This window comes from Rhizobium sp. ZX09 (assembly GCF_017357485.1).
Taxonomy (GTDB): Bacteria; Pseudomonadota; Alphaproteobacteria; order Rhizobiales; family Rhizobiaceae; genus Agrobacterium; species Agrobacterium pusense.
Genome location: NZ_CP031364.1, coordinates 285,013 through 342,683, shown reverse-complemented (window position 1 = coordinate 342,683; position 57,671 = coordinate 285,013). Strand labels below are relative to the sequence as shown.

General features: G+C 60.9%; 46 protein-coding genes (2 of these 46 only partly in view). 27 read left to right on the top strand and 19 right to left on the bottom strand.

From position 1 onward, the window contains the following. From BTN45_RS16215 to BTN45_RS16195, 5 genes are all read left to right on the top strand, one after another. A protein-coding gene (locus BTN45_RS16215) for an ABC transporter substrate-binding protein (protein ID WP_113381774.1) crosses the window boundary here: on the top strand, window positions 1-630 show its final stretch. Its footprint begins 978 nt before the window's first position; the window shows 630 of its 1,608 coding nt (coding positions 979-1,608); its start codon lies off the left edge, out of view; its stop codon occupies window positions 628-630. 41 nt (window positions 631-671) lie between these two features. Continuing rightward, window positions 672-1,763, top strand: a complete 1,092-nt coding sequence (locus BTN45_RS16210) for a rhodanese-like domain-containing protein (protein ID WP_207590029.1) — start codon at window positions 672-674, stop codon at window positions 1,761-1,763. A 46-nt stretch (window positions 1,764-1,809) separates the two neighbouring features. Continuing rightward, a complete protein-coding gene (locus tag BTN45_RS16205; RefSeq protein WP_207590027.1) occupies window positions 1,810-3,063 on the top strand; it encodes an acyl-CoA dehydrogenase family protein in 1,254 nt (417 codons plus the stop codon). A 73-nt stretch (window positions 3,064-3,136) separates the two neighbouring features. After that, the gene (locus BTN45_RS16200; protein WP_244455296.1) at window positions 3,137-4,099 is read left to right on the top strand and encodes a cysteine synthase family protein; all 963 of its coding nucleotides are present in this window, start codon (window positions 3,137-3,139) and stop codon (window positions 4,097-4,099) included. Window positions 4,100-4,380: 281 nt separating this feature from the next. Further along, complete coding sequence (locus BTN45_RS16195) at window positions 4,381-5,976, top strand: ABC-F family ATP-binding cassette domain-containing protein (protein ID WP_207590023.1); 1,596 nt, start codon at window positions 4,381-4,383, stop codon at window positions 5,974-5,976. A gap of 156 nt (window positions 5,977-6,132) precedes the next feature. On the opposite strand, the gene BTN45_RS16190 is transcribed toward BTN45_RS16195, so the two are convergent. The 8 genes from BTN45_RS16190 to BTN45_RS16155 form a co-directional block, all read right to left on the bottom strand. Then, a complete protein-coding gene (locus BTN45_RS16190; RefSeq protein ID WP_022562810.1) occupies window positions 6,133-6,888 on the bottom strand; it encodes an SDR family oxidoreductase in 756 nt (251 codons plus the stop codon). 169 nt (window positions 6,889-7,057) lie between these two features. Then, window positions 7,058-7,996 carry a LysR family transcriptional regulator gene (locus BTN45_RS16185; RefSeq protein ID WP_035207002.1) on the bottom strand — a complete coding sequence of 313 codons (939 nt, stop codon included), beginning with the start codon at window positions 7,994-7,996 and terminating at the stop codon, window positions 7,058-7,060. Window positions 7,997-8,221: 225 nt separating this feature from the next. Next, window positions 8,222-10,135 (bottom strand): PhoX family phosphatase, encoded by a 1,914-nt coding sequence (locus BTN45_RS16180; RefSeq protein WP_153775788.1) that lies wholly within the window; start codon window positions 10,133-10,135, stop codon window positions 8,222-8,224. Between the two features lie 128 nt (window positions 10,136-10,263). Further along, entirely contained in the window at window positions 10,264-10,977 is a 714-nt protein-coding gene (locus tag BTN45_RS16175; RefSeq protein WP_207590021.1) for a 4'-phosphopantetheinyl transferase superfamily protein, read from the bottom strand. Window positions 10,978-11,007: 30 nt separating this feature from the next. Next, window positions 11,008-11,763 carry a 2,3-dihydro-2,3-dihydroxybenzoate dehydrogenase gene (dhbA, locus tag BTN45_RS16170; protein WP_022562806.1) on the bottom strand — a complete coding sequence of 252 codons (756 nt, stop codon included), beginning with the start codon at window positions 11,761-11,763 and terminating at the stop codon, window positions 11,008-11,010. Between the two features lie 13 nt (window positions 11,764-11,776). Further along, window positions 11,777-12,646: an isochorismatase gene (locus tag BTN45_RS16165; protein WP_207590012.1), complete on the bottom strand. Its 870-nt coding sequence runs from the start codon at window positions 12,644-12,646 to the stop codon at window positions 11,777-11,779. Between the two features lie 92 nt (window positions 12,647-12,738). Then, a complete protein-coding gene (locus BTN45_RS16160; protein ID WP_207590007.1) occupies window positions 12,739-14,364 on the bottom strand; it encodes a (2,3-dihydroxybenzoyl)adenylate synthase in 1,626 nt (541 codons plus the stop codon). Window positions 14,365-14,381: 17 nt separating this feature from the next. Further along, window positions 14,382-15,557, bottom strand: a complete 1,176-nt coding sequence (locus BTN45_RS16155) for an isochorismate synthase MenF (RefSeq protein ID WP_077985641.1) — start codon at window positions 15,555-15,557, stop codon at window positions 14,382-14,384. Between the two features lie 81 nt (window positions 15,558-15,638). On the opposite strand from BTN45_RS16155, the gene BTN45_RS16150 reads away from it, so the two are divergent. Both BTN45_RS16150 and BTN45_RS16145 read left to right on the top strand, forming a co-directional pair. Next, a complete protein-coding gene (locus BTN45_RS16150; RefSeq protein WP_207590001.1) occupies window positions 15,639-20,090 on the top strand; it encodes an amino acid adenylation domain-containing protein in 4,452 nt (1,483 codons plus the stop codon). Window positions 20,091-20,150: 60 nt separating this feature from the next. Further along, a complete protein-coding gene (locus BTN45_RS16145) occupies window positions 20,151-21,497 on the top strand; it encodes a condensation domain-containing protein (protein WP_207590000.1) in 1,347 nt (448 codons plus the stop codon). Between the two features lie 111 nt (window positions 21,498-21,608). On the opposite strand, the gene BTN45_RS16140 is transcribed toward BTN45_RS16145, so the two are convergent. The 7 genes from BTN45_RS16140 to BTN45_RS16110 all read right to left on the bottom strand — a co-directional run bounded on the left by BTN45_RS16140 (window position 21,609) and on the right by BTN45_RS16110 (window position 29,696). Next, window positions 21,609-24,443: a condensation domain-containing protein gene (locus BTN45_RS16140; protein ID WP_207589999.1), complete on the bottom strand. Its 2,835-nt coding sequence runs from the start codon at window positions 24,441-24,443 to the stop codon at window positions 21,609-21,611. Between the two features lie 61 nt (window positions 24,444-24,504). Continuing rightward, a complete protein-coding gene (locus BTN45_RS16135; RefSeq protein WP_234704079.1) occupies window positions 24,505-24,732 on the bottom strand; it encodes a phosphopantetheine-binding protein in 228 nt (75 codons plus the stop codon). A 43-nt stretch (window positions 24,733-24,775) separates the two neighbouring features. Further along, a complete protein-coding gene (locus BTN45_RS16130) occupies window positions 24,776-25,615 on the bottom strand; it encodes a siderophore-interacting protein (protein WP_207589993.1) in 840 nt (279 codons plus the stop codon). Between the two features lie 233 nt (window positions 25,616-25,848). Beyond that, window positions 25,849-26,802: an ABC transporter substrate-binding protein gene (locus BTN45_RS16125; RefSeq protein ID WP_207589991.1), complete on the bottom strand. Its 954-nt coding sequence runs from the start codon at window positions 26,800-26,802 to the stop codon at window positions 25,849-25,851. Window positions 26,803-26,824: 22 nt separating this feature from the next. Next, window positions 26,825-27,889 carry an iron ABC transporter permease gene (locus BTN45_RS16120; RefSeq protein WP_207589989.1) on the bottom strand — a complete coding sequence of 355 codons (1,065 nt, stop codon included), beginning with the start codon at window positions 27,887-27,889 and terminating at the stop codon, window positions 26,825-26,827. Continuing rightward, window positions 27,886-28,899, bottom strand: a complete 1,014-nt coding sequence (locus BTN45_RS16115; protein ID WP_207589987.1) for an iron ABC transporter permease — start codon at window positions 28,897-28,899, stop codon at window positions 27,886-27,888. The genes BTN45_RS16120 and BTN45_RS16115 overlap by 4 nt, the downstream gene beginning before the upstream one ends. Further along, on the bottom strand, window positions 28,896-29,696 hold the full coding sequence (locus tag BTN45_RS16110) for an ABC transporter ATP-binding protein (protein WP_034496875.1): 801 nt from the start codon (window positions 29,694-29,696) through the stop codon (window positions 28,896-28,898). Before BTN45_RS16110 ends, BTN45_RS16115 begins: the two co-directional genes overlap by 4 nt. A gap of 214 nt (window positions 29,697-29,910) precedes the next feature. Here BTN45_RS16110 and BTN45_RS16105 point away from each other — a divergent pair, with 214 nt between their 5' ends. Further along, entirely contained in the window at window positions 29,911-31,218 is a 1,308-nt protein-coding gene (locus BTN45_RS16105; RefSeq protein ID WP_207589985.1) for an NtaA/DmoA family FMN-dependent monooxygenase, read from the top strand. Here the strand turns inward: BTN45_RS16105 and BTN45_RS16100 are convergent. Further along, window positions 31,215-31,991, bottom strand: a complete 777-nt coding sequence (locus tag BTN45_RS16100) for an IclR family transcriptional regulator (protein ID WP_207591653.1) — start codon at window positions 31,989-31,991, stop codon at window positions 31,215-31,217. The two genes, BTN45_RS16105 and BTN45_RS16100, sit on opposite strands and share 4 nt — an antisense overlap. A 294-nt stretch (window positions 31,992-32,285) precedes the next feature. Here BTN45_RS16100 and BTN45_RS16095 point away from each other — a divergent pair, with 294 nt between their 5' ends. Continuing rightward, window positions 32,286-34,352 carry a TonB-dependent receptor gene (locus BTN45_RS16095; RefSeq protein ID WP_207589981.1) on the top strand — a complete coding sequence of 689 codons (2,067 nt, stop codon included), beginning with the start codon at window positions 32,286-32,288 and terminating at the stop codon, window positions 34,350-34,352. Window positions 34,353-34,439: 87 nt separating this feature from the next. Here the strand turns inward: BTN45_RS16095 and BTN45_RS16090 are convergent, their stop codons facing one another. Continuing rightward, window positions 34,440-35,627 (bottom strand): acyl-CoA dehydrogenase, encoded by a 1,188-nt coding sequence (locus BTN45_RS16090; RefSeq protein ID WP_022562790.1) that lies wholly within the window; start codon window positions 35,625-35,627, stop codon window positions 34,440-34,442. Window positions 35,628-35,723: 96 nt separating this feature from the next. Between BTN45_RS16090 and BTN45_RS16085 the strand changes: the two genes are divergently transcribed. The 8 genes from BTN45_RS16085 (at window position 35,724) to BTN45_RS16050 (ending at window position 44,386) form a co-directional block, all read left to right on the top strand. Beyond that, a complete protein-coding gene (locus BTN45_RS16085; protein WP_207589980.1) occupies window positions 35,724-36,644 on the top strand; it encodes a LysR family transcriptional regulator in 921 nt (306 codons plus the stop codon). 133 nt (window positions 36,645-36,777) lie between these two features. After that, the gene (locus BTN45_RS16080) at window positions 36,778-37,839 is read left to right on the top strand and encodes a LacI family DNA-binding transcriptional regulator (RefSeq protein WP_207589978.1); all 1,062 of its coding nucleotides are present in this window, start codon (window positions 36,778-36,780) and stop codon (window positions 37,837-37,839) included. Beyond that, window positions 37,836-38,858 (top strand): ABC transporter substrate-binding protein, encoded by a 1,023-nt coding sequence (locus BTN45_RS16075; protein ID WP_207589976.1) that lies wholly within the window; start codon window positions 37,836-37,838, stop codon window positions 38,856-38,858. Before BTN45_RS16080 ends, BTN45_RS16075 begins: the two co-directional genes overlap by 4 nt. 172 nt (window positions 38,859-39,030) lie before the next feature. Continuing rightward, the gene (locus BTN45_RS16070) at window positions 39,031-39,858 is read left to right on the top strand and encodes an ABC transporter permease (protein ID WP_004445303.1); all 828 of its coding nucleotides are present in this window, start codon (window positions 39,031-39,033) and stop codon (window positions 39,856-39,858) included. After that, window positions 39,855-40,634, top strand: a complete 780-nt coding sequence (locus BTN45_RS16065) for an ABC transporter permease (RefSeq protein WP_004445302.1) — start codon at window positions 39,855-39,857, stop codon at window positions 40,632-40,634. The genes BTN45_RS16070 and BTN45_RS16065 overlap by 4 nt, the downstream gene beginning before the upstream one ends. Continuing rightward, complete coding sequence (locus BTN45_RS16060; RefSeq protein WP_004445301.1) at window positions 40,627-41,652, top strand: ABC transporter ATP-binding protein; 1,026 nt, start codon at window positions 40,627-40,629, stop codon at window positions 41,650-41,652. Before BTN45_RS16065 ends, BTN45_RS16060 begins: the two co-directional genes overlap by 8 nt. Window positions 41,653-41,654: 2 nt before the next feature. Beyond that, entirely contained in the window at window positions 41,655-42,587 is a 933-nt protein-coding gene (locus BTN45_RS16055; protein WP_207589973.1) for a nucleoside hydrolase, read from the top strand. Then, a complete protein-coding gene (locus BTN45_RS16050) occupies window positions 42,584-44,386 on the top strand; it encodes an adenine deaminase (protein ID WP_207589971.1) in 1,803 nt (600 codons plus the stop codon). The genes BTN45_RS16055 and BTN45_RS16050 overlap by 4 nt, the downstream gene beginning before the upstream one ends. Window positions 44,387-44,431: 45 nt before the next feature. On the opposite strand, the gene BTN45_RS16045 is transcribed toward BTN45_RS16050, so the two are convergent. Next, the gene (locus BTN45_RS16045; protein ID WP_207589969.1) at window positions 44,432-45,133 is read right to left on the bottom strand and encodes a DNA helicase; all 702 of its coding nucleotides are present in this window, start codon (window positions 45,131-45,133) and stop codon (window positions 44,432-44,434) included. Window positions 45,134-45,348: 215 nt separating this feature from the next. Beyond that, a complete protein-coding gene (locus tag BTN45_RS16040) occupies window positions 45,349-46,521 on the bottom strand; it encodes a M20 aminoacylase family protein (RefSeq protein ID WP_207589968.1) in 1,173 nt (390 codons plus the stop codon). A gap of 209 nt (window positions 46,522-46,730) precedes the next feature. Between BTN45_RS16040 and BTN45_RS16035 the strand changes: the two genes are divergently transcribed. The 10 genes from BTN45_RS16035 to BTN45_RS15990 all read left to right on the top strand — a co-directional run. Next, entirely contained in the window at window positions 46,731-47,441 is a 711-nt protein-coding gene (locus BTN45_RS16035) for a phosphoribosyltransferase (RefSeq protein WP_037091438.1), read from the top strand. 204 nt (window positions 47,442-47,645) lie between these two features. Then, on the top strand, window positions 47,646-48,701 hold the full coding sequence (locus tag BTN45_RS16030; protein WP_004445294.1) for a dipeptidase: 1,056 nt from the start codon (window positions 47,646-47,648) through the stop codon (window positions 48,699-48,701). Window positions 48,702-48,751: 50 nt separating this feature from the next. Next, entirely contained in the window at window positions 48,752-50,392 is a 1,641-nt protein-coding gene (locus tag BTN45_RS16025) for an ABC transporter substrate-binding protein (RefSeq protein ID WP_207589967.1), read from the top strand. An 18-nt stretch (window positions 50,393-50,410) separates the two neighbouring features. Next, complete coding sequence (locus BTN45_RS16020) at window positions 50,411-51,478, top strand: ABC transporter permease (protein ID WP_064263430.1); 1,068 nt, start codon at window positions 50,411-50,413, stop codon at window positions 51,476-51,478. Next, window positions 51,475-52,407 carry an ABC transporter permease gene (locus BTN45_RS16015; RefSeq protein WP_004445289.1) on the top strand — a complete coding sequence of 311 codons (933 nt, stop codon included), beginning with the start codon at window positions 51,475-51,477 and terminating at the stop codon, window positions 52,405-52,407. The genes BTN45_RS16020 and BTN45_RS16015 overlap by 4 nt, the downstream gene beginning before the upstream one ends. Beyond that, complete coding sequence (locus BTN45_RS16010) at window positions 52,404-53,240, top strand: ABC transporter ATP-binding protein (RefSeq protein WP_174151206.1); 837 nt, start codon at window positions 52,404-52,406, stop codon at window positions 53,238-53,240. The genes BTN45_RS16015 and BTN45_RS16010 overlap by 4 nt, the downstream gene beginning before the upstream one ends. Further along, on the top strand, window positions 53,237-53,986 hold the full coding sequence (locus BTN45_RS16005) for an ABC transporter ATP-binding protein (protein WP_045531559.1): 750 nt from the start codon (window positions 53,237-53,239) through the stop codon (window positions 53,984-53,986). The genes BTN45_RS16010 and BTN45_RS16005 overlap by 4 nt, the downstream gene beginning before the upstream one ends. Before the next feature lie 238 nt (window positions 53,987-54,224). After that, window positions 54,225-55,127, top strand: coding sequence for a LysR family transcriptional regulator (locus BTN45_RS16000; RefSeq protein ID WP_207589966.1), 903 nt, complete (start codon window positions 54,225-54,227; stop codon window positions 55,125-55,127). Between the two features lie 211 nt (window positions 55,128-55,338). After that, window positions 55,339-56,874 carry an ABC transporter substrate-binding protein gene (locus BTN45_RS15995; protein ID WP_207589965.1) on the top strand — a complete coding sequence of 512 codons (1,536 nt, stop codon included), beginning with the start codon at window positions 55,339-55,341 and terminating at the stop codon, window positions 56,872-56,874. 193 nt (window positions 56,875-57,067) lie between these two features. Further along, a protein-coding gene (locus BTN45_RS15990; RefSeq protein WP_035207072.1) for an ABC transporter permease crosses the window boundary here: on the top strand, window positions 57,068-57,671 show its 5' portion. 347 nt of this gene lie beyond the right edge of the window; 604 of the gene's 951 nt are visible here — the first part of the coding sequence; the start codon lies at window positions 57,068-57,070; its stop codon lies beyond the right edge, outside the window.

Genomic DNA, 57,671 nt, shown 5'->3' with positions numbered 1-57,671 from the left:
TCACCCAGCCCCGTCAGCACGGCCCTTCCCAACTGGTATGATGCTTCGGTCAAGCCATATGCCTACGACCCGAAAGAAGCGGAAAAGTTACTCGACGCGGCGGGATATCCGCGCAAGGGAGACGGCAAGCGTTTTCCAGTACGATTGACGTATAATTCCTATCTAACGCCCGGCTATGCCGATGTTCTTCGCAGCCAGCTTGAAAAGATCGGCATTGCCGTCGAAATCCGCAAATACGACCTGCCAACCTATCTGAAAACTGTCTACACGGACCGTGCCTTCGATCTGGTGGTGGAATCCCTCTCCAATACCTTTGACCCGTCGCTCGGCATCCAGCGCGCCTACTGGAGCAAGAATTTCAAGATCGGGCTGCCCTTTTCCAATGCGGCAAACTACGCCAATCCAGAGGCGGATGCGCTTCTTGAGGCGGCCGCCATCGAACCGGATCCGAAGAAGCGCTGGGTAACCTGGAGCAAGTTCCAGCATCTTATCCATGACGACGTTGCCTCCGTCGATCTCGTGGCGGCGGGAAGCCAGATCGTGGCGCACAAGCGGGTCAGGAACTATGTCACCGGCGCGCAGGGGCTGAACTGGAGTTTCGGCGATCTGTGGCTCGATCCGACCGCTTGAAACCCCGCATGAAAATTCCGGATTTGTCAGGAGAAAACGCAATGTCCGTATTTGCTGTAACAAAAGATCGTCTCATCGAATGGCTGCGGGATGGCAGGGAACTTGCGGTTCTGGATATCCGTACCGCCGAGGACGTGGGGTATGCTTCACCGCTATTTGCCGCCAACCTTCCGGTTGACAGGCTGGAGGCGGAAATCGATCGCTTCATTCCTCGCCCCGTCGTGCGCACCGTGCTGGTGGATGATGGAAAAGGCAGCGCTGAGCAGGCCGCCGAACGACTAGCCTCCAAGGGTTGGACCGACATTCATTTTCTGCGTGGCGGAATCCCCGCATGGATCGAAGGTGGCGTCGAGGCGTTGCCGACCTTCGATATTCCCGGCGTTCCTTTCGTTCAGAAGGTGAGAAGCGAGAAAAACACGCCTGTGGTTTTTGCGCGTGAGCTCAAGGCGTGGCAGGAAGCCGGTGAGGATGTTGTCATCCTCGATACGCGCACATTGCCGGAATATGAAAAAGCGCACGTGCCCGGTGCGATCGGTGTGCCGGGGGCAGAACTCCTGCTGCGCTTTTCCGATCTCGTTCCCTCGCCCAAAACAAGAGTCGTCGTCTCCTGCGCGGGCCTGCCCCGCGCAATTCTCGGCGCGCAGACATTGATCGACGCCGGTGTCGAAAACGATGTCAGTTACCTGCATGATGGGACGCGCGGCTGGACGGATGATGGATTTGAGCTGGAAACAGGCCGCTCCCGAACATATTCGCATGTGAGCGCCAGCGCGAAAGAGATTGCAGAGGCGCGGTTGAAGGCCTTTTCCAGGGACGACGATCTGCGCTTCATCGACCGTCCGACTGCCGAGACATGGTTGAAGGACACATCACGAACGACCTATTTCCTGGACGTGCGCACACCGGAAGAGTTCGAGACTTCCCATCTTCAGGGCTCAATTTCGTCGGAAGGCGGGCAGCTTCTCGGTGTCGCCTATCGAACGATCGCGGTGCGCGGTGCCCGGGTCATTCTGGTGGATGACCTGCTCGGCGCCCGCGCTAGGGTCGTGGCCCACTGGCTGAAACGCAGAGGGTTCGAAATCGCGCTCCATTTACACGACTTCGAACAGGGTGCCGAAGCGGCAGCCGCCTAGACCCGGCCGGGTGTTCGCCAGACTGCTCCACAGACAGGAATTTGCAATGACCAATGCCAGCCATGCCTGGGGTTCTGCGCCCAGCAAACGTTTTGACGCGATCGCCGAGGGGTTTCGGGGAATTTTTGCCGAAATTGGCGAAGATTCGATACGACACGATCTGGAACGCGAGCTTCGTTTCGATGACTATGAAGCTTTGAAAAAGGCCGGCTTTTCCAGATTGCGCCTGCCGGAGAAATTTGGCGGCCTGGGGCTGACGCTTCCCGAGCTTTTTGGTTTGATCATTGAACTCGCGCAGGCGGATCCCAACCTCACCAATGCTTACCGCAGCCATCTTGGCTTTACGGAAGATCTGCTGAATGCACCAGCTTCGCCATGGCGGGATGCGTGGCTGGAGCGGATCGGACGTGGCGAAACCATTGGCAGCGGCTTTTCGGAAATCGGGGATGCAAAGCTTGGAACCTATTCCACCCAGCTCACCCGGGATGGCGGCGGCTGGCGGCTGAATGGCGAGAAATATTATACGACCGGCTCGCTCTATGCCGACTGGATCACGCTTGGAGCCGTTGATGGCGATGGTGTACCGGTTGGTGCGCTTGTTCCCACAAAGGCTGAAGGCGTCGAAATCGTCAACGACTGGGATGGTTTCGGACAGGCGCTGACGGCCAGCGGCACGGCGCGATTTACCGACGTGGCGATTTCCGAGGACCTCATCAAGCCGAGCGCGCTTCGTTTCAGCTATTCAGGCGGCTTTTTCCAGCTCGTCCATCTGGCCTCGCTTGCCGGGATCGGCCGCGCGGCCGCATTGGAAATCGCCCGCCATGTTGCGGAGCGCAAACGCGTCTATCAACGCAGTAACGCCGCGCGTTTTTCTGAAGACCCTCAGGTGCTTCAGGTCGTGGGGCGGATCAGGGGTGCGGCCTATAGCGCCGGCGCCATCGTGTTAAAGGCCGCAGAAGCCCTGCAGGCTGCCTATGATGCCAATCTCTCTGGAGACGAGGAGCATATTGCATCTGCGAACCGTGACGCGGAGCTGGAAGTCAGCCAGTCGGTTACTGTCGTCAGCAACCTTATCCTGGATGCGTCCACTGTCCTCTTCGATGCGCTTGGCGCCTCAGCCGCAAAACGCAGCCATGGTCTTGATCGTCACTGGCGAAACGCCCGCACGATAACCTCACACAATCCCCGTATCTATCACGACCGTATCGTTGGAGATTTCGCCGTGAACGGCGCCTCACCAGCGCCAAATGGAGGCGTGGGGATAGCACCGCCAACGCAGAAGGAAAAATCCGAAGCATGATCAAAACATGCGGTCCGACGGGCGATACGCATCGGAGCCTGTTGTTCGGTATCCACGCAGTGCAAACAGGATAGTGAAATTGGGCAGGATTTATCGGGATTTTACAGAACTCGTTGGCAATACGCCGCTGGTGGAACTCGCCAGAATTCGGACGAAATACAATCTCCAATCGCGCATTCTCGCCAAGATCGAGTACCTCAATCCCGCCGGCAGTGTCAAAGACCGCACCGCCTGGGGCATCATATGTGAGGCTGAGAAGAGCGGCCGATTGAAGCCGGGCGATCTTCTTTTCGATTTGACCAGTGGCAATACAGGCATCGGAATTGCGGCGGTTGCCTCCGCACGCGGCTATCGCACGAAATTTTATCTTCGCAATACCATCAGCGAAGACAAGATCAACATCCTCAGGCAGTTCGGCTCCGAGATCGAGCTGATCGAAAATGAGGAGCTCTTCCAGCCCGATGCCATCCATCGCATCATCGACAGGATCAAGGCTGAAAATCCGTATGCATTTTATACCGGCCAGCGTTCCAATGATGCCAACCCGCAGGTTCATTTCGAGACGACCGGGCCGGAAATCTGGCGCGATACCGAAGGTGACATCGATATCCTGGTCGCCACCGTTGGTACGGGCGGCACCGTGTCCGGTGCCGGGCGTTTCCTGAAGGCGCAAAAACCGGAGATAAGGATCGTTGTTGCCGAGCCGACACCGCAGTCCGTTCCATCCCCCGAAAACCCCGACGCTTCCACGATCGAAGGCGTCCACAAGGTGACCGAGGTGGAGGAAGGGACCTTGCCGGAGACCTACGACAAGAGCGTCGTGGATGAAGTCATTGCCGTTACCACCGAAGAGGCGCGGCGGGCAGCGCTTGCGGTGGCCAGAGAGGAGGGCTTCCTTGTGGGAACCTCATCCGGTGCAGCCATCTTTGCCGCGATCGAGCTTTCCCGCCGCGCGGAAAACAACGGCAAGACGATTGCGGTCGTGTTTCCGGATAGTGGCGAGCGCTATCTTTCGCTTTTTGATGCCCCTGACTGAAAAGTCTGCTCGCATGGTTCGCGGCCCCGGAGAAGTTTGAACTGTGCCCGTGAATGACCATGTCGGCGAAATCATTGCCCTCTGACGCCGGATGTGGAGCGAACACAAGACCGTCAGCCGCCGATGCTTGAAAAGAGTGCAGGCCGTTATTGAAGCGGCCTTGAATCTCCCATTTTCAAACGCTACATTCCATCGGTCCGCAGCAACAACAGGATGGTCGACAATGGATTTCAACCCGATAGCAACGCCACTTTGCCTTGCCATGCGGGAAAACCTTGTCCATGACCCACTTTATCACACTCTCCAATCTGTCCTGGTTCACGCCTGACGGTCGTTCGCTTTTCACCAATCTGAATATTGTGTTCGGCCCGGAGCGTGTCGGGCTTGTCGGTCGTAACGGCGCCGGCAAGACGACGCTCTTGAAGCTGATCGCCGGCGAATTGACACCATCTTCGGGTTCTGTCTCTGCACCGTCGGGTATCCACATCCTGCGTCAAAGCGTCCAGGTGGCCGAAAATGAGACGATTGCCGATCTCTTTGGCGCGCGTGATGCGCTCGCTGTGCTTGAACGGGCGCAGGCGGGTGGCGCGACGTTGGAGGAACTGGCCGATATCGATTGGATGCTTGAGACGAATATCGAGGCGGCACTCGCGCGCTTCGGCCTGTCCATGCCCACGACGACACTGCTCGCCCGACTCTCCGGCGGGCAGCGCACCCGTGCAGCGCTTGCCGCTCAAATCTATCATGCACCGGAGTTCCTGATCCTCGACGAACCCACGAACAACCTCGACCGTGACGGTCGGACTGCAGTGATCGAATTTGTGAGCGGCTGGCGTCACGGCGCAATCATTGTCAGCCATGATCGTGAATTGCTCGAAACGGTCGACAGCATTGCTGAACTGACATCGCTCGGTATCAGCCGTTATGGCGGAAACTGGGACCACTACAGCGATCGCAAGGCACTGGAGCTTGACAATGCCAGGCATGAACTGGCCGAGGCCGAGAAGCGGCTCAGCGCCGTCGAGCGCAGGGCGCAGGAGACGGCCGAGCGGCAGGCTCGTCGCGATGGTGCAGGCAAAAGGAAGGCGGCGGAAGGAGGAATACCGAGAATTTCGGCCGGAGGGCGCGCCATGCGGGCGGAGCAGACAAGCGGTGACAACGCCGCCACGGCGCGCCGAATGACGGGGGAGGCCAAGGCAGACGTCGCAGAGGCGCGAGGGCGCATTGAGGTGCTTGAACCATTCATGCTGTCCATACCGTCCACCGGACTGGTGGCGTCAAAGACGGTTCTGCGGCTGGAAGACGTAACTGCGGGTTACGAACGCAATGCGCCTGTCCTGTCCGATCTGTCGCTTGCGATTACAGGTCCGGAACGGATTGCGGTGGCGGGGCCGAACGGTTCGGGAAAGACGACGCTGCTTTCCGTCATCACCGGGTCTCTCGCGCCATTTTCTGGTTCGGTCCGAGTTGAGGTTGCTTGCGCGTTGCTGGACCAGAAGGTCAGCTTGCTGCGACCCGGGCTATCCGTCCGGGACAATTTCATGCGTCTCAACCCGCGGTCCAGTGATAACGCCTGCCGGGCCGCTCTTGCCCGCTTCCTGTTTCGCGGCGACGCCGGTTTGCAGGATGTGCGGCATCTGTCTGGCGGCCAGATGCTGCGCGCCGGCCTTGCCTGCGTCCTTGGCAACCAGAAGCCGCCGCAGCTTCTCATACTCGATGAACCGACCAATCACCTCGATCTTGATTCCGTCGCGATCGTGGAGGCCGGCCTGAAAGCGTATGACGGCGCAATTCTGGTCGTCAGCCACGACGAGGCATTTCTGGAGGGGATCGGCGTGTCCCGACGGTTTGAGCTTCATGGACGCCGTCAAACATGAGCAACGCCGCGCATTTTAGCGCGGCATTTGGTCATTCGAGAAGCCAGCTCGACGGCCTGAAGAACGTCCTGAGGCTCTCTGTGCAGGCGATTGACGGCAGCACGCATCTTGATTTCTTGTTTCGAAACGGAGGCCACCCGCCACTGCGATTCAGCGTTAAACCTGTGCCTGGCCGCCGTCCGCGAAGAGCTCGGCGCCGTTGACGAAGCTCGCATCATCGGAGGCGAGGAACAGCGTCGCCTTGGCGATTTCCTCGGCTTCGCCGACGCGACCGAGAGGGATGCGAGAGGCGAGATAGTCGAGCAGGCCCTGCTGCTGTTCCTTGTCGTCGCCTGCAAGTTCGACGAGGCCTGGTGTGCGCGTGGCGCCGGGCGAGATGACGTTGACGCGGATGCCCGTGCCCTTGAGGTCGAGAGCCCAGGAACGAGCCAGGTTGCGCACCGCGGCCTTGGAAGCGGAATAGACGGAAAAGGCAGCCGTGCCTTCGGTGCCGGCAGTCGAACCCGTCAGCACGATGGACGAGCCCTTGCCCATCAGCGGAAGTGCCGCCTGCACGGTCAGGATCACAGCTTTCACGTTGCGGCCAAAGGTGTCGTCAATCTGCTCCTCGGTGATCTGGCCGAGCGGCAGCATGGTGCCGCCACCGGCATTGACGATGAGGGCGTCAAGGCGGCCCTGTTCCGCCTTCACCTGGGCGAACAGCTTGTCGAGGTCAGCGTTGCTCGAGGAGTCCGCCTGTACGCCGACTGCGCCCTGTCCTATTTCTGCCACCGCTTCATCCAGAGCGGCCTTGCGGCGGCCTGTGATATAGACGCGTGCGCCTTCGGCAGCGAACAACTTGGCCGTCGAAAGACCGATGCCGCTGGTTGCTCCGGTGATGACGGCGATCTTGTTTTGAAGCCTGTTGGCCATGTTAACTCTCCTGATGCTTGGGCGCGCGAAATGGTTCAGCCCGAATGCACGGCCTGTTGAAGTTCTGAATTTGCTCGGGATGTGGCGCGGGTCATTGGCCTCGTCACCGTCCGATGAGGAGAAGTTAGTTCGTCAGCCCGGTGGAGAGAAGCCGCTCAGGATGGAGACATTATCCATCTGGATGGATAGTCGCCGTCACATCGCGCCGTGCGTCGACCGCTTCGAACACCTTCGCTGCCCATTCCGTGAAGGCGCGTAGCCGCGGATTTGGGAAACGATCAGCGGGATAGACGAGATGAAGGGGATGATTGTCCGGCTTCCAGTCGGGGAGAAGTTCAACCAGCGCCCCGCTCTTGAAATGGGGCCGCGCGAGAAATCCGAAGCTTTGGCCAATTCCCAGTCCCGACAGCAGCGCGTTCAGATGCGCGGTACTCTCGTTGACGGAAACGCCGCCAGAGGCCGGGAGATACTCGCTTCGCTCTTCGCCGCGCTGAAAACGCAATGGAAATCTCTTTCCAGATGACGCGGAGAAGTAGGAGACGATCCGATGCTTCTCGATATCGTCAGGTCGCTCCGGCAACTGCAGACCAGCCAGATAAGTGGGCGATGCGCAAATGACGTAGTCCAGCTCGCACAGCTTTCGCGCCTTCATTGATGAGTCACCCAGCGCCCCGCCGCGAATGACGCAATCGATACCCTCACTGACGAGATCGGCGGGGCGATCGCTGACACCGAGCATGAGATCGATTTCTGGATAATGGCGCTGAAAATCCGAAAGTGCCGGGATAAGGATCTGGTTTGCCAGCACAGAGCCGATGTCGACGCGCAGCTTTCCTTTGGGTGTGCTGCGGGAGCCGGCAATAGTGCCGTCCATGTCATCGAGATCGGCGAGGAGCTTCAGCGCGCGTTCGTGATAGGCGACGCCCTCCGTGGTCATCGTGACCGACCGCGTGGTGCGCTCCACGAGCTTTGTTCCGAGATGTGCCTCGAGATCCTGCACCAGCTTGCTGACTGAGGACCGAGGAAGGTTCAGCATATCCGCCGCCTTGGCGAAGGACCCGGCTTCGGCGACGCGGACAAATGTTCGAATTGCGAGTATCTGATCCAAGAGAGGCCCAACAAGCAGGTGGAGATAATCTACATCTACACTTGGCCGGGGAGCGCTGCCATGCAGGTTCTTGCGAAAGGTGGATAAATCTGCGCCATACGACGATATCCGAACGTTCATTCACGAACACAGGCAAAACGCCGCGTGTCCTTTCGGGCACGCGGCGATTTATCGTGAAACCGGATGGCAATTCCCTCGCGATCCGGTTCCGTTCATGCCTGTGCGTCAGCCGATCTTCACATTGTCGTCGCGCTTGATGGCGATGACGGTCGAGCGGGGCAGCTTGCCTTCGCCGTCCGGGAAGGGGGCGTCGGGGTGCTGGATGCCGACGAAGTGGGTGCGCTTGTCGGCGGACCAGGTCTGGCCGGTGACTTCGGAACCCTTCGGCGCAGTCAGGAAGCGCTCAATGCGGCCAGTGGCCGGGTCGCCCGCCAGCATCTGGTTGTTGCCCTGGCCGGCGAAGTTGCCTTCATTGGTGTCCTCGCCATCGGTCTGGATCCAGAGCAGGCCGGTCGAGTCGAACATCATGCCGTCAGGCGAATTGAACATGTTGCCTTCGTTGATGTTCGGGGAGCCGGCATAGGCGTCCTTGTGGACGGCGGGGTTACCGGCCATGCAGAACAGGTCCCACTTGAACTTGCCGTCCGCATGGTCATCATTTTCCGGATACCAGCGCACGATCTGGCCGTATTCGTTCTTCTCGCGCGGGTTGGCGGCATTGATCGCCATGGCGTCGCCACCGGCATTGGCGCGCAGCTTGCCGTCCTTCATTTCGCCGCGGCGGCTGTTGTTGGTCAGCGCGCAATAGGCTTCGATGGCGACGGGGTTGATGGCGACCCATTCCGGGCGGTCCATGGTCGTCGCGCCCACCTTGGAAGCGGCCTGGCGGGTGAAGACGCAGATTTCGTCGATCTTCATGCCCGTGGTTTCCGGCGTCAGGGCAAGCCACTCGCCGGCACCGTCATCGGAGAACTTCGCGACGTAAAGCGTGCCTTCGTCCAGCAGCTTGGAGGTGTCGCCGCCCGGCACGTAGATGCCGCTGGAGACGAATTTGTAGAGGAACTCGCCGCGCTCGTCGTCACCCATGTAAACGACGACACGGCCGTCACGGGCGATCACCACGGCGGCGTTTTCATGCTTGATGCGGCCAAGCGCGGTGCGCTTGATCGGCGTGGACTTGGCGTCCGAGGGATCGATCTCCACCACGTAACCGGCGCGGCGTGGTTCATTGGGGTTCTTGGCAACGTCGAAACGGGCGTCGAACTTCTCATAGGCGTAGCGGGTCTCGGCGACGATGCCGTAACGCTTGTAATCGTCAGGCAGCTTGAAGGCGGCGTCGGTGGTGCCGAAATAGCCGTTGAAGTTCTCTTCGCAGGTGAGGTAGGTGCCCCAGGGCGTGCGGCCTGCGCCGCAATTGTTGAAGGTGCCGAGACAGTCGACACCCTTGGGGTCGGCGGCGGTCTTGACGAGATCGGAGCCTGCGGCCGGGCCGGAAAGCTTCATCGGCGTGTTGTGGTGGATACGGCGGTTGAAAGGGCTGTCGAGAACGATTTTCCAGCCGTCCTTGTCTTCCGCGACTTCCATGACGGTGACGCCCTGCATGTTCTGCAGGATCTTCACGTCGTCGGCCGTCTTCGGGTTGCCTTTTTCGGCGTGCGGCAGGTTGGTTTCCGGGTTCACATATTCATGATTGACGGCGATCAGCTGGTGGTTGCCCACCACGAAGAGTTCCATGCCGTCGGTATTTTCGCCGAAGACCTTGTCGGAATTTTCAACGCTGACGCCCTTTGCGGGGTCGAGATCAGGAACGTTGGAGAACAGCGGCTGGCCCCATTTCGCCAGCGGCTTCCAGTTATAGCCTTCCGGCACATGGATGGTGTGGTCGGTGGCGGCGGCAACCGGCTTGAAGGGGAAACGGCCGACAGCGGCTTCCCGCGCTTCGGCCGAGGTGCTGCTCATCAGGTTGCCGAGCGTGCCCATGGCGGCTGCGGCCGAACCGAAGGCGAGCACGCCGCCCAGAAAGCCGCGGCGGGAAATCGCGGTTTCGACCACGCGGTCGAAATCGGTTTCGTCCGGCGGCGGGTTCTGCAGTTCGTCCCACTCGTCCCAGGACAATTTGCTCGTATCGATGTCGGTCATATCGTGTCTCCACCGTTCAATGTTTGGAATCATTCCACAGGCTGCGTACCTTCCGAGTGTTTCACTCGGATGACGGGAAGACAGGTTTAAAATATGATTGTCGCGGTTATGAATCCGCTGTTTTTCCCTCAATGCGGGATAAGGACGCGGGTGAGGAGCTGGCCCTCGAAGCGGCAGAAACGGAAAGGAACCTCCGTTCCGCACCGCCATTCCTCGCTGAGTTCAGCCGTCAGGCACAAGGATCCCGAGCCATTTGCGTTCAGGCGGGATAATTCGGCCGCCTCGAAAAAGAACAGCTTTTCCACCATGGGATACAGCGCCTTGAACAGGCTTTCCTTGGCCGAGAAAATCAAGCCGGTGATGAAGGGATCGATAATGTTGCCGAGGTTGTAGCGCTCATTTGCGGTCAGGAGTTGTGGGGCGATATCGCGGGCCTCCTCCTCTGTCAGCAGTTTTTCGATATCGACGCCGATACCGCGAAACTGTCGACAGCAGCCGACAAGCGCAATCGCCGTACCCTCGCTGTGGGAAATTGCGCCAATCACCCCTTCGGGCCAGAGAGGCGCACGGTCCTCGCCCATGCCGGGAAAGATGGAACGGCCGGTCAGGCGGCGGATGGCTTCCGCAGCGCATCTGCGCCCCGCGATGAATTCCGCCTTGCGTCTTTGCGTGGCGCTTGAAAGCTGCGGCGGCAAGGGAGGGACCTCGCCGCCGCAGCCCTCATCGGCGCTGAAACGAAGGGTAAGGCAATGGCAGCCGCATATGTCGTCCGGCCAAGGCCAGATGGCCTCGGGTGGATCGCCGGAGATGGCGTCGTGATCAAACGCCGTTACAACGTCCATGTCCCTTACTCTCAATCCAACGGCTCGAATTCAAGCCGCAAGCGTGGCACCGCCATCAACCACGATCTGCTGCATCGTCACGTGCCCGGCCTGATCGGAGGCGAGGAACAGCACGGTATCGGCAATATCGTCCGGCCTTGCGATCTTGCCGAGCGGAATGCCGAGCTTGAACTGCTCGGGCAGGCCGGCGACCAGCCGGTCCTTGCCGGCAGGATCGCTCAACATGCCGGCAAGCATCGGCGTATCGGTGGACCCGGGTGAAACGACGTTGCAGCGCACGCCATAGGGCGCAAGCTCGAGGGCGGCGCAATGGCTGAGGCTGACCAGCGCCGCCTTGGAGGCGCAATAGGCCATCATGCCGATGCGCGGCACGACGGCGGCATTGGAGCCGATATTGACGATTGCGCCGCGCCGCTGCCGTTTGAAGGTGGCGCTCCACTGTCTCAGCATATGGAACGGCCCGGCAGCGTTGACATCCATGCACGCCTTCCAGTCTGCGGGCGTCAGGCTTTCACTGTCGCCGAGCCGCAATATGCCGGCGGCATTGACGAGAATGTCGAGCCCGCCCCATTCGGTCTCGATCGCCTTGCAGGCCGTCTCCACCGCCGCCGCATCGGTGATGTCGAGTGCGATCTGGCGGAAGGGCGCTTCCGCCGTTCTGGCCTGGAGGTCGAGGCCGATGAGATCGGCCCCTTCCTCGATGAAACGTTCGGCGATGCGGCGGCCGATGCCCTGAGCCGTACCCGTCACCAGCACGCGCCGCCCGGTAAATCTCTGTTGCGTCATCTTTTTTGTCCGCTCAGGCCGCGAGCCGCTTTTGGTCGATCAGCGTCCACCAAGCGGAGAGAGTGGGCACACGCGCAAGCTCATCGAAGCCGACGGTGACGCCGCGTTCCTTCAACTCTCCGGCAAGCTTCATCACCTGCAGGGAATCCAGCCCGTAGAAGATCAGGTTTTCGTCGGGGTCGATATCGCTCTCATCCTCCACCATCTGCAGGACGCGGGCTTTCAGCCATTCGTTGATATCGTCGCCCTTTCCCGCGCCGACAAGGCTTGCGGCATCGATCACCACGCCGCAGCGTGTGGCCACATATTGCAGCGCCATGCGATGCTCCGCCTCGGAAAAATCGGCAACGCCATCACCGATCATGAACGGCTGGATGTCCTTCATAAAGGCTTCCACTGCCGTCATCATGCAGCCTATATGGGCATAAACGCCGCCGACGATGATCTGATCACGGTTCCAGCCCTTCATACGTTCGGCAAGGTCGGAGCGCTGGAAAGCGCTGTAGCGCCATTTGGTCAGCACCACGTCGTCAGGCGTGGGGGCGAGCTTGTCCACCACCTTCTGCAGTTCGGGATCAACGACGGTCAGACCCGGTCCCCACATGTCGTTCAGAAGAGCGCGGTCGCCAGGCGGCTGATTATGCGGCTGGGCGGTGTAAATGACAGGGACGCCGTTTTGAACGGCCCATGTCTTCACTTTGGCGAGATTGGCGATGAGGGTCGTCATCAGCTTGCCGTCGGCCTCGTAGAACCGCAGGAAATAACGCTGCATGTCGTGGATGAGGAGGACGGCGCGTTTCGCATCGGGCTGCCATTTTGTCTTGTTGGCCGGAAAACTCGCGGCGACCGGCATGGGATAATCGGAAATGGTGGGGATCGTCATGATGACCTCGGTTTGTGCTGCGCCGGCTGGGCTGGCGCATTTAGGAACATGGGGACGCCATTTTGGCGTCCCATTCGATGGGTGCGGAAATGTCAGGCGCTGACGGCGACGGGTGTCGTCAGCAGATCGCGCAGGCGTTTTTTGTCGATTTTTCCGACGGCGGTGAGGGGCATGGCGTCGATGAAGCGCACACGATCCGGCAGCTTGTAATCCGCGACGCCGAGGCCTGCGAGGTGCTGGCGAATAGCCGGCGCCTTGAGAGCGGGATTGCGCGACACGACGAAGACGCAGCTCTTTTCGCCCAAAAGTTCGTCCTGCATCGCCACCATAGCCGCATGGGTGACATCCGGATGCCGCAGGATCAGGTTTTCCACCTCTTCCGAAGCGACCTTTTCGCCGCCGCGATTGATCTGGTCCTTCACCCGGCCAACGACCCGCAGATAACCTTCGGGGGTGCGCTGCACGACGTCGCCGGAATAATAGAAGCCATCCTTGTCGAAGACCCGGGCGCTGTGTTCGGGCGCGCGGTAATAGCCCCGGAACGTATAGGGGCCACGCGTTGCCAGCATGCCGGCTTCGCCCTCGGGCACGTCGTTGCCGTCCTCGTCAACGATGCGGATTTCGTCATCCGGGCTGATCGGCCGGCCTTGCGTGGTGAAAACGATATGGTCGGGGTCACCGAAGCGGGTGTAGTTCACCAGACCTTCCGCCATGCCGAAGACCTGTTGCAGATCGCAGCCCAGCACTTCCGGCACCTGGCGGGCCAAAGCCTCGGCGAAGCTTGCACCGCCGACCTGCAGGAGCTTGAGCGACTTCAGCCTTTCGCGATGGGCGGGAGCCGCCTGCAGCCACAGCGCGACGGCCGGCGGCACCAGTGGCACAATGTTAACGCCGTGTTTTTCGATGAGATCGAAGCAGGCAAGTGGTTCCGGATTGGCGGCCATGACCACGGCGCCGCCGGCGTGGAACACACCGAGCGCGCCGGGCGAACTCATCGGGTAATTATGCGCCACCGGAATGGCGCAGAGGAAGCGGGTCTCAGGCGAAAGGCCGCAGATCTCCGCACTGGCCCGAACGCTGTAATCATAGTCGTTATGCGTCCGGGGGATCAGTTTTGGCGTACCGGTGCTGCCGCCGGAAAGCTGGAACAGCGCCACTTCATCGGCGGCGGAAGGGGCGTAAGCGGGTGGGTTCTCGGCAGGGGCGGCCAGCCGCCGTTCCAGGCTCAACCGCGGATCTGTTTCGCCAAGCAGAAGGGTGACGGTAAGCCCGGGAGAAACCGCCTTCAGCGCCTCCAAAAATGTGTCATTGGCGAAAAGCTCGTGGCTGCGCGAGCCGATCACCAGCTTCGGCGCGATCTGCTCCGCATAGGAGGTCATTTCCAGCCGGCGATGGCTGAAAAGTGCGTTGACGGGGGCCGCGCCGATCTTCATCAGCGCGAAAAAGACGAGATAGAACTCGGCAATGTTAGGCAACTGCACAAGCGCGGTGTCGCCCTTGCCGATGCCAGCGGCGGAGAGATGTCCGGCCAGATTGGAGGATTGCCGGTCGATATCCGCGTAGGTGAAGCGGCGGTCGCCGCAGATCAGGGCCGTCGCGTCCGGCCGGCGCTCGATCTGTTCGGTGAGGATGCCGCTCAGCGGCCTGTCGATCCAGTAACCGCGCTCGCGGTACCGGCGCGTCAGATCGTCGGGCCAGCGTTGAAATTCGATTGTCATGGTTTGTCCCCGGGAAATCAGGCAGAAAGACCGCAGGCGTTCAGCATGGTCTTGAGTTTGGTCTGCACCTCGGCCCATTCGGATTCGGGCTCCGATGCCTCAACGATGCCGGCGCCGGCAAAGAGCCGCACGGTTTTCCGCTGCACGGTGCCGCACCGGATCGTCACCACCCACTCGCCATTGCCCTCAGAATCCGTCCAGCCGACCATGCCGGTGAAGAGGCCGCGCTCGAAAGGCTCGACGAAGCGGATAAGGCGATGGGCGCGCTCGGTGGGGAAACCGCAGACGGCCGGTGTCGGGTGCAACAGGCACGCAAGCTGCAGGGCATTGGTCTCGGGGTCGGCGAGGCGGCCTTCGATGCGGGTCGAAAGATGCCAGAGGGCCGCCGTGTTGATGAGGGAGGGTTTTTCAGGGACATCGAGTTCCGCGCAGACCGGCGAAAGCAGGGAGCGGATATCCTCGATAACGAGGCTGTGCTCGTAGTGGTCCTTTTCCGAAGCCGATAGCCGCTCGGCGTTGGCCTTGTCCGCGGCGGGGTCGACCATCCGCTTTGCCGATCCCGCCAGCGGGTTGGAAATGATGTTCTCACCCTGCTTGCGAATCAGGAGTTCCGGGCTGACGCCGATGAGGTCGCCGCCATCGGGCAGCGGAATACGGAACTGGTAACCTTCGCGATTCTGTTTGGCGAGACTCGCCAGCAATCTCTCGACATTGACCTCGGAAGCGAAGGTGAGTTCGCGCATGACGGAAAGTACCGCCTTACGGACATCGGAATGGCGGAAATTGACGATGGCGTGCTCTACGGCGCGTTTAAAGCCGGTCTCGTCTGGCAGGCTGTTCTGGCCGACAAGCGCGGGCATGGCCGAATCGGCGACGACCGGCGCGGTTTCTCGTGGGCTCCACTCATGGTTGTTCGGTATATAAAGGCATGAGGGTTCGCTGACATCGAAGGGGATTGCCCCAATGGCGATCGGATTGTTCTGACCAGCCCGGCGGGCCCGTTCGAAAGCGGCTTTAATCGCTTGCTGCAAAGGGCTGCCCGTATCTTCTCCGCCGCGGGCCGGAAGCGTTATCCTTTCGCGGATTCCTTTGGCCCGCAACTGCCCGGTACCGGAAGTGAAGAGAAAATCTCTATTAAAATCAGCAATTTCGTCGGATTCGACGTCATTCGTCCTGAGTGCTCCCGTTTTCATGGGATGCCTCCTGTTCGAGTGGTTGACGATGGCTTATACTTGATTATGATAATCATGTTTTGTCAATCGGTGCAAATTCACATGCTAAATTTAACTCCGATGCAGGTGGCCTACTGGGTCGGTCGGGAGACGGATGGGATACTCGGAAAAGTTACGCCCCATCTTTATCTCGAGTTCGAGGGGCGAGCTCTGGAGCTGGAAAAACTGGCCGTTGCAGTCGGCGGGCTTTGCCGGTGCCACCCGATGCTGAGCCTCAGGATCGATGCGGAAGGGCGTCAATCCGTCGATCCTGATGGTCGCCCGTTGCATCTCGATGTGGAGGACATGACGGCGCTTGATGCGGAGACGCTTGCGCGCCGACTCGAGATCAAGCGCCACGCGTGGAGCCATCGCGCGACGGATCTTCGCACTGCGCCGCCCGCGGCGATTGCGCTCAGCCTGTTGCCGCATGGCCGTAGCCGGCTGCATGTGGACACGGACATGCTGGCCATCGATCCGGCCAGCGTGCGGATATTGATGGAGGACCTCGCCCGCCTTTACGACGAGGCGGACAAGGATGAGACCGCGCGTCCCCCGGCGCAGCCATCCTTCTTCGACTGGACGAAACGCCTTGCGGCCGATCCTGACCTCAAGAGCGTGAGGGAATACGACCGGTCGTGGTGGCGGCAGCATATTGCGGATATTCCGGACGCGCCGCCGCTTCCATTTTTACCGGAGGATGCGTCACGCGCCGTTCATACGGACCGTTTTGCCACGATGCTTACGGTCGTTGAACGTGACGGTCTTGAACGGGCTGCGCGGCGTTGCTCGGTAACGATGTCGACCCTGTTGCTCGGTGTTTTTGCCGTGGCGCTGTCGCGGGCGATCGATTCCGAAAATTTCCGGCTCTCCGTCCCGGCTTTCTGGCGTGCACCCCTGGTTGAAGGGGTTGATTCCATCGTCGGTGAGTTTTCCAACGTGCTGGTGCTCGGCGTCGATATCAGACCCGCTGAAAGCGTCGAAGCCCTGCTCGGGCGGGTTTTCGATGACATGAACGGCCTGCTTGCCCATCAGGCCTATCCGGGCGTCAGCATCATGCGCGACCTCTCTCGCCTGCGCGGCGGTTTGCAGACCTCGCCCGTGGTTTTTACCGCCGGTGTCGACCTGCCGGGCGGCGATCTGTTTTCACAAAGGGTTGGGCAGCTGTTTGGCTCCCTGGTCCACACCGTATCGCAAGGGCCGGGGGTTGCGCTGGACGCGCAGGTCGCGAGGCTTGATGGCGGCCTGCTGATAAACTGGGATGTGCGGCTCGATGCGCTGCCTGAACCATGGCTTCGCGCCCTGTTTAAAACCTACGTGGGTCTCCTTCGCCGGCTCGCTGATCACCCGGACCTCGTTGAGGAAAGCGTGGAACGATTTGGTGCTGCGATGCCCGAACAGCTGGCCGATAAAAAAGGAAACGCCATGGAACGTCCGCTCTCACCGCTGCAGAAGGCATATCTTCTCGGTCGCGGCACACATCTGCCGCTCAGCGGCGTGGCGATGCAGGAGTTTCGCGAATATCGCGGCAGCATCGACCCCGCCCTGCTGCGGACCCGCCTTTCTGCCATGGTCGAGAGACATGAAAGCCTGCGCACCCGCATCGATGAGCGGCGCCTCGTGCAGATCGTGTCCGGGGAAGCGGAGATCAACCTTGATATGATCGATCTCTCGGATATTTCCCCGGCGGCAGCGGAAGCGAGGATCGATGCCGTCAGACGGGATTTTTCCCACGCCCATTTTGATCTCGCCGCCTCTCCCTGGCAGGTCACGGTCTTCCGCCTGCCGGCGTCCGAAGCAAAGGCTGATCATGTCGTGGTGTTCCTGCGTTTTGACGCTCTCATCCTTGACGGGCGGGCGATAGCCAGCCTGGCAACGGAACTTTTCGACGGTGTCCTGCCGGTCGCGATCGCCGCTGCGGCTGAAACGCCAGGAGAGGATATCGCAGCCGCCCGTGCCGGGGACGCGGCCTATTGGACCGAGAAGCTGAAAGAAGCTGAAGTGCCCTCGCAGTTGCCCTGGAAAGCACCGCTCGAAACCATTCCGACGTCGCGATATAGCCGCCAGAGTCTGATTGTCGAAAAGCAGCGCTTCTCCGCCTTTGCGCGGGCCGGTGCGAAAGAGCGCCTGTTCAAGAATTCGGCGCTTACGGCGGTCATTCTCGAGGTGCTGTCGCTCTGGCTGAACGAGGGTGCGCTGGTGATCGGCATTCCCGTTGCGCCGCAGGTGGATGGGGCCTTCGCCAACCGCTCCAGCTTCATCGCCGTCCAGTGGAATGCGGCAAAAGACGATTTTGCCGTGCGGGCGGCAGGCCTGCAGAGGGATGTGCTGGAAGGGCTGAACCATCTGGCTTTTTCCGGCATCGATCTCAATCGCGTGCTTCTCAATGCGAATGCGGGCGGGCTCGCCCTGCCTGTGGTGATTACCAATGGTCTCACATGGCCGACGCTTTCGCCGGATTCGGCCATGCGCTGGACGGACGGTCTGACGCAGACGCCGCAGGTCGCGCTGGATTTTCGCTTTTCGCAGAATCCGAAGGGCGATCTCGCCCTCGATATCGACTATGCGGAGCAGGCGATCGATGCGGCGATGGTGGCGGATATTCTCGCAGCCGTCGAGCGCGCGATTGCGGGGATCGCGGATAGCGGCGCTTTCGTCCTCAACGGACGCGATATTGTCGACTTGTCCCATTACCGGCTGAATGGCGATGAAGGAAACTTCGTCTGCCCGCCATTTCTGGAACGGATCGCCGGCCGTCTTTTCGCAGGAGAGCCGTCACGCACCGCGCTTGTCAGCGGCAAGCGGCGCATCGCCTATAGCGAGCTTGGCGAGATGGTGGCGCGCGTGATCACGAGCCTAAGGGCGCGCGGCATCGGTCGGGGCGATGTCGTGGCCATCTGCCTGCAGCGTAGCCCCGAACACACGGCGATCACGCTCGCCGCGGCCCTGATGGGGGCGGTCTGGGTGCCGGTCGACGCCGGTTCACCCGACGATCGCCTGCAGTATCTGCTGACCAACTGCCGCCCGGCGCTCATCGTCGCCCGTCGCGTTCCGCAGGGTTTTGATGCTGTCGATCCGGCGGTGCTTCTGTCCACGCCCGCTCCGGCTGGCGCACCGGTCTCCATGGCGGAGTTAGCGGCGCTTTCCCGAAGCGAGGGGCCTGCCTATTTTCTTTACACGTCTGGCACGACAGGCAAACCGAAATGCGTCGTGCTTTCCAACCGCGCCACGGCCAATGTCATTGGCGGCACGCTGGCGGAATGGGCGGTGACGGAACGCGACGTATTCGTCTCGGTCACCCCGCTGCATCACGACATGTCGGTCTTTGATGTTTTCGGCGCGCTCGTTGCAGGGGCGACGCTGGTGCTGCCGGAACCCGGAGAGGAAAAGGATGCGGTGCGCTGGAACGAGCTGGTCGCAGAACATGGTGTCACGCTGTGGTGCTCCGTGCCTGCCATCCTCGAAATGCTTCTCGCCTGCCGCCGTGGTAACCAGCTATCGTCGCTCCGACTTGTCGCGCAGGGCGGGGACTATATCAAGCCTGTTATCATAGAAGAGCTTCGCCGGCTGAATCCGGACCTGCGGCTGATATCGCTCGGCGGGCCAACGGAAACGACGATCTGGAGCATCTGGCACGAGATTGTTGCGGAAGATGTGGCGGCCGTGCCCTATGGCCACCCGCTGCCCGCCAATCGTTATTTCGTCCTCAACGATCACGGCGGCCATTGCCCGGCGGGCGTCGTTGGCCGCATCCATACGGCCGGCGTGAATGTCGCGATCGGCTATCTCGAGGACGGCGCGATTACCCAGACGGATTTCGTGACGATTACCGATCCGCAGGGAAACAGCGTGCGCGCCTTCCGAACCGGGGACCGCGGCCGCTACCGGCCGGATGGCAAGATCATGTTCGCGAGCCGTGTCAATGGTTACGTCAAGGTGCGGGGCGTGCGGGTCTCGCTGCCGGATGTGGAAAACGAGCTGATCCGCCACCCTTCTCTCCAGAGGGTTCTGGTTGTGGATTACGGTGTCGAGCAAAAGGGCGAGGCGGCCATCGGCGTGCTTTATGTCACGGCACCCGGCCTCGAACTCACCACTGCCGAACTGCGCGACTTTGCCCGCCGGCATCTGCCGGAATCGCATGTGCCCGGCCGGTTTCTCAAGGTTGACGATCTGCCGCTTTCGACCAATGGCAAGCCCGACCGCCGTCGCGCCCGTGAACTCTTGACCGGTGGAACGGCTGACGCGGAACCGGCAAAATTCTCCGCCTCTGTGGTTCCCGACGTCGATCACGGCGACCGCCGGGTGCTGGATATCTATCTCAGCGTATTGGGTAAAAAGCCGGCAAATGTGGATGCAGACAGCGACCTGCTGGCGCTCGGACTTTTGCCGTCGCACCTGAAAACCGTCTCGGCCGAAATTCGCGCTGTCTTCGGTGTTGACCTGACACCGCAGCAGCTTTTGCGGTGCCGCAACGCCAGGCAGGTGACGTCGCTCATGGCCGTACGGGCGGCGTGAATCCCATCATTTCGGGTGGCACTTCGCGCCCGGCAACGAAAATAGTGCAAGGAAAAACAGATGGCGCATATCGATTCCGCCGGCGGCTGGCTTCCACTGACGCAGCCGCAACTCGATTTCTGGGAGGAGTTTTCCTTCCATCCCGACGAACCGGTTTCAACCGTCGCCCATTACATCGATCTTTCCGGTGCGGTGAATGAAAGCGCGCTCCTTCAGGCGATCACACGCACCGTGCGCGAATCCGAAGTCCTGTCTATCCGCTTCCGCGTCGGCGATGATGGCGAGACGCCGCAGCAATGCTGCGACCCAAGCCATGCCCCGGTTGTGGAACTTGTCGATCTCCGCGGCAATCCCGCTCCGCTGGAGGAGGCTTTGCGGCGCATGAACGCGGATGTGGAAGCGCGGCTCGATCTCACGGCCGACAGGCTCTCGGCGCAGCTCCTCTACCGTATCGCCGATGATCGTTACCTTTGGTATATCCGCGCTCATCATATCGTCGTTGATGGTTATGGGCTGACGCTGGTGGAGCAGCGCTGCGGCCAGCTTTACGGGCACTATTGCGGCAAGGGTGAAGCGGGTCCGGATTTTCACCCCTTCGGCGATTTCCTGGCGGAAGAGGAAGCCTACAAGCGGAGCCGGCGTTTCGAAAAGGATCGCGATTTCTGGACAGCCTATCTCGCCGCACCCGCCGATCTGCCGGTGCTGGACAAGGATTGCGAGGATTATGGCGGCGGCGGCCTGCATGCGGATGCGGCCTTGCCGCCCGGTTTCAGCAAGCGGTTGCAACGACTGGCCGGCGCACTGGAGATTGGCTGGCCCGATCTTCTGGTGCTGCTTTCCGGTCTTTATCTCCACCGGGTGCTGCCCCGTCCGGATCGTGATGTCCTGACACTGTGGCTGCCTTTCATGAGCCGCTGGGGCAGTGTCGGCGCCCATATGCCGGCCATGCTCGTCAACATCCTGCCGTTCCACCTCACCATCGAGCCTGGAGAGGACGTCGGCGCATTTCTGACGCGCAACGCCGCCAATCTGCGGAAGCAGCGCCTGCACGGCCGCTACCGTATTGAACAGATCGCCTCCGACCGGGAAATACCGAAAGGCCGGCGCTTCTTCTTCTCGCCGCTCATCAATGTCCTGCCATTCAGCGCGCCGGTGTTTGCCGGGCTCACCGTTGCCAGGCACATTCTGGCGAATGGTCCCGGCGACGGGTTCAACCTTACCTTTCGCGGTGAAGATGACGGCAGCGAACTGAACCTGCACATCGATGCGGACTCGGCGCTGACACAAGCTGAAGACTTCGCCCGCTACCGTAAAGAGCTGCCATTGTTCCTCGATGCCATGCTGCGCGAGGAGGCCTTGGCGCTTGCGGCGGTGGAGGCGTCCACGGCGTTCCGCCTGGCGGTCTGAGGTATGACGGCGTGCGGATGCAGGGGCCGCGCCAGGACATTCTCATCAGCGTTCAAAGACAAATAACCCGGCTCCGTCAGGCGAAGCCGGGTTTTCCTTGGCAGGTCCGGCTCAGGCGAGCGTCGTCAGCACGCGGTCCGAAGCCCCGGTTTCCGCAAAACGGCTGAAGATGCCGCTGGTGGTGCTGCGCAGCCGCTCGACATCCTCAGGTCCGTAACGGTCCGAACGGTAGCTCATCAGCACGCGAATGGAGCGATCGCCGCCGATCGTCTCTTCCATTACCTCGAACTGCAGCCCCAGCATGGATTCGTGTTTGTCCGGATCGATCTGGCGGAATTCCACCGCCCTGCCATCCGGGCCCGCAAGGGCGCCGTTCAGCTTGTTCTTGGCGTGGATCTGGATGAAGACCTCGAACAAATGGTCGCGACCCGGCGTCATGCCCAGTGCTTCCTCCACGAGATCGATCGGGATTTCGCTGTGTTCCAGCGAGCCATTGATGGTGTTCTTCACCGAGGAAATCAGTTCGCCGACGGTCATCGTTTCCGTGAAACGAACGCGATGGGCGACGACCGTGGTGAAATAACCGATCGTATCGAAATAATTGCTGTCGGTGCGGCCCGAAGCCGAGGTGCCGACCACGAGATCGCTTAGCCCGCCGAGATGGCGCAGCGATGCGGCAATGGCGGCATAGACCACGTTGAACAGCGAGGCGCTGTTCTGCCTGGCAATGGCGTAAAGCCCGTCGCTGACATGTTTTTCCAGCTTGAACTCGATCCAGCCGCCTGCCGGTGCTTCGTCCTGCGATGCCTCATGCGGTGTGCTTTCCTGTCCGTTGAGGGTAAGGCCTCTCGGCGCATCCCGCAACATATCGGTCCAGTAGGCAAGGTGGCTGGAATTGACGCCTGACGCGACCTGTTGTCTTGCAAATTCGTGGAACGGGGCTGGTCTGGTCGCAAAGACCGGGGCCATGCCCGTCGCCCTTGCCCGGTAAGCCTCGGTCAGCTCGTCCATCATCAGGTTCACCGACCATTCGTCCAGCACGATGTGATGGAAGAGGAAGGAAAGCACCTGACGGCCGGTGTGGGGGTCGCGCAGGAAGCGCAGCCGCATCGGCAGTTCGCGCGCTAGATCGAAGCGCCAGCCAGCCTCGGCGTGGCGGTCCACCCCTTCGCTTTCTTCGCTGGTCCAGAACCATTTGTAACCGGGCAGATCATGCATTGGCACGATCCTCTGCAGAACCATATCGTTTTCGACGTAGAAATGGGTCCGCAGGCCAGGATGGCGCTCGATTATATCGAGGAAGGCGCATTCGAAGGCGGTCTCATCGACGGGATCGAGGAAATCGAGCGCGAAGGGAATGTTGAAGATTTCGCCGAAACCGAAAGCGGCATAGGCTTTCCAGAGCGACTTCTGCGCCAGCGAAAGCGGCGCGGTCAGCGAGCCGCTCGCCGTCGCGTCCGCCTGCGCAGGCGCAGCGGTTGCGAGCCGCGTCGCCTGTTTTGCAAGCGTGGCGGCGGTCGGGTAGCTGAACAGATCGTTGAAACGCAGCTCGATGCCGTGATTGGCGAGAAGGCGGCCGATGATGCGGGTCGCGATCAGCGAATGGCCACCGAAATCGAAGAAATCGTCATCCGGCCCCATGTCGGGTGAGACGAGCGCTTCACGGAACTCGGCGAGGATCGTTTCGACGGTGTCGTCCTTCTGAGCGGACGCACTGGGCGAAAGGGCTGCCTGCTGCGGTGCTGCCGCGGCGTCTTGAGGGACGACCTCGGAAAAATCCGTGCCGCCTTCAAGATGGCTGACGAAGCGCTCCAGGAGGAAGGCCGTCGCATGTGGCGATGTTTCCCTGCCGCCCGTCAATTCGAGGCGGATCTCGCCCGCGGCCGTCGGCCCGACGGCAAGTGTCAGGCCGAGGCCGGATTGCAGGGAGGGCAGGGGCAGGTGCTCGAAGTGAAGACCATGCTCCGATATGGCCTGCACAGGTGTCGCAAGCGCCTGCAGCGTTAAGGTGACCTTTGCGCCTCCATTGTCGGTTCGTTGCTCCAGCCCCGATAGCACGGCATTTTCAGCCTGTTCGGGCGATTGGTCGCGGGTGATCGCTATCCGCGCCACGGACTCGGCTGAAATCGGTGTGGCTGCGCCGAGGCCGGGCCGCAGGCGAAGGGTTACTGTTTCGGGGCCGCCGCTTCTTGCCAGGAAAAGCGCAAAACGCGATCCGGCACGCGCGAGGATCGCGTTTGCAGCCGTGGAGCTGTGGAGGCCGAGCAGGGAAGCCGCAAGGTCGACGCCATGGCTATGGCTCGCAGGCCTGTCAATTGTGTTCTGCCGCAGCGCCACGACGGTCGAGCCGGTGGCTGGACGTTGCAGCCAGCCAAGCGGAAGCGGGTCGACGCTGTCACTTTCGACCGCACGCGGCGAAAGCGGTTTCGGCGTTCCACCGGCATAGGCCGCCGTAATACCGTCCAGCAGGATCTGCGGCGAGAGGACCTCGCCCAGCAGGGCATGGACCAAAAATGCCAGCAGGATTTCACCTTCGCTCAAAAGCACGACGGCCTGGAAAGGCGGGTCGGTCTCGGCATCAAAGGGCCTCCCCTGAAGGTCGTGCAGCAAAGTCAGTGCCTCCTCTGCCGAGGGGACATGCAGCAGCTGCACGATGGATGCGGATGGAGCCTCAATACTCTTGGCAAGCGTACCGTTCTCGCCAAAGGCAAAGCGCGCACGAAGCTCGGGCCAGACCTCACAAACCGTCTTCAGTGCCGAGGTTAGACGCAGCAGATCGCATTCTTCACCGATCCGATAGGCGAGAAGCTGCCGAAAGACCTGATCGGGATCCTGAAACTGTTCGAACCAGACCCGTTCCTCATATTGGCTCGGCGGGGCCTCCCCTTCGTTGTCGAAGCCTTCTTCGATGCGACGTGCGAGCATACGTGTGTTGTCTGCTGCCATGGTCCTCTCCTTGGTATAGTCGGAAATCGCGCTCCGGCGCGAAACGTGCCGGTTCGCGGGATCAATGTCCCGCGCGCGACCGTTCGATGAGTGCCTGCCACGCGGCAAGCGTTGGCCGCCGGGCCAGATCGTCATAAGCGAGCCGCGCTCCCGCAAGCTGTGAAAGCGGCTGCATCAGGCGCATGAGGGCAAGCGAATGAAGTCCATAGCCGAACAGGTTGTCCCCCGGTTCGATATCGCGCACTTCATCTTCCAGAACCCTTGCGAGAAGGGCTCTGAGTTGCGTCATAATCGCTTCCGCATCCCGCATGGCAGCCGTCGTGATTGCCGGGTTACTCATCGAAATGATCGTGAACGCCGCTCGCGCCGCGGCGCCAGTAGCCGGAAGCACGGGTCCATTTGGGGTTGGCGCCAAATTCCTCGACCAGAAGGGCGCGAACCGCCTTTGCGGTCTTCGATTCGCAGGCGACCCAGCTGAAGAAATCGCCCTTTGGCAGCTCGAGCTGGCGCAGGGCGCTCGTTAATGCGTCCTGGTCGGTTCCGTTGTCCGGCCTCTGCGTTATCCAGACGATCGATGCGTCCGCCCTGGTTACGAGCTCCATCCGGTCCGCCTCCGTCTCGGCTTCGATCAACGCCACGACGGGTGTGCCGGCAGGCATCTCCTCCAGTCGCCGTGCCAGCGCGGGAAGGCCGGTATCGTCGGCGATCAGCAGGTGCCAGTCATAGGTGAAGGGAACGGTGAAGGAACCGCGTGGGCCGGCGATCCACGCCTTGTCACCAACTTTCGCGCTCTTCGCCCAGTTGCTGGCCGGGCCATCGTGATGGGTGGCGAAATCGATGGCGAGTTCGCCTTTTTCGGCATCGAAGCTGCGCGGCGTGTAGTCACGCGCCAGCGGCCGCGGCGCGCCTTCCGGGAATTCAATGCCGTTCGGGCCGATCACCGGCAGGGTCGGTTCGGTTTGGCCGGGCTGGGGGAAGAACATTTTGACGTGGTCGTCAAAGCCGAGGCTCGTAAAGCCCTCCAGTTCCGGCCCGGACAGCACGATGCGTACCATGGACCGGCTGAGTTTTTCGGTCCGCGCCACGTCCAGCGCGCGCAGCTTCACGGCGTGGCGGTGGCGTTTGGGAGTGCGGTCCGGAAGGGCGGAATCCATGGTTTCTGGCATGCTCATGCTGCTGTCTTTCCTGGGATGACGCCGACGGGTTCGGCGGTCTCGCTGTCCCGGGTCGGCGTGCCGGATGATCGCGCGTTGGGGTTCTCATCCGGCGCGATATTCCGGCGTCGTTGCGTCAAGATGCGCGGACCATAACAGGCGGTTTCCGCCCCGGCAATATAAGTTTCTTCGAAAACTCAAGTTTATGCCCGGCACGTGATCGTGCCGGGATTTGTCGGGCAGAAAGGTGGTCAGCGGCGGCCTGCCCAGCTTTCCACTTCATCCAATGTATGGAGCGCGCTCGGAATGGAAGGCGTCGTCACCCTGGTGGAATCGAGGAAAACAATTCTTTTCTCGCGTGCCGGTTTTACGAAACGCTCCCAGCCGGGAATGATCTTTTCAAGCGCGGCGCGGGTTCCCGCCTCGCCGCGGGCTGGGCTGGTATAGCTGTTCATCACCACAAGCAGATCGGGATTGAGCTTGCCGAATGCTTCGGCACTCAGCGGCATCATCAGGGTCGAGCCCATTCCGCCCGAAGAGGCGGTACTGTCGATCTTCAACCTGACATAACCGAGATCCTCTATTGCCTGCACCGCGCCGGACATGTTCCCCACGGCGTTGATCTGGTCCGTCAGCAGGATCGCGAGATAAGTCTTGCCGTTGATATCTTCACCCAGCGTCTTTTTGACGGCGGCGAGCTTGGTGTCATAAATCTTCCGACGCTCAGCGAAGACATCGCTTCGCCCAACCAGACCTGCAAGGTCTTCCTCCACGCTGAAGCCATAGGCTTTGCCGGCGCTTGCCTTTTGCAGATAGACCGGTGCGACTGTGGAGAGCTGTTCGGCCTTGCCGCTGTCCATTTCCGTGGCGACGATGAGGTCCGGTTGCAGCGCCCGCAGCTTTTCGAGGTCGATTTGGCCGACAGCGCCGAAACCCTTCGGTTTCGCGTGGCCTTCGCCAAGAACGGTATCAATGAAATCGACGGCGGTTGCGAATTTGCCGTCGCTGTTGCGGCCATAGGCGCCGACCACGTCAGCGCGAAGATCCATCAGCGGCACGCCCAGAAGCGGCTCGTGCATGACGACAATGCGCTGCGGCTTTTCCGGAACGGAGACGGTGCGGCCGGCGGCATCGGTCACGCTGCGCTCGGCGGCGAGACTCGTTCCGGCGGCCAGAAGTGCGGCGACGAGGATGGCAATTCGCATGGCATTCCCTTTATTCGATATATTAGTGAGCGTCGGTTCTGCGCAACGCCTGCAGGCGCAGCGTGAGGATGAAGAGCGGCACGCCGATCAGCGTCAGCGCAAGGCCAATCGGCATCGGCACATCCGCCACCAGCCCGCGCGAGAGCGCATCGGCGGCGACCACCAGAATGCCGCCGGTAAGGCCCGACAGGAAAAGCCTGGCACGGCCGACGGCGGGCGAAACGAAGGTGGCGAGATGCGGGGCGATGACGCCGAGAAATGTCAGCGGGCCGACGGCGGTAACGGAGGAGGCGCTTAGAATTACCGCGAACAGAATGACGAGCGGTCGCGAATGCCTGACGGTTTCTCCGAGTGCCATGGCCATCTCGCTGCCAAGATCGAAGACGGCAAGCGCCCGGCCAATGAGGAAAATGCCGGCAAGGCTTGCTGCAAAGAGGGGACCAAAAACGATGATGGTCGGCCAGCTTGCCTGAAACAGCGAACCGGCCATCCAGTCCGCCAGCGAAAGCGAGGCTTCGGCTGGCGTATAGAGCAGAAGCACCGATGAGACAGAGGAAAGCGCCGACTCAATTGCGATGCCCATCAGCAATATGGCAAGGCCGCTCGAGCGTTCGCGCCCGACAAGCGCGATCAAAAGGAAGGCCACGGCCAGGCCTCCGCCGACAGCCGCAAGAGCCACCAGCGTCTTGGGGGCCGTCGGCACCAGCACCAGAAGCAGCATGATGGTGGTCATCGACCCCTGGCTCAGCCCGAACAGGCCGGGATCGGCGAGCGGATTGCGCGCGACGGATTGCAGCATCGCGCCTGCCAGCGCCACGCTCCAGCCAGCCATGAAGCCGAGCAGGATGCGCGGCAGCCGTACCGTCCACAGCGCATAGGCCTGATCATCGCCGAGATGCCCGCCGGCAAACCCGTGCAGGAGATCAATAAGGCCCGTTTCGGTATTGCCGAGGCTGACGGACACGGCGGCGATCGTCAACGCCAGCGCAATCAGCGTCAGGCCGGCCGTCAGATTGCCAATGCCGATCTGCAGCCCGCCGGGCAACCTGAGAACGGCTTTCCCGTCCGTGGCAAAATCCCGTTTCACGATAGCCCCCTTGCCGAAGGCGACAGATAGAAACGCTTGACGATGACGATGAAAACGAGGCCGCCAAGCAGGTCCATGAACAGCCCGGTATTGACCACGTAGGGCGCAAACAGGGTTTGCGCGCCAAGATCGGCGAGCACGCAGATGCTCGCGCCGACAAGCGCGGAGGCCGGCAAAGCAAGCGTGAAATTCACGCCGACCAGCGGCCGGATCATATGTGGCACGATAAGGCCGACGAACCCGATCGGGCCGCAGATCGCTACCGCCGAGCCTGACGCCAGCATGGTGCCAAACAGTGCGAGCCGGGAAATACGCGTGACATTCACGCCGGCGGAAGTGGCTTTTTCCGCCCCCAGCAGAACGAGCGTCAGCGGCCGCGCGACCGAGAGCAAAATCACCATTGCAATGGCGCCGATCCACCAGAAATCGGTGAGCCGTTCGATATAGACATGGTTGATATTGCCGCCAACCCAGCTCAGGAATTCGGCCCGACGCGTGGGGTTGGAAAGAAGCAGGGCGTTTGTCACGCCGATCAGCAGCATGGAAACCAGCGCTCCGGAAAGGATGAGCGACAGACCGCGCGGATCGTTCACCCGCCCGGCAAGACGCGCGACAACGAAGCAGGCGGCAAAACCGAAGCCGGCGCCCGCAAGCGCGGCAAGGCCCTGTGCCTCAGCAGAGAGATCGAACAGCAGCGCGCCGGCGATCACGAAAAGCGTCGCTCCGGCATTCAGCCCAAGGGTCGAGGGCGAGGCGAGGGGATTGCGGGCAAGCCCCTGCAGCACGCAGCCGCTGACGGCGGTTGTGGCGCCCACATAGATGGCGATCAGCGACCGTGGAATTTGCTGATAGAGGAGCACCGATTGTTCATAGCTGTCGGCCTCCCCGCGCCAGAGTGTCGCCATGACTTCGGCAGGCGGCATGTCGCCGGACATGACGAACAGATTGACGGCGAGGATGGCGGCCAGCAACAGCGCCGCGCCAAGGATCAGCGTTATTTTCGCGATCATGCCGGAATGGCCTGTTCCTGTCGTTCCAGCCGGGGCACGCAGATGAGACGCCCCTGTCTGGAAAATATATCGGCTTCGAGGTCGAAGATTTCGGCGACATTTTCGGGTGTGACCGTGTCTGCTACCGGCCCTGATGCCAGAACCTGCCCGGCCTTCAGCATGATGACGTCGTCGGCGAAAGTGGCGGCGAGGTTGAGATCGTGCAGCACGACGATAACGGTCTTGCCGTGCCTGTCGGTCAGCTCGCGCACAAGGCCAAGAACGGCATATTGATATTTCATGTCGAGATGGTTGACCGGCTCGTCCATCAGGATCACGTCCGTATCCTGCGCCAGCACCATGGCGATGAAGGCGCGCTGGCGCTGCCCGCCGGAAAGCGTGTTGACCTGCGCTCTCGCCTTGTCCTCCAGCCCGACTGTCTTCAGCGCCCCGGCGAAAAGCGCCCGGTCACGCTCGCTCGGGCCGCCAGCAAGGCCGTAGCGTGCATAACCGGCAAGCTCGATCAACTCGCCGAGCGTCATATAGTCGGGGCAATGGCATTCCTGCGGCAGATAGGCGATGCGGCGCGCGAGATCCCTGCGTCCGATGTCGCCCAGCGAACGCTCGCCAAGCCTTATCGCGCCCGATGACAAAGGCACGAAACCCATGATGGTTTTCAACAGCGTCGACTTGCCACAGCCATTGGGGCCGACCAGCGCCGTGACGCGACCGCTGTGGAAGCGGCAAGAAAGCCCTCGCAGGACGGGAACGTGGCCATAGCTGGCGTGAAGGTCCGTGGCGTCAAGCACCGGATACAACTCCTGTTAGTTATGCGCTCATGCGTCGAGACGCCACATGAGGACTATAAGTCTTTGAATTTTAATATCGAACCTGCGGGAAACGGGCTCCTTTCCGGCGGGCGCGACACTCTGGTCTTGAAGTGACACTAAACTATAGTAAAACTCTCCACAAATCGAAATTTGCCGATTCAACGCGCGGTTTTCTTCCCGGATATTTCAGTCGAGGTGCATCATGTCAGTCGCAGCCAAGCTTCATGTGGGCATGTCGCTGGCCCCAACCTGGCTCAGCGGCGAAGCATGGCGTCGAGCCGACAGCGATATAAATCGGGTATTTTCCAGCGATTATTTCGTCGATCTGGCACAGCGCGCGGAAGCTGCGCATGTGGACTTCGTGTTCCGGCCGGATACGCTTTTCCTGCGCACCGAGGGGCTGGAAACCGGCGCCGGATTTGCCAGCATGGACCCGACCATGCTTCTTTCGGCCATTGCGCGGGAAACGAGCCATGTCGGCCTGTTGTCCACCGTATCGACCACATTTCTGCCGCCCTATGTGGTGGCCCGCCAGCTTCAGTCGTTGAACTGGCTCAGCAATGGCAGGGCCGGGTGGAACATCGTCACGGCACTTGAGGGGCACGAAAATTTCGGCCTGAGAGAAATGCCGTCACCGCAGGAGCGTTATGGACGCGCCGCCGAATTCACGCAGGTCGTGCAGCAGCTCTGGGCGAGTTTTCCAAATGAAGCCCTTAAACTCGACAGGGAAAGCGGGCGATTTGCCGATTCCTCGCTGGTGCGCCCGGTAGCGCATGAGGGCAGGCATTTCAGTGTGAAAGGGCCGCTCAACCTGCCAGCCCACGCCAGCCGCATTCCGCTGGTGCAGGCCGGTGCGTCTCCCGAGGGGCGCGATTTCGCCTCTTCGGTGGCGGATGCAGTCTTTGCTTCCACGCCGGACATGCGGGCAGCCATCGAACTGAGAGCGGACTTACGGCGGCGCGCCGAAGGACATGGCCGTGAGCCTGACGGGGTGAAGCTGATGCCGGGCCTCAGCCTATATCTGGCGGATAGCGGCAAGGAGGCGCTTGAACTATTTTCTGAGACCCATGCCCGCGCCAACCGCGCCCGCACCCTGGCGTCGGTTCTCGACATGACGGGCCTCGACCTCACCGACTGGCCGCTCACGCGGCTGGTCACCGCTTCCGACCTGCCGCCGCCGCCCGAAAGACCGCGAAGCCGCACCCATGCTGGACTGCTGCGCAGGCTGATTGAGCGGGAGACGCTAAGTGTCGCGGAATTACTGCGGCGGCCGGAGGTGATGGGATCCGGCCATTGGCAGATCGTCGGCACCGTTGAAGATGCCTTTAAGGGCATCCGTGAATGGGCGGCCGCAGGGGCAATCGACGGTTTTGTCGCGGTGCCCGGCGGCTCGGTGGCATCCATGCGGCTGGTGCTGGAGCGGCTGTTGCCGAAACTTGCCGATGCCGGGCTTTTCCGCACCGCCTATTCCGGCCGCACCTTTGCGGAGCATCTGGCCGAAGGTGTCTAGCCGCCACCGGATTCGGCGGTTGCCTGCCGGGCGGCCTCGATCAGTCGCGAAAAATGCCGTTCCGCTTCGGCGGTAGCCACGAAGGAGACGGTGGTGACGACACAACAGAGTTCGCCCTGGGCATCGAAAACCGGCGCCGCCTTGCCCGTCAGGGCGGAGAACAGATGTTCATTGAGTTCGGCGCCGCCCGTCTCGCGGATGGTTTCGAGAATGCCGGCAGCAGGAGGAGAGCCGCGAAAGGCGGGTGGTTGCAGCCTGCGCACGGCAGCCACCCTGTCCGGTGGCAGATAGGCCTGAAAAACCAGACCGCAGGCGCTGTTGTCCAGCGGCAGAACATCGCCAAGAGCGACGGTGCTGATGGAAAAGCTGGCGCTTCGCGCCCACCGCACCACGGTCGGGCCGCGCTCGGTCCAGATCGCCACGCCGCAGCTGGCGCCGATTTGCGCGGCAAGCGCCTTCATCTCACGTCCGGCGGTTTCGACCGGGTTGATTCGTCGGAGGGCGCTGATGCCGATGCCCAGCGCTGCGGGGCCGAGATCGTAACTGCCGCTTGCGGGATCCTGTATCACCAGTCCCTCCCGCACGAGGCTTTGCATGTAACGATGCGCGGTGGAGCGACCGGTGCCGGCGCGTTTAGCAAGTTCGCCAAGCGCAAGCCCCGTATCGGACCTGGAGAGAAGATTAAGAAACCGCGCCGCAATCGATACGGATTGAATAAGCGCCGAGCGCTTTTCACCTTCGTTTTCCGGCCGTTCTTCGGTGTCGTCATCCATGGCGTTCAAGGTCGTGCCCCACTCTTTCGAGAATGCCTAACGCATTGCGACGAAAATCGGAATGGCTGTCTTCAGCCTTTTCAATGACTTCTCCGGCCGGGCTGCCATGGCGGAGAAGGCGGTCCCTTAAACTTTGTTGTAAATATGGCACATCCCGTTACGGAAGCCTGCTTGTCCGCAATACGGAACGCATTCTCTATTGCGAAACGGATAACGCTTCCGTTACTTGAATATGACTTTAATACTCATGTTTATTTGGGGTGTATGATGGGGTTTAGCTCTAATGGCCGTTTGATGAGCGGGGTCAGTGTTCTGACGTTGGCGACATTGTTCGTGACGCCGGTTGTCGGTCAGGATCAGCAGGCTGATACAGCAGGGACGACCGTGTTGAAGCCGATTGTCGTGACCGGTGAAAAAGTGGCGCGCGACATGAAGAACACGGCCTCGTCCGTGTCAGTCAAAACCGCCGAGGAGATCAAAAAGGAAAAGACCGGCGATCCGACCGTATCCGAGGCGATCAAGGATATTCCGAACGTCGTCTACACCGACAACGTCAGTGCCCCCATCATTCGCGGACAGGACACGCAGGGCCCGAATACCGGCTCCATCGCCTTCTTCACCGGTACGGTGCCGCGCGCGACGATCAATGTGGACGGTCACTATCTCGGGTATAACGAGTTCATCTACGGGGCGACGTCCATATGGGATGTCGACACCATCGAGGTGTTCCGCGGGCCCCAGACGACCTCGCAGGGCGCCAACGCCATTGCCGGCGCCATCCTTGTCAACACCAAGGACCCGACCTTTACGCCGGAAGCCAGCTATCAGGCGGAAATCGGCAACTATCACCAGAAGCGTGGTTCCTTCGCCTTTTCCGGCCCGCTGATCGAAGACGAGCTGGCGGCGCGCATGGCGATCGATTATTCCGGCCGCGATACCTTCATCGATTACATCAATTCCGCCTTTGCGCATGAGGGAACGGACCAAAACTTCAAGGAATTCAACGGTCGCTTCAAGCTTCTTTGGGAACCGTCTGAAATTCCCGGTCTTTCCACAAAGCTGACCTATTCCTACAACGCCTCCAACCGGCCAAGCCAGGAAGCGGCGTCGCGTCCCTTCGAAGATCTCAACCACATCACCACGACGATGCCGAATTTCAGCCAGTATACCAATACGGGCATTCTCGACATCAATTACGATTTCGAGAACGGCGTGAAACTGTTCAACCAGACCCAGTTTTCCGACTCCACCGCCAAACGCCGGGTCGGCATCGCCAACAACGGCGACGCCGATGTCGATCTCAGGAACACGTCGCATGAAACGCGCGTCACCTTCGGCGATCAGGAGGATGTTCTGAGCGGTGTCGCCGGCATTTTTTATGCGCACACGAAAGCCGACGAGGTGCTTTATCTGCGCGGCACCTCTCGCTTCAGCGACACCAAGGACAATCTCGGCCTCTTCAGCGAGCTGAGCTATCGGCTGACCGACCAGTGGACCCTGACGGGTGGCCTGCGCTACCAGCAGGACCAGATTCAGCGCGCCGGTTACCGGACGCTCAGCGCCACCAGCAGAAGTTCGGTCAATTATGACGAAACCTTCTCTGAAATCCTGCCCAAGGCGTCTCTCGCCTATGCCATCAATGATGATTGGACTGTCGGCGGTCTTGTCAGCCGCGGGTACAATCCCGGCGGCGTCGCATTCGACCTGACCACCAGCAAATGGCGGAGCTTCGACAAGGAAACCATCTGGAACTACGAAGTGTTCACCCGCGCCAGCCTGCTCGATGACGCACTGACGGTAAACGGCAATCTGTTCTACATGGACATGAAGAACGCCCAGTTTAACGTACCGGTCGTCGTCTCCACCGGCATCAGCGAATCCTACACCGTTAACGCCGAAGAAGCCCATGCCTATGGTCTGGAAATTGGCGCGGATTATCGGGTACTCGACAATCTCACGCTGAAAGCCAGCGCCGGTCTGCTGAAGACGAAGATCGACGAGATTTCCAGCAATGCCGCCTATGTCGGCAAGGAGTTCGCCAAGTCGCCGGGATACAGCTTCACCGTCGGCGCAAGCTGGGACGTGACGGACAAGTTCACCGTGTCCGGGCAGGTCCGCCATCTCGACGGCTATTATTCCGATACGGACAACAAGGCCGTCTATGCGATCGATCCCTACACGATCGCGGATGTGCGGGCGAGCTACAAGTTCCAGGACGAACTCGAGTTCTACGCTTACGTCAAGAACGTCTTCGACGAGCGCGCGCCGACCCTTATGAAGGAAAACCGCGGCATCGGCGGCATCGAGGCGAGCATGACCGAACCGCGCATGTTCGGCATCGGGGTGCGCGGCACATTCTGAGCCAAAAGCGAACCCGACAAACAAAGAGGCCTTCGAAGCGATCTTCGGAGGCCTCTTTCTTGACGGAACCGCTACGGTCCATAACCCTCAGAAAAACGCCTGAATGCCCGTCTGGGCCCGGCCGAGGATCAGCGCGTGCACGTCATGCGTGCCTTCATACGTGTTGACCGTTTCGAGGTTCTGCGCGTGGCGCATGACGTGATATTCGATCTGGATGCCGTTGCCGCCATGCATGTCGCGGGCCTGGCGGGCGATATCCAGCGCCTTGCCGCAATTGTTGCGCTTGACGATGGAAATCATTTCCGGCGCCATCTTGTGCTCGTCCATCAGCTGGCCGACGCGCAGCGATGCCTGAAGGCCGAGCGCGATCTCGGTCTGCATGTCGGCGAGCTTCTTCTGGTAAAGCTGCATGCCGGCAAGCGGCTTGCCGAACTGCTTGCGGTCGAGACCATATTGCAGGGCACGGAACCAGCAATCTTCGGCAGCGCCCATGACGCCCCAGGAAATGCCGTAGCGGGCGCGGTTGAGGCAGCCGAAGGGGCCCTTCAGGCCGGACACGTTGGGCAGCAGTGCGTCTTCGCCGACTTCGACGCCATCCATGACGATTTCGCCTGTAATGGAAGCGCGCAGCGAAAGCTTGCCGCCGATTTTCGGTGCTGAGAGGCCTTTCATGCCCTTTTCGAGCACGAAACCGCGGATCTGGTTGTCATGGGCTTCGGATTTGGCCCAGACCACGAAGACATCGGCGATCGGTGCGTTGGAAATCCACATTTTCGAACCGCGCAGACGATAACCGCCCTCAATCTTTTCAGCACGGGTCTTCATGCCGCCCGGATCGGAGCCGGCATCCGGCTCGGTGAGGCCGAAACAGCCGATCAGTTCGCCCGAGACGAGGCCGGGCAGGTATTTCTTCTTCTGCTCATCCGAACCGTAAGCGAAGATCGGGTGGATGACGAGCGAGGACTGCACACTCATCATCGAGCGGTAACCGCTGTCGATCCGCTCCACCTCGCGGGCGACGAGACCATAGGCCACATAGCTCGCATTCGCCGCCCCATATTCTTCCGGCAGGGTAACGCCGAGAAGGCCTTGCCGGCCCATCAGGCGGAACAGTTCCGGCTCGGTGGTTTCAGAAAGATAGGCTTCGGAGATACGCGGCAGAAGCTCCGATTTGCCGAAGGCGGCCGCGGCGTCGCGTATCATCCGCTCGTCGTCAGTCAGTTGGTCTTCGAGCAGGAAAGGATCCTGCCAATTGAATGCTACGCGTTCGCTCACTTTATGCCTCCGGATTTGCTGGCCGGATTATTCGTATTCAGCCCGGATGGCACAAGCCATGTTTACTCATTTTTGCATTACATATAGTAATGGCTCATGACATCTCTCAGCCGCAAACTCCTGCCATCCACAAGTGCGCTTGCCGCTTTCGATTCCGTTGCCCGTCTCGGCAGCTTTTCCGCCGCCGCAGATGAGCTGGCGCTGACGCAGGGGGCAATCAGCCGGCAGGTTATGTCACTGGAAGAACAGCTTGGCGTGCGGCTCTTCGACCGCGGCGCACGCGGCGTGGCGCTGACGGCGGAGGGGCAGATCTACGCAAAATCGATCGCGGCGGCGCTCGGCGAGATACGCTCAGCTTCGCTGCAGATCATGACCAAAACGCATGGCAATACGCTCAACCTCGCCATGCTGCCCACCTTCGGCACCCGCTGGCTTCTGCCGCGTATACCGGATTTCGTGGCGAACCACCCGGAGATCACCATCAATTTTGCGACCCGCATCGGCCAGTTCGATTTCGAGCGTGAGCAGCTGGATATGGCAATCCATATCGGCCAGGCCGATTGGCCAGGCGCGGAAAGCACCTTTCTGATGCATGAAATGGTGGCGCCGGTGTGCAGCCCGCAGTTCCTCAGCGTTCATCCGGTGGAAAAGGGAGAAGACATCGCTGCCCTGCCATTGCTGCACATGGCCTCGCGGCCGGGCGCATGGGGCCACTGGTTCGAAAGCCTCGACCTGTCACTCGTCTTGCCGCAGGGCATGCGCTTCGAACAGTTTTCCAGCGTTGCGCAGGCCTGCATCGCCGGCCTCGGCGTCGCGCTGATGCCGCTCTTCCTCATCGATAACGAGTTGAAATCGAAGCAGCTGGTCAAAGCCTTCGATCATCAGGCCAGAAGCCCGAGCTCGTATTACGCGGTGGCCCCGCTTTCACGCGCCAACCACGTCCCGGTCGTCCTGTTTCGGGATTGGCTGGTGCGTCAGGTGGAGGCTTATCGCGCAGCCAGTACCCAGAGCGCGTAAAAATAATCGCTCTTTTTTCGGGCATTTAACCTTTGTGCCCAGCTTTTCGCCCTATTTTGCCAGCGCAGGACTCGACAGCGGTTCGCGCCTCGATTATCGTGATTAAACGTTTAATCAGCCCTTCAGGACCATTATGGCGTCGTCACGGCCTGCCACCAATCTGAGCGCGATAGCAGCGGCACTCGGCGTGTCGGTGGCAACCGTGTCCAATGCGCTGTCCGGCAAGGGCCGCGTTTCGCCCGAACTGGTGGAACGTATCCGCAAGACGGCGAGCGAGCTGGGCTATGTGCCGAGTTCGGCGGGCAGGGCGCTTCGCACCGGCAGATCGGGCGTTCTCGGGCTCGTCCTGCCCGATATTGCCAATCCTCTCTTTCCACAGATTGCGCAGGCCATCGAGAAGGCGGCTGTCAACGCGGGTTATGGCGTGCTGATCGCCGATGCGCGCGGTGAGATCGCCATGCAGACGGATGCGATCGACCGGCTGATCGAGCGTGGGGTGGACGGCATGGTGATCGTTCCCCGACGTGGCACACGCATTTCCGGCGTTGATTGTCCGGTGGCCGTCATCGACAGCCCGTCGACACCGGGAAATACCGTTGCTGCCGACCATTGGGATGGCGGCCGGCAGGTGGGTGAATATCTTGCGAGCCTCGGCCATCGCAAGGTGGTGCTGGTCGGCAAGAACAGGGATTCCAATGTTCAGAATGACCGTCTCGGCGGCATTCGCGATGGTCTCGGCAAAACATGCCTGGCCCAGACGCTCTGGATCGATGGCATTGAAAAGGCCGGTGGCGCGGGCTGCCGGCTGGGCCTTGCGGAGAAAGTTGCCGAAGGTTTCACGGCCTTTGCCGCCGTATCCGATCTGCACGCGCTGCGCGTGCTGACCGAATTGCAGCGCGCGGGAATCGAGGTGCCGGAAGAGGCGAGTGTCACCGGCTTCGACGATCTTATCTTTTCTGCCGTGGTCACCCCGCCCTTGACGACCATGCGCATGGATATGGGCCGCATCGCCGATCTGGCCGTTGGCGCGCTTTTGCGCGCGATCGATGGCGCCGGAGAAAACGGGGCCGTCGTCGACGTCACGGCGGATGTTTCGAAAGTACCGATGGCGCTGATCATGCGCGGCTCCACCGGCAAGACAAAGCATGATGCGATTGAAGCCAAGAACACGACAGCAGGAGAACTCACACCATGAAAAAGATCATTCTCGCATCGGGCACCGCCCTGATGCTGACGATGGGAGCCGCTGAGGCCCAGGACAAGACGTTGACGATCTCGGTCTACGCCTTCGCGCAGGATGAATTCAAGGAACTGGTCTATACGCCCTTCGAGCAGAAATGCGGCTGCAAGCTCGTCGTCGAGACCGGCAACAGCGTCGAGCGTCTGGCCAAGATGGAGGCCAACAAGGCCAGTCCGGTCGTCGATCTCGCCATCGTCTCCATGGCCGATGCGCTGTCGGCCACCCGCAAGGACCTGATCCAGAAGATCGATGCTTCCAAGGTTCCGAATATTGAAAAGCTCTATGACATCGCCAAGGACCCGAATGGCGACGGCATGAGCGTCGGCGTCAATTTCTATGCCACATCGATTGTCTACCGCACCGACAAGATGAAGATCGACAGCTGGGCCGATCTTTTGAAGGACGGTATCGTCGACCACGTCGCTTTCCCGAATGTCACCACCAACCAGGGCCCGCCGGCGCTTTACATGCTGGGCAAGGCTATCGGCAAGGACACGCCCGATCTTGCCGGCGCTATCGAGGCCGTGGGCGAAAAGAAGGGCGATATCGTCACCTTCTACGTCAAGTCCTCGCAGCTGGTGCAGCTCATGCAGCAGGAGGAAATCTGGGCAGCGCCGATCGGCCGCTTCTCCTGGGCGCCTTTCACCAAGCTCGACCTGCCGCTCGCCTGGGCAACGCCCAAGGAAGGCCAGACCGGCGGCATGAATGTGCTCGTCGTGCCGAAGGGCGCGAAGAACGAGGATCTTGCGCTGCAATTCATGGATTTCTGGCTCTCGACCGACGTCCAGAAGGCGCTGGCGGAAAAGCTGGTGGACAGCCCGACCAACAGGGAAGTCAAGGTTTCCGACGAGGTGGCGAACAACATCACCTATGGCGATGAAACCGCCCGCAGCCTGCAGCTCATTCCTTCCGACGTAACGCTCGATAACCGCGACAAGTGGCTGTCGGAGTGGAACGCCAAGGTGGGGCAGTAACAAGCTCGAAGGGGCGGGAATGGGTTACGTGCTGGCGCACGTCACCCCCCTCTGTCCTGCCGGACATCTCCCCCACAAGGGGGGAGATCGATATGCCGGCACCCACTGACGCCAAATGAACAAGTCCTCCGCCAAACGTAGCCGGCGGAATTTCAAGACCGGAGAATGCCATATGTTTCAGAACCGGGCCGAAGCGCTGGCGCTTGCCTTGCCCGCCGCAATTTTCGCGGCGGCGGTCTTTCTCGTGCCGGTCTTCATGCTTTTGTCGGAAGGCTTTCGCACCGCTGACGGCTGGACATTGTCGGCCTATGGCGCTTTCTTTTCCGATCCGCTGAACCAGACGGTTTTCCTGCGCACGCTGAAGCTCGGCGCGCTCGTCACCGTCGTTTCGGCGGTGGTGGGCTACGCGGCGGCTTTCGCCATCGTCAACCTGTCGCCGGCCAGGAAGGGCCATGTGGTCAACCTCGTCGTGCTGCCGCTGATGATTTCGCCGGTCGCCCGCACCTATGCCTGGATCGTCATTCTCGGCAGAACCGGCATCGTCAACCAGGCGCTGCAGGCGGTGGGCCTCAGCGACGGGCCAATCCGCATCCTGTTTTCCGAAACGGCCGTCTTCATCGGCCTTCTGCAACTGTTCCTGCCATTGATGATCATCTCGCTCATCAGCGCGCTGGAGAACATGCCGAAGGATACGATCGCTGCTGCCCGCGTTCTCGGCGCCAACTGGTTTCAGGTGTTCTGGAAGGTCATCCTGCCGCTCACCCGGGAAGGGCTCGTCGTCGGCGGCACGCTGGTCTTCACCGGTTCGCTGACCGCCTATATCACGCCCGCCATTCTCGGCGGGTCCAAGGTGCTGATGCTGGAAACCCTGCTTTACCAGCAGGTCACGGTTTCCAATAATTTCGTCGCCGCCAGCGTCATCGCCTTCATCCTGATTGTCATGAGCTTTGCCGCCAATATCCTCTTGAAGCGCATCGCCACTGCGAGGAACAAGAAATGACCCGGCAGCTCTTCATTCCGCTCACGCTTCTGCTTGTCGTCGGCTTCCTCATCGGGCCGTTTCTCATCATCGTTGCGGCCTCGTTTTCGGCCGGGGATACGCTCGCCTTTCCGCCGCAGGGCTTTTCGCTGAAGTGGATCGCGAAGGTCTTTACGGTCGAAAGCTTCCGCGAGAGCTTTGCGATGTCGATGTTCCTTGCCATCGGCGGCACGTTTACGGCGCTCATTCTCGGCATTCCCGCTTCCTACGCCATGTCGCGCTACAAACTGCCCTTTAGCGAGACGGTGCGCACCATCGTGTCCGCGCCGATCATCGTGCCGGGCATTATCGTGGGTCTTGCGCTGCTGCGTTACTTCGTCGTGCCCTTCGGCATCGGCATCACGCTTGCTTTGTTTCTCGCCCACACCGCGCTCATCCTGCCCTATGCGGTGCGCGTGGTTTCGGCCAGCCTCAACAATCTGCGCTCCGATATCGAGGAGGCGGCGGTGCTGCTCGGCTCGTCGCGGCTTGGCGCATTTTTCCGCGTTGTGCTGCCGAATATCCGCGGCGGCATCCTGTCGGCCTTCATTCTCGGTTTCGTGACGAGTTTCAACCAGGTGCCTGTGTCGCTGTTCCTGTCCGGTCCCGGCGTGCGCACGCTGCCTATCGACATGCTGGGCTACATGGAAATCGTCTTTGATCCTTCCGTGGCCGCCCTTTCCTCGCTGCTCGCCTTCCTTTCCATCGGCATCGTTTTCATGGCCGAACGTTTCCTGGGGTTCTCCCGTTATGTCTGACGCAAATTATCTTTCGCTGCAAAAAATCTCGCTCGCCTATGGCGGCAATGTCGCCGTCAAGGATCTCGATCTCGATATCCGCAAGGGCGAATTGCTCGCACTTCTCGGGCCCTCCGGCTGCGGCAAGACCACGACGATGCGCGCCATCGCCGGGCTGATGCCGGTGGCTGCCGGGCGGATCAATCTCGATGGCGCCGATATTACCCGCGTTGCGGCCAACAAACGCGCCGTCGGGCTGGTGTTCCAGTCCTATGCGCTCTTCCCACATCTGACGGTCTATGAAAACGTCGCCTTCGGCCTGAAACTCAAGGGAATGAGCGGCAAGGCGCTGGAGGACAAGGTCGCCTCCGGCCTGAAGTCGGTCGGCCTGTCCAATTTCGCCTCACGCAAGCCGGCGGAACTATCGGGCGGCCAGCAGCAACGCGTGGCATTGGCACGCTCCATGGTCATGGAGCCGAAAGTGCTGCTTCTCGATGAGCCGCTCTCCAATCTCGACGCCCGCCTGCGTCTTGAAATGCGGACCGAACTGCAGCGCGTGCAGAAGGAGACGGGTGTCACGATGATCTTCGTCACCCATGACCAGATCGAGGCGCTCGCGCTTGCCGACCGCATTGTCGTCATGAAGGGCGGCAAGATTGAGCAGATCGGCACGCCGGAAGAGATTTACAACGCGCCGGTTTCCGCCTTCGTGGCCGACTTCGTCGGCTTCGAAAACATCTTCGCCCTTCAAGGCGGGGCTTTGAAAACCGCCAACGGCACAACACCGCTTCCCGGACCAGTCCTTTCAGCATCCGGACTGGCCTGGCGGCCGCGCATGGTCACCCTCGGTTCAGGTCCTTTCCAGGGAACCGTGCGCGGCACATCCTTCGCCGGCAACAGCCGCGAATATCTGCTCGACACACCGCTCGGGCCCATCAAGGCTGAAACCGACGCGGCCCTGACCTCCCACGCAATCGGCGATACGCTTGCCTTCGACCTGCCGGTCGAAAAGGCGGCGAGCCTCAAGGTATTCAACTGATCATGGGTGTTTGGATCGATACCGATATGGGCTTTGACGATATCGCCGCCATCTTGGTGGTGCAATCGTCGGGTCTCGCCATAGACGGCATCTCGCTGGTCTTCGGCAATGCGACGCTTCAGGCCGTCTGCGGCAATGCCGCGGGTGCGGTCGCCGCTTTTGGCTGGTCGATGCCGATCCATCAGGGCCGCGCCATGCCGGTGTTGGGTGCACTTGAAACGGCGCAGTGCATTCTGGGCGAAAACGGCATCCCGACCGTCGGCCAAAGCTTGCCGGATGCCGCGGCCTTGCCGAAAAGCGATGCCTTCGCCGCTCTCTGCGCCTGGCTGGAGGGGGAGGGCGAGAGGCGCATTCTCGCGCTTGGTCCGCTCACCAATATTGCCGCCCTGTGCCTCGCCCGGCCTGATCTTGCCACGAGAATTTCCGACCTCACCTGGATGGGTGGCGGCGTGACGAGCGGCAATCACACGGCCTCGGCCGAATTCAACGCCTTTGCCGATCCGGAAGCGCTGGCCATCGTGCTCTCCCATGGCCTGCCGTTGCGTATGGTCGATCTGGACGCCTGCCGCAAGGTTACCGCTTCGCCTGCCGACGTGCTGCCGATCCGCAATGCGGGCGGCAGGAATGCCGGGCTGATCGCCGATTTGCTTGATGGTTTCATCGGCATCGCCACCCGTCGCGGCAGACCAGGCATGGCGCTTTACGATCCCGTCGCTGCCGTTGCCTTCGCCTCGGGCTCCGCCTCTTGCCTAATCGGCTGGCGTCACGCGCGGATAGATGTCGAGCTTCAGGCGACGCTGACGCGGGGCAGAACGGTGGTCGAACCGCGTGCGGAGAAAGCGCAAACATTCAACGCGCATTTTGCTGAGACGCTGGATGCCGACGGTGCGAGGACGGTTATTCTTGAGGTGCTGCGCCGGGAGGCCGCCCGATGAACGCGAACCTCACCACACGCGAACCTGCCGATCTCGGCGATGATGCGCTCCGCGCCCGCGCCCGCGCCGTCGCCGCCGCGCGCGGCGATGCGCCTTTCGACATCCTCATCACCGGTGCAACATTGGTGGATGTGGTAACCGGTGAGCTGCGCCCTGCCGATATCGGAATTGTCGGTGCGCTGATCGCCAGCGTGCACGAACGGGCGAGCCGGAGCGACGCCGCGCAGGTCATCGATGCGGCCGGCGGGTATGTCTCGCCGGGTCTGATCGACACACATATGCATATCGAGAGCTCGATGGTCACACCGGCGGCCTATGCGGCAGCGGTTGTCGCCCGCGGCGTTACCACCATCGTCTGGGATCCGCATGAGTTCGGCAATGTGCATGGCGTCGAAGGGGTGCGCTGGGCGGCGAAGGCCATCGAAAGCCTGCCGCTGCGTGCCGTTCTCCTGGCGCCCTCATGCGTGCCTTCCGCGCCTGGGCTGGAACGCGGCGGAGCTGATTTCGACGCCGCCATTCTCGCCGATATCCTGTCATGGCCCCAGGTCGGCGGTGTCGCGGAAATCATGAACATGCGCGGCGTCATCGAGCGCGATCCGCGCATGAGCGGCATCGTACAGGCCGGGCTTGCCTCGGAGAAACTGGTCTGCGGCCATGCGCGCGGCCTCAAGGACGCCGATCTCAACGCCTTCATGGCGGCGGGCGTCTCGTCCGATCACGAGCTGGTCTCAGGCGAAGACCTCATTGCGAAACTGCGGGCCGGCATGACCATCGAGCTGCGCGGCTCGCATGACCACCTGCTGCCGGAATTCGTGGAAGCGCTGAACGCGCTGGGCCACCTGCCGCAGACCGTGACGCTGTGCACGGACGATGTCTTTCCGGATGACCTGTTAAATGGCGGCGGGCTGGATGATGTGGTGCGCCGCCTTGTCCGTTATGGCCTGAAAGCCGAATGGGCACTGCGCGCCGCAACGCTCAATGCCGCCCAAAGGCTTGGGCGTCCTGACCTCGGGCTCATCGCTGCCGGCCGTCGCGCCGATATCGTTATCTTCGAGGACCTGAGCGGTTTCGCCGCCCGTTACGTCCTTGCCGGGGGCAGGACGGTTGCGGAAGGCGGACATATGCTCGTGGACGTGCCCGCCTGTGATACGACGGCGCTCGAAGGCTCGATGAAGCTGCCGCTGCGCGTGACCGAAGATTTTCGGGTTGCTGCCGAAGGCGCGAGGGTGCGCCTTGCCACCATCGACCGCCCGCGCTTCACGCAATGGGGCGAGGTGGAGGCCGAGGTGAGAGATGGTTTCGTCGTTCCGCCCGAAGGTGCGACGATGATCTCCGTCACCCACCGCCACGGCAAGTCCGAACCGGTCACCCGGACTGGCTTCCTCACCGGCTGGGGAGACTGGAACGGCGCCTTCGCCACAACGGTCTCGCATGACAGCCATAACCTCACCGTTTTCGGCGGCAATGAAGAAGACATGGTGCTCGCCGCCAATGCGGTGATAGCGGCAGGCGGTGGTATGGCCGTCGCCTCCGAAGGTAAGGTAACTGCACTTCTGCCGCTGCCGCTATCCGGCCTCGTTTCCGATGCGGCACTTGAAGATGTTGCAAAGGCTTTCGAGGAACTGCGCGAAGCCGTTGGCAGGGTGGTGGAATGGCAGCCGCCCTATCTCGTCTTCAAGGCCTGCTTCGGGGCCACGCTCGCCTGCAATATCGGCCCGCACCAGACGGATATGGGCATTGCCGACGTGCTGACGGGACAGGTGATGGAGAGCCCCGTGATAGCGGTTTTAGGGTACTAACGCCACGGGCTGCCGCGACGGCAACGTCGCAGCAGCCCGTGCGTCTCAGTTCACATTGTGAAGTTGCGCTTCGCCCTTATGCAGAAAGCAGGCTTTGGTGAACAGGCCCAGATCAAGCAGGTTGGGAAGGCGGATATCGCGCATATCGGGAACTCGTTTGATTTGTGGATCAAATGAGCGGTCAATCTGCGAGATGAAAGCGAAAATAACGCCAGTCTTTTTTGCGAATTCTGCAAGAACGGTGACTTGTTGCGACAGGTCCGGCTTATGGCGCTGCTGGTCGAGTAACTGCAGATAATCGATTACGGCGAAGGTGCCGGATTTGGCTGGCGAGAGGTAACGGATTATGTAGTCCGCGCATATCTCGTCCGATGTCACGATCTCGATTTCTCTCTGAGCGCCTGCGTGTTGCCCGGTGCGTTTTCGTACCTGTTGCTCGGTCATTTCGAGCGTGAATAAAATGGACTGCCGTCCGTCTTCGGCTGCCGCCCGCAGAAGCTCAAAAGCAAGCGCTGTCTTGCCCTGGCCCGGGCGGCCGGCGAGCAGGAGCATGTCGCCATTCACGATGCGCGAGAACAGGTCTTTGGACAAAGAGCCAGCCGCAACGTGAGCGGAAAGCAGGCTCCAGGCTGCAAATCCTTCCTCGCACGCGATCTGGTCCAGCGCTTCGTGAAGGGGGATGGCATTATTCCGGACCATAAGTTTGGCCCGTCGCTTCAATTGGAAAATCGGAGTGGAAAGCTTCATCACAAACCTCTATTGCGGGTTCAAAACGCAATCCCTCCTTATGCGAATGCCCGAACAGATGGTTCGATGATGAGATTACCCAGCATGTCGAATGCTTCCCCGAAAGGAGGGGGGAGGCGTGGGTCCAGCCTATGTCTGAAAGCTACCGCGCCCGATGATTCGTCACAAGTGTCTGAGATGTTGCCGGTCGAAAAACAGCAGGGAACAAGATGGATTTACTCCGCCGCCAGTTCCTGCTCCACCAGCGTCGCCCAGAAAGCTACGCCCGGCACGATGGCCGCATCGTTGAAGTCGTAGGAGGTGTTGTGGTGCAGTGCGCCGTCCACCGCCGGGCCGTTGCCGAGCCAGACATAGCAGCCTGGGGCTTCGCCCGCGAAAAAGGCGAAATCGTCGCCGGCGGTCGAGGGCGGAAAGGCGGTGCGCGCTTTGTTGCCGAAGACGGTTTTGGCTGCCCGGAGCGCCCGTTTCGTCGCGTCCGTGTCGTTGATGACGGGCGGAATGCGGCGGATGAATTCGTAATTTGTCTCGATGCCGAACATTGCCGCCGTGCCCTTGGCCAGCCTGCCGATTTCCGCCTCCAGCTGGTCTCGCACTTGGGGCGCATAGGCGCGCGCGGTACCGCCGATTTCGACGAGATCTGGGATAACATTGAGTGCCTTGGGGTCGCCTGCCTGCACCGAACAGGCACTGACCACGGCCGGCTGCAATGGGTCGACCACGCGGCCGACGATAGTTTGCAGCGAGGCGAGGAAGGTGCCGGCCGCCGTTACCGGATCGCGACCAAGATGCGGCTTCGCGCCGTGGGTGCCGACGCCCTTGAAGGTGACGCGCCAGCTGTCCGACGAGGCAAGCTGCGGTCCTTCCACCACCGCCATTTCGTCGATGCCCAGCCCCGGCATGTTGTGCAGGCCATAGACCGCATCGCAGGGGAACAGCTCGAAAAGCCCGTCCTCGACCATTTTTTTTGCGCCGCCACGGCCTTCTTCGGCCGGCTGGAAGATGAAATGCACGGTGCCGGAAAAATCGCGGGTCTTTGCGAGGTAACGCGCCGCACCCAGCAGCATGGCGGTGTGGCCGTCATGGCCGCAGGCATGCATCTTGCCGGGGAATTTCGATTTGTAGGGGCGGTCTGGGACCTCAGGCATGGCAAGGGCATCCATGTCTGCGCGAAGACCAATGCTGCGCGTGCCGTTGCCCACCTGCAGCGTGCCGACCACGCCGGTGCCGCCGAGACCGCGGTGCACCTTCAGCCCGGCGCGCTCAAGCAGATCGGCGACGATGGCGCTCGTTCTTTCCTCTTCGAAACCCAGTTCCGGATGCGCGTGCAGATCATGACGGAGTTCCGTCAGGAATGGCAGGTCCTCGCCGATCCGGTCCAGGAGTCTCATGGGAAGCTTGTCCTTGAATGTGGGAAAAACCCGCGTCATAGGTGGGTTTGTCCAAATGCCTGTTGCTTTTTTCTCTTCTAACGGAAAAAGCCAATGAAATGAACCCGCAGCGTCTCTGTGGTTGCTAAAATGATAAATCTGCCGAACGGGATTGGCGTGGCTGAAAACCGTCTCCGCCATGCGCCATCTCCGTTCTGAAAGGAAAACAGATGCCATCACCAGCATCGCCCGCCATCGCCCCGTCTCCCGCAACGCCGCATGAGTTCTGGCAGCAGATCCATCCGCCCCGGAGCTTCGAAACAGCAGGCGCATATTCCACATTCTTTCCGGCGGAACTGGATGATGGAAGGCAGATCTGTCTGCCCATACGGCCGCTTGCGGACGGAGAGCACGCACTCGCATCGCTCATCGTCAACCAGGCTTCCTTTGAGGTTCTGGAGGCGCTGGCCGCCGATCTTGCCGCAAAGCTTCTTCCCTTCAAGCCGGATGTCGTTATCGGCCTGCCGACGCTCGGCCTGACGCTTGCGGCCGCCGTTGCCCGCCATCTGGGCCATTCCCGTTACGTGCCGCTCGGCACCTCGCGCAAATTCTGGTATCTGGAGGAGTTGTCGGTGCCGATGTCCTCCATCACCACGAAGCAGGAAAAAAGGCTTTATGTCGATCCGCGCATGCTGCCGCTCATCGAGGGTAGACGGGTGGCGCTGGTGGATGACGTGATCTCCAGCGGCAGTTCCATCCTATCGGGCCTTGCGCTACTCACCGCCTCCGGCATCAACCCCGCCGTCATCGGCGCAGCCATGCTGCAATCGGATCGCTGGCGGGAAAAAATCGCCGCTTTCGGGCCGGAATGGCCGGAGCGGGTGAGGGGTGTTTTCGCGACGCCGCTGCTGACCAAAGCGGAAGATGGCTGGCGCGCCTGACGAAGCGCAAATTCCGTCAAAAGGCAAGTGGTGATAAATTCACCGCTGCCTAATTTGTATCTTGCGAAGCTCGAATAGATCGTCCTAAGATCACGGCTGACAGACAATAGCGGTCGGCTGATAACGCGCCGGCTTGCTTTCGCGCGGTGTCATCCCGGCGTCTGCCTGCCCCGTTTATTGTTTCGATGACTGGAATTTCTTCCCATGCATGCAGTGTTTGACGGTCATAATGATGTGCTGCTTCGGTTGTGGCGCAACAGCAAGGCCGGTGCCGATCCCGTGGCCGAATTCAAGAACGGCACTCGGGAAGGTCATATCGATGGTCCGCGCGCACGGGCAGGCGGGCTCGGCGGCGGTATCTGCGCCATCTATATCCCGTCCGGCGATCTGATTCTGCAGGAACCGGACGAGAACGGCCATTACGATACGCCGCTCGCCACGCCGCTCGAGCGACTGCCTTCGCTCGATATCGCGATGGAAAAGGCGGCGATTGCGCTGAGGCTCGATCGCGCTGGAGCGTGGCGGCTCTGCCGCTCCACGGCGGATATCCGCAAGGCCTTTGCCGAGGATATCTTCGCCGCCGTGCTGCATATGGAAGGCTGCGAGGCGATCGGCGCCGATCTCGATGCGCTGGAGGTGTTTTACGCCGCCGGTCTGCGTTCGCTCGGCCCGGTGTGGAGCCGGCACAATATTTTCGGCCATGGCGTTCCTTTCTCCTATCCCATGTCGCCCGATACCGCGCCCGGTCTTACCGATGCCGGTTTTGCGCTGGTGAAGGAATGCAACCGCCTCGGCATTCTCATCGATCTCGCGCATATCACCGAAAAAGGCTTCTGGGATGTGGCCAAGACCACCAACCAGCCGCTGATCGCCAGCCATTCCAATGCGCATGCGCTCACTCCGGTCGCCCGCAATCTCACTGACAGGCAGATGGATGCCATCAAGGAAAGCGGTGGGCTGGTTGGCCTCAACTACGCCGTGACCATGCTGCGTGCCGATGCGCGTGACATCGCGGATACGCCGCTCTCCGATATGGTGCGCCATATCGACTACATGGTCGAGCGTATGGGCATCGACTGTGTGGCGCTCGGATCGGATTTCGACGGTGCGACGGTACCTGTCGGAATTGCTGATGCCAGCGGCAACCACAATCTGGTTGCGGCGCTGAAATCGGCGGGCTACGGTGATGGAGAACTTGCTAAAATATGCCGGGAAAACTGGCTGCGCGTCTTGTCCCAGGCTTGGCACGAAGCGGCCTGATAAACAGTTTAAGCGAACCAAATCAATCTCATAACAAAAGGGGAGATCCTATGATCAAATCGCTCAACAAATCCATGCGTATCCTCAGCACCAGCGCTGCCCTGTCGCTGATGATGCTGTCTGCCCCGCATGCTTTTGCCGCCACGCCGGCCGATACGCTGGTGGAAGGTTTCGCCATCGACGACATCATCACGCTCGATCCGGGTGAGGCTTTCGAACTGTCTGCCGCCGAAGTCACCGGCAACACCTATAGCAAGCTCGTTTCCATCGATCTCAACGACACGTCCAAGGTTGTCGGTGATCTCGCCGAAAGCTGGACGACCTCCGAGGATGGCTTGACCTATACGTTCAAGCTGAAATCCGGCCTGAAATTCGCCTCCGGCAATCCGGTCACCGCTGATGACGTTGCCTTCTCCTTCGAACGCGCCGTCAAGCTCGACAAGTCGCCGGCATTCCTGTTGACGCAGTTCGGCCTGAAGGGCGACAACGTTACCGAAAAGGCGAAGGCAACGGACGCGAACACCTTCGTACTGACCGTCGACAAGCCCTATGCGCCGAGCTTCGTGCTGAACGTGCTCACCGCAACCGTCGCTTCGGTGGTGGACAAGAAGCTCATCACCGAAAAGGCGAAGTCGGTCACGTCGAGCGCCGATTACAAATACGACACGGATTTCGGCAACGAATTCCTGAAGACCGGTTATGCCGGTTCCGGCCCTTACAAGATCCTTGGCTGGAAGGCCAACGAAGCCGTCATTCTGGAGGCCAACCCGAACTATTACGGTGAGAAGCCGAAGCTGAAGCGGGTCGTCTATCGTCACATGAAGGAAAGCTCCGGCCAGCGTCTGGCGCTTGAAAACGGCGATATCGATGTTGCCCGTAACCTTGAGCCCGGCGATATGGAAGCCGTTTCCAAGAAGGAAGGCCTTGCCGTTACATCCGCGCCCAAGGGCACCGTTTATTATTTCAGCCTCAACCAGAAGAACGAGAACCTGAAGAAGCCTGAGGTCATCGAAGCGTTCAAATATCTCGTCGATTATGACGCGATCGGCGCGACGATCATCAAGGGCATTGGCGAAGTCCATCAGACCTTCCTGCCGAAGGGCCAGCTTGGCGCGCTTGATGAGAACCCCTACAAGCTTGACGTCGCCAAGGCCAAGGAACTTCTCGCCAAGGCCGGTCTGAAGGACGGCTTCACCGTCACCATGGATGTGCGCAACACCCAGCCGGTGACGGGCATTGCCGAAAGCGTGCAGCAGACGCTGGCACAGGCCGGCATCAAGCTCGAAATCATCCCCGGCGACGGTAAGCAGACGCTGACCAAATATCGCGCCCGCACGCATGATATCTACATCGGCCAGTGGGGTTCGGACTATTTCGACCCGAACTCGAATGCGGAAACCTTTACCATCAACTACGACAATTCGGATGAAGGCAAGAACAAGACGCTGGCCTGGCGCAATGCTTGGGATGTTCCTGATCTGACCAAGGAAACCCAGTCTGCTCTCTTGGAAAAGGACAGCGCCAAGCGCGCCGCCATCTATGAAAACCTGCAGAAGGAAGTTCTGGCGAAGGGTCCCTTCGTCATCATCTTCCAGCAGACGGAAGTGGCCGGTTATTCCGCCAAGCTCAAGGGCCTGAAGCTCGGACCGAGCTTCGACACCAACTATGTCTATCCGATCTCCAAGGAATGATCCGGAAGGATCGGTCTCTTGAGCATCGTTGAAGCAAACAGCCGGGCGAGGCAGGGCAAACGCCGTGCCAACGCCCGCGCGAAGGCCATTCTCGGCTTCGCCGTCACCGTCATCACCACCTTTCTGGGGCTGATGGCGGTCACATTTTTCATTGGCCGTGTGGTGCCGATCGATCCCGCACTGGCGATCGTCGGCGACCGCGCGCCTGCGCATGTGGTCGAGCGCGTCCGTGAGCAGCTCGGCCTCAACCTGCCGCTCTGGCAGCAGTTCTTTATCTATCTGAAGCAGGCGCTTTCGGGCGATTTCGGCACCTCCGTCCTCACCACCAATCCTGTGATGGAGGACATCAAGCGGGTGTTCCCGGCGACGATCGAACTTGCCACGATCGGCACGATCATCGGCGCCGTCTTCGGCATTCCGCTCGGCGTTCTGGCCGCCGTCAAGCGCGGCAGCTTTGCCGATCAGGTGGTGCGTGTCATCGGCCTTATCGGCTATTCCGTGCCGATCTTCTGGCTCGGCCTGCTGGCGCTGCTGGTGTTTTACGCCCGGCTGCAATGGGTGGCCTATCCCGGGCGCATGGACATCGTCTATGAATTCACCTTCACGCCAGCCACTGGCTTCTTCCTGATCGACGCCATCTGGCAGCGGCAATGGGACGTGTTGTGGGATCTTTTCCGCCACATCATCCTGCCGGCCTCGCTGCTCGGTTATTTCTCGCTGGCCTATATCAGCCGCATGACGCGCTCCTTCATGCTGAACGAGCTCGCCCAGGAATATGTCGTCGCGGCCCGCGCCAAGGGGCTTTCGGAAACGCGCATCATCTGGTTCCACGCGCTGCGCAACGCCGCCGTGCCGCTGGTAACCGTGATTGCGCTCTCCTATGCCGGTCTGCTGGAAGGTTCGGTGCTGACCGAAACCATCTTCGCCTGGCCGGGGCTTGGCCTCTACATCACCAATTCCCTGCAGAATGCGGATATGAACGCCGTTCTCGGCGGCACGATCGTGATCGGCGCCATCTTCGTCGGCATCAATCTCTTCTCCGATCTGCTTTACCGGACGCTCGATCCAAGGACGCGCAGCCGATGACGATTTCGACCGATACACTCAAACCCTATAGCCGCGAATGGCTGCTCTCCGACCGGCCGGCCTCGCGCAGGCAGGCGCGGCTTGGCCGCGCCTATGTGATCTGGCGGCGCTTTTCGGAAAACCGGCTGGCGCTGCTCGGCCTTGGCATCATCATCGCGCTGCTGTTCGTGGCGATTTTTGCCAATGTGCTGGCGCCACATAATCCGGTGCAGGGCGATCTGCGCAATGCCCGGCTTCTGCCGCCCGGCACTGCCGGTTATCTGCTCGGCACCGATGATCAGGGCCGTGATATTCTCTCGCGCCTCATCCACGGTTCGCGCCTGACCCTGTTCGTCGTGCTTTTGGTGGCCATCATCGCCGCACCCATCGGGCTCATCGTCGGCACAGTCTCGGGTTATGCCGGCGGCTGGGTGGATGCGGTTCTGATGCGCATCACCGATATTTTCCTCGCTTTTCCGAAGCTCGTTCTGGCGCTGGCGCTGGTAGCGGCCCTGGGGCCTGGCATTGAAAATGCCGTGCTCGCCATCGCGGTCACCTCGTGGCCGCCCTATGCGCGCATCGCGCGCGCTGAAACCATGACCTTCCGCAATTCCGATTTTATCGCCGCAGTGAAGCTAATGGGCGCGTCGCCCTTCCGCATCGTCTTGAAACATGTCATGCCGCTTTGCATGTCGTCGCTGATCGTGCGTGTCACGCTCGATATGGCGGGCATCATTCTCACCGCCGCAGGCCTCGGTTTCCTCGGCCTTGGCGCACAGCCGCCGCTGCCGGAGTGGGGTGCGATGATCGCGTCGGGACGGCGTTTCATTCTCGATCAATGGTGGGTCGCCGCCATGCCGGGTATTGCGATCCTGATCGTCAGCCTCGGTTTCAACCTTTTGGGCGATGGTCTGCGCGATGCGCTTGATCCCAAGGAGGCGGGCCAATGAGTGCGTCTCTTCTGACGGTTGAGAACCTGCGCGTTTCCTTCCCGACCCGCACCGGGTTGGTGGAGGCGGTGCGCGGCGTGTCCTTCAAGCTGGGGCGCGAGCGCCTCGGCATTGTCGGCGAATCCGGCTCCGGAAAGTCGCAGACTGGCCGCGCCATCATGGGTCTGACGCCGAAAAATGCCCGGATCGAAGCCGATACGCTGCGTTTCGGCGATATCGACCTGCTCAAGGCGTCGGCAAAAGAGCGGCGGCTCATGCGCGGCAAGCGTATGGCCATGATCCTGCAGGATCCGAAATATTCGCTGAACCCGGTCATGACCATTGGCCGCCAGATCATGGAAACGCTGCGTACCCACGAAAAGATTGGCTCCAGCGAAGCGCGCCAGCGCACGCTTGCCATGCTGGAGGCAGTACAGATCCGTGATCCCGAGCGCGTCTTCGATCTCTTTCCACATGAAGTTTCCGGCGGCATGGGCCAGCGCGTCATGATCGCCATGATGCTCGTCTGCGGTCCGGAATTGCTGATCGCCGACGAGCCGACCTCGGCGCTCGATGTGACGGTGCAGCTGGAAGTGCTCGACATTCTCGACAAGCTGGTGCGCGATCGCGGCATGGGGCTGATCTTCGTCAGCCACGATCTCAGGCTCGTCTCCTCCTTCTGCGACCGGGTTCTCGTCATGTATGCCGGCAAGGTGGTGGAAGAGCTTGCTTCCGCTAACCTCAAGGAAGCGAAACATCCCTATACGCAGGGCCTGTTGAACTGTCTGCCGCAAATTGGCGGCCATCGGCATCCGCTGCCCGTTCTGGAACGCAAGCCGGAGTGGCGCGCATGAGCACAGTTCTTTCCATCAGAGACATGGTGGTGGATTTCGACGGTTACATCGCGCTCGACAGCGTCAGCGTGGATGTGGCCGAGGGTGAATCCTTCGGTATCGTCGGTGAATCCGGTTCCGGTAAATCGACCCTGCTGCGCGCCATCGCCGGCCTCAACCATTTCGATGAAGGTTCGTTGATGGTGGCCGGGCGCTCCTATTCGGGCAAGCACCGCGACAAGAGCTTTTATCGCGATGTGCAGATGGTGTTTCAGGACCCGTACGGTTCACTGCACCCGCGCCAGACGGTGGATGCGCTGCTGCTCGAGCCGCTGGTCATCCATGGTCTCGACAATCGCGAACAGCGCATTGCCCGCGCTTTGGACGAGGTGGGTCTCGGTTCCGGTTTCCGCTTCCGTTATTCACACCAGCTGTCCGGCGGCCAGCGCCAGCGCATCGCCATTGCCCGCGCACTGATCGTCGAGCCGAAGATCCTGCTGCTCGATGAGCCGACCTCGGCGCTTGATGCGTCTATTCAGGCTGAAATCCTGAACCTCCTGGAACAGGCCCGCAAGGACCGCAACCTCACCTTCGTCATGGTCAGCCACGATCTCGGCGTCATCAGCCACATGTGCGACCGTCTGGCGGTGATGAAAAGCGGCAAGGTGGTGGAAATGCTGGAGGCCGAGGCGCTGGAAAGCCGCGAATTCAGCGCGGATTATACGAGGCAGCTGCTGGTGGCGAGCGAGGGTTTCAAGCGCGTGTAAAGGCGTGAGGGTGCCTCCTTTTCTTCTCCCCGAGGGGGAGAAGATGCCCCGAACGGGGCAGATGAGGGGGCAAGCTCTCCGCATTTCTCCACCGTCGCCCCCTCATCTGACGCTGCGCACCACCTTCTCCCCGGCGGGGGAAGAAACAAACGGCGATCTTTCCGGGTGACGTATTCTCTCGCGACGCTGCGATGATATGGTGAGCCGCACACCAGCCCACCCGAACAAGGTACCACCCATGCAATTGCGCGCCTTGATGTATTTCGATGAACTCGTCCGCACCAATTCCATGCGCGCCGCGGCGGAAAACCTGAATGTGGCGCCGACGGCGGTGAGCCGACAGATCGAAAATCTCGAGTATTATTTCGGCTCGCCTCTGGTAGAGCGTTCCAGCCGTGGCGTGAAGCTGACGGCGGCGGGCGAGCTGCTGGCCGCCCGCGCCGGCAAGACGCTGCGCGAACTCGACCATGTGCACCAGTTGATCGACGATCTCAAAGGTCTGCAGCGCGGCCGGGTGACCATTTACGCCAATGGCGCGACAGTGGCCAACCTTCTGGCGCCGGTGCTGGCGCAGTTCAGCCTCAAATATCCGAAGCTGCGTTTCGAGGTCCATATCACAAGTGCGCGCCAAGCCATGGAAGCGCTGGGGGCTGCGGAAGCAGACCTCGTCGTCAGCCTGTTTGCGCCAAAGGTTTCCGGGGTCAAGGTGCGCTCGCGCACGCGCATCAATTACGATGCGATCTTTCCCGCCGGTCATGCCCTTGCCGGTAAGCCGGAGGTGTCGCTGAAGGAACTGGCCGGGTTGCCACTTGCCTTGCCGGACAAGAGTTTTGCCGCGCGTCAGGCCTTCGATATGCTTTTTGCCGAGGCGGATATCGAACTTGACCCCGTTTTCATCACCAGTTCGCTGGAAATGCTGAAAGAGCTGGTGCTGGGCCACGCCGCGGCCACGCTGCTGCCGGCGCTTTCGGTGGCGCGCGAAATCCGTAGCGGCCAGATGGTCGCCGTTCCGCTCTCGGGCAAGAAGGGTATCCACACCCAGATTGACCTCTGTGTAGCGCCCGACAGGCAATTGTCCTTCGCAGCTTCCAAGCTTGCCGATTTCATCGAGCGTTTCATGCGTGAGGCGACGGCAGGGTAGTTTCGTCTCCTCGGCGGGGCGAGGAACCGGAGACGTTCCCGAAATTGCCCACCAAGGTTGATTTTCACCCGCATTCCCGTGTAGCCATTTCAGCTACACGGAGCACACAAAAATCATGATTGTGTGTGCGCCTGCAACATGACACTCTTTTTGCAACGGGTGGTCTTTTGAAGGGCAAAAATGCCCCGGCCGCCAGACAGGGGACTAAAGGATGCCACGTACCTATCTTTCGCAGGCGGCGAAGCTCTCGCGCCGTACCGCGCTGGCGCTTGCTCTCAGCACGGCGCTCTTTCTGCCGCTCTCGATTGCTGAGGCCGAAGCTGCGGCGAAAACCGCTTTGACGCTTGGCATGACGGTGGAGCCGACCGGTCTCGATCCGACCATTGCCGCTCCCGTCGCCATCGGTCAGGTCACCTGGCAGAATATTTTCGAAGGTCTCGTCACCATCGACAGCAAGGGCAAGGTGAAGCCGCAGCTCGCCGAAAGCTGGGAAATTTCCCCTGATGGCAAGACCTACACCTTTAAGCTGCGCAAGGGTGTCACCTTCCATGACGGCGAGGCGTTCGATTCCTCCGTCGCGAAGTTCTCGCTGGACCGGGCGCGTGGTGAAGCTTCCGTCAATCCGCAGAAACGCTTCTTTGCGGCGATCGACAGCATCGGGACCCCGGATGCCGACACGCTGGTGCTGAAGCTGAAGCAGCCAGCCGGCAGCCTCATCTACTGGCTCGGCTGGCCGGCCTCCGTCATGGTCGCGCCCAAGAGCGCAGAGACCAACCGCACCACGCCCGTCGGCACCGGCCCGTTCAAATTTGTGAACTGGGCCAAGGGCGACAAGGTGGAGTTGCAGAAGAACGCCGCCTATTGGGACAAGGCCGTGTCGGTAAAGCTGGAAAAGGCGACGTTCCGTTTCGTCTCCGATCCGCAGGCGCAGGCGGCGGCGCTGAAATCCGGCGATATCGACGCCTTCCCGGAATTCGGTGCGCCGGAATTGATGAGCTCGTTTGACGGCGATGCGCGCCTCGGCACCTTCGTCGGCAATACCGAGTTGAAGGTCGTGGCGGGCATGAACAGTGCCCGCAAGCCCTTCAGCGACAAGCGCGTGCGCCAGGCGCTGATGATGGCGGTGGATCGTGGCACGGTCATCGAGGGTGCATGGTCCGGTTTCGGAACGGCCATCGGCAGTCACTATACGCCGAATGATCGCGGATACATCGATACGACGGGCGTTCATCCCTATGATATCGATAAGGCCAAGGCGCTGCTTGCCGAAGCGGGGTATGCGGACGGTTTCAGCTTCACCATCAAGGCCCCGCAGATGGCCTATGCTCAGCGCACCTCGCAAATCCTGCAGGCGATGCTGGCTGAAATCGGCGTGACCATGACCATCGAGACCACGGAATTTCCGGCCAAATGGGTGGCGGATGTCCTGAAGGGTGCGGATTACGACATGACCATTGTCGCCCATGCCGAGCCGATGGATATCGATATCTACTCCCGTGATCCCTATTATTTCAACTACAAGAACCCGGCCTTCAACGAGGTCATCGCCAGCGTCGAAAAGACGGCGGATGCGGCTGAGCAGGAAAAGCTTTATGGCGACGCCCAGAAAATCCTCGCCGAAGATGTGCCGGCGCTGTTCCTGTTCGTGATGCCGAAGCTCGGGGTCTGGGACAAGAAGGTGAAGGGGCTATGGGAAAACGAGCCCATTCCCTCGAATGTGCTGACGGATGTGCATTGGGAAGAGTGACGTTTGTTCATACCCGTTCTTCCGTCATGCCGGACTTGATCCGGCATCCAGCCAGCCCAGGCCCCTGGGCTGAAAGGGCTCTCTCAGCCGCGCAGACGCGCGTCGGCTGGATGCCCGATCAAGTCCGGCATGACGGAGGAGTGCGTAGTTGCGCTTCCGTCGCGGGTAAAATATCGCAAGGAGCAGATGCCAGATGTTAGCCGTCCTCATCCGGCGTCTCGTAAGCCTCGTCATCACGCTGTTTGCCGTCTCGCTCATCATCTATCTTGTCATGGGCCTGTTGCCGGGTGATCCGGCCGCCATCATGCTGGGAACCTCGGCCAGTCCGGATACGCTGGCCGCACTGCAAAAGCAGATGGGTCTCGATCAGCCGCTGCTGCTGCGCTACATCCGCTGGCTTGCTGGCGTCTTCCGCGGCGATCTCGGACAATCCTATACCTATGGCGTGCCGGTGGCGGGCCTGATCGTCGAGCGGTTGGCCGTGACGCTGCCGCTTGCGCTGCTGGCCGTTTGCCTGTCCGTCACTATCGCCATTCCGCTCGGCGTAGCGGCGGCGAGGAACCGCAACGGGGCGCTGGATTTCGCGGCCGGGCTGTTTTCCCATGTGGGTATTGCCGTGCCGGGCTTCTGGGTCGGGTTGCTGCTCATCATCGTCTTTTCCACCACGCTCGGCTGGATGCCGGCTGGCGGTTTTCCCGGCTGGTCGCCAAGCTTTGCAGCGGGTCTCACGGCGCTTATCCTGCCGGCGGTCGCTCTTGCGCTGTCGCAGGCCGGCGTTCTCACCCGCGTCTGCCGTT

Coding starts and splice junctions, on each gene's coding strand:
- BTN45_RS16035 (WP_037091438.1), top strand. CDS start 46,731: ATGCCATCACCAGCATCGCCCGCCATCGCCCCGTCTCCCGCAACGCCG.
- BTN45_RS16180 (WP_153775788.1), bottom strand. CDS start 10,135: ATGACCGACATCGATACGAGCAAATTGTCCTGGGACGAGTGGGACGAA.
- BTN45_RS16010 (WP_174151206.1), top strand. CDS start 52,404: ATGAGTGCGTCTCTTCTGACGGTTGAGAACCTGCGCGTTTCCTTCCCG.
- BTN45_RS16060 (WP_004445301.1), top strand. CDS start 40,627: ATGTCTGACGCAAATTATCTTTCGCTGCAAAAAATCTCGCTCGCCTAT.
- BTN45_RS16105 (WP_207589985.1), top strand. CDS start 29,911: ATGTCAGTCGCAGCCAAGCTTCATGTGGGCATGTCGCTGGCCCCAACC.
- BTN45_RS16080 (WP_207589978.1), top strand. CDS start 36,778: ATGGCGTCGTCACGGCCTGCCACCAATCTGAGCGCGATAGCAGCGGCA.
- BTN45_RS16195 (WP_207590023.1), top strand. CDS start 4,381: ATGACCCACTTTATCACACTCTCCAATCTGTCCTGGTTCACGCCTGAC.
- BTN45_RS16070 (WP_004445303.1), top strand. CDS start 39,031: ATGTTTCAGAACCGGGCCGAAGCGCTGGCGCTTGCCTTGCCCGCCGCA.
- BTN45_RS16210 (WP_207590029.1), top strand. CDS start 672: ATGTCCGTATTTGCTGTAACAAAAGATCGTCTCATCGAATGGCTGCGG.
- BTN45_RS16155 (WP_077985641.1), bottom strand. CDS start 15,557: ATGAAAACGGGAGCACTCAGGACGAATGACGTCGAATCCGACGAAATT.
- BTN45_RS16115 (WP_207589987.1), bottom strand. CDS start 28,899: ATGATCGCGAAAATAACGCTGATCCTTGGCGCGGCGCTGTTGCTGGCC.
- BTN45_RS16130 (WP_207589993.1), bottom strand. CDS start 25,615: ATGAGCATGCCAGAAACCATGGATTCCGCCCTTCCGGACCGCACTCCC.
- BTN45_RS16050 (WP_207589971.1), top strand. CDS start 42,584: ATGAACGCGAACCTCACCACACGCGAACCTGCCGATCTCGGCGATGAT.
- BTN45_RS16030 (WP_004445294.1), top strand. CDS start 47,646: ATGCATGCAGTGTTTGACGGTCATAATGATGTGCTGCTTCGGTTGTGG.
- BTN45_RS16005 (WP_045531559.1), top strand. CDS start 53,237: ATGAGCACAGTTCTTTCCATCAGAGACATGGTGGTGGATTTCGACGGT.
- BTN45_RS16190 (WP_022562810.1), bottom strand. CDS start 6,888: ATGGCCAACAGGCTTCAAAACAAGATCGCCGTCATCACCGGAGCAACC.
- BTN45_RS16075 (WP_207589976.1), top strand. CDS start 37,836: ATGAAAAAGATCATTCTCGCATCGGGCACCGCCCTGATGCTGACGATG.
- BTN45_RS16135 (WP_234704079.1), bottom strand. CDS start 24,732: ATGACGCAACTCAGAGCCCTTCTCGCAAGGGTTCTGGAAGATGAAGTG.
- BTN45_RS16040 (WP_207589968.1), bottom strand. CDS start 46,521: ATGAGACTCCTGGACCGGATCGGCGAGGACCTGCCATTCCTGACGGAA.
- BTN45_RS16015 (WP_004445289.1), top strand. CDS start 51,475: ATGACGATTTCGACCGATACACTCAAACCCTATAGCCGCGAATGGCTG.
- BTN45_RS16140 (WP_207589999.1), bottom strand. CDS start 24,443: ATGGCAGCAGACAACACACGTATGCTCGCACGTCGCATCGAAGAAGGC.
- BTN45_RS16145 (WP_207590000.1), top strand. CDS start 20,151: ATGGCGCATATCGATTCCGCCGGCGGCTGGCTTCCACTGACGCAGCCG.
- BTN45_RS16000 (WP_207589966.1), top strand. CDS start 54,225: ATGCAATTGCGCGCCTTGATGTATTTCGATGAACTCGTCCGCACCAAT.
- BTN45_RS16085 (WP_207589980.1), top strand. CDS start 35,724: ATGACATCTCTCAGCCGCAAACTCCTGCCATCCACAAGTGCGCTTGCC.
- BTN45_RS16125 (WP_207589991.1), bottom strand. CDS start 26,802: ATGCGAATTGCCATCCTCGTCGCCGCACTTCTGGCCGCCGGAACGAGT.
- BTN45_RS16045 (WP_207589969.1), bottom strand. CDS start 45,133: ATGAAGCTTTCCACTCCGATTTTCCAATTGAAGCGACGGGCCAAACTT.
- BTN45_RS16065 (WP_004445302.1), top strand. CDS start 39,855: ATGACCCGGCAGCTCTTCATTCCGCTCACGCTTCTGCTTGTCGTCGGC.
- BTN45_RS15995 (WP_207589965.1), top strand. CDS start 55,339: ATGCCACGTACCTATCTTTCGCAGGCGGCGAAGCTCTCGCGCCGTACC.
- BTN45_RS16150 (WP_207590001.1), top strand. CDS start 15,639: ATGCTAAATTTAACTCCGATGCAGGTGGCCTACTGGGTCGGTCGGGAG.
- BTN45_RS16095 (WP_207589981.1), top strand. CDS start 32,286: ATGAGCGGGGTCAGTGTTCTGACGTTGGCGACATTGTTCGTGACGCCG.
- dhbA (WP_022562806.1), bottom strand. CDS start 11,763: ATGACGCAACAGAGATTTACCGGGCGGCGCGTGCTGGTGACGGGTACG.
- BTN45_RS16205 (WP_207590027.1), top strand. CDS start 1,810: ATGACCAATGCCAGCCATGCCTGGGGTTCTGCGCCCAGCAAACGTTTT.
- BTN45_RS16175 (WP_207590021.1), bottom strand. CDS start 10,977: ATGGACGTTGTAACGGCGTTTGATCACGACGCCATCTCCGGCGATCCA.
- BTN45_RS16165 (WP_207590012.1), bottom strand. CDS start 12,646: ATGACGATCCCCACCATTTCCGATTATCCCATGCCGGTCGCCGCGAGT.
- BTN45_RS16025 (WP_207589967.1), top strand. CDS start 48,752: ATGATCAAATCGCTCAACAAATCCATGCGTATCCTCAGCACCAGCGCT.
- BTN45_RS16100 (WP_207591653.1), bottom strand. CDS start 31,991: ATGGATGACGACACCGAAGAACGGCCGGAAAACGAAGGTGAAAAGCGC.
- BTN45_RS16160 (WP_207590007.1), bottom strand. CDS start 14,364: ATGACAATCGAATTTCAACGCTGGCCCGACGATCTGACGCGCCGGTAC.
- BTN45_RS16055 (WP_207589973.1), top strand. CDS start 41,655: ATGGGTGTTTGGATCGATACCGATATGGGCTTTGACGATATCGCCGCC.